37 protein-coding genes are annotated in these 41,232 nt (G+C 64.5%); 9 read left to right on the top strand and 28 right to left on the bottom strand.

From position 1 onward, the window contains the following. Positions 1-91 precede the first annotated feature (91 nt). Positions 92-1,093, bottom strand: coding sequence for an AraC family transcriptional regulator (locus ABDB81_RS21555; protein WP_137928595.1), 1,002 nt, complete (start codon positions 1,091-1,093; stop codon positions 92-94). Between the two features lie 128 nt (positions 1,094-1,221). Between ABDB81_RS21555 and ABDB81_RS21550 the strand changes: the two genes are divergently transcribed. The 3 genes from ABDB81_RS21550 (at position 1,222) to ABDB81_RS21540 (ending at position 3,578) form a co-directional block, all read left to right on the top strand. Continuing rightward, positions 1,222-2,280 (top strand): 3-keto-5-aminohexanoate cleavage protein, encoded by a 1,059-nt coding sequence (locus ABDB81_RS21550; RefSeq protein ID WP_137928594.1) that lies wholly within the window; start codon positions 1,222-1,224, stop codon positions 2,278-2,280. Positions 2,281-2,289: 9 nt separating this feature from the next. Then, the gene (locus tag ABDB81_RS21545; protein WP_137928593.1) at positions 2,290-2,493 is read left to right on the top strand and encodes a DUF1289 domain-containing protein; all 204 of its coding nucleotides are present in this window, start codon (positions 2,290-2,292) and stop codon (positions 2,491-2,493) included. Between the two features lie 104 nt (positions 2,494-2,597). Continuing rightward, the gene (locus ABDB81_RS21540; RefSeq protein WP_346813510.1) at positions 2,598-3,578 is read left to right on the top strand and encodes a tripartite tricarboxylate transporter substrate binding protein; all 981 of its coding nucleotides are present in this window, start codon (positions 2,598-2,600) and stop codon (positions 3,576-3,578) included. A gap of 13 nt (positions 3,579-3,591) precedes the next feature. Here ABDB81_RS21540 and ABDB81_RS21535 read toward each other — a convergent pair whose 3' ends face one another. Continuing rightward, a complete protein-coding gene (locus ABDB81_RS21535; RefSeq protein ID WP_346813508.1) occupies positions 3,592-5,205 on the bottom strand; it encodes an ABC-F family ATP-binding cassette domain-containing protein in 1,614 nt (537 codons plus the stop codon). Positions 5,206-5,491: 286 nt separating this feature from the next. On the opposite strand from ABDB81_RS21535, the gene ABDB81_RS21530 reads away from it, so the two are divergent. Beyond that, positions 5,492-5,806, top strand: a complete 315-nt coding sequence (locus ABDB81_RS21530; protein ID WP_346813507.1) for a helix-turn-helix domain-containing protein — start codon at positions 5,492-5,494, stop codon at positions 5,804-5,806. Beyond that, on the top strand, positions 5,806-7,086 hold the full coding sequence (locus ABDB81_RS21525) for a HipA domain-containing protein (RefSeq protein ID WP_346813505.1): 1,281 nt from the start codon (positions 5,806-5,808) through the stop codon (positions 7,084-7,086). The genes ABDB81_RS21530 and ABDB81_RS21525 overlap by 1 nt, the downstream gene beginning before the upstream one ends. A 13-nt stretch (positions 7,087-7,099) precedes the next feature. Here the strand turns inward: ABDB81_RS21525 and ABDB81_RS21520 are convergent, their stop codons facing one another. Genes ABDB81_RS21520 through ABDB81_RS21510 form a run of 3 tightly spaced genes read right to left on the bottom strand, consistent with a single transcriptional unit; the run spans position 7,100 to position 10,623 of the window. Continuing rightward, positions 7,100-8,746: a fatty acid--CoA ligase gene (locus ABDB81_RS21520; RefSeq protein ID WP_346813515.1), complete on the bottom strand. Its 1,647-nt coding sequence runs from the start codon at positions 8,744-8,746 to the stop codon at positions 7,100-7,102. A 38-nt stretch (positions 8,747-8,784) separates the two neighbouring features. Further along, positions 8,785-9,633, bottom strand: a complete 849-nt coding sequence (locus ABDB81_RS21515) for a TauD/TfdA family dioxygenase (RefSeq protein WP_137928087.1) — start codon at positions 9,631-9,633, stop codon at positions 8,785-8,787. 9 nt (positions 9,634-9,642) lie between these two features. Next, the gene (locus ABDB81_RS21510) at positions 9,643-10,623 is read right to left on the bottom strand and encodes a quinone oxidoreductase (protein ID WP_346813503.1); all 981 of its coding nucleotides are present in this window, start codon (positions 10,621-10,623) and stop codon (positions 9,643-9,645) included. Positions 10,624-10,826: 203 nt separating this feature from the next. On the opposite strand from ABDB81_RS21510, the gene ABDB81_RS21505 reads away from it, so the two are divergent. Further along, complete coding sequence (locus tag ABDB81_RS21505; protein WP_137928089.1) at positions 10,827-11,828, top strand: AraC family transcriptional regulator; 1,002 nt, start codon at positions 10,827-10,829, stop codon at positions 11,826-11,828. Between the two features lie 71 nt (positions 11,829-11,899). Continuing rightward, positions 11,900-12,274, top strand: coding sequence for a hypothetical protein (locus tag ABDB81_RS21500; RefSeq protein ID WP_137928090.1), 375 nt, complete (start codon positions 11,900-11,902; stop codon positions 12,272-12,274). Here ABDB81_RS21500 and ABDB81_RS21495 read toward each other — a convergent pair. The 5 genes from ABDB81_RS21495 to ABDB81_RS21475 are packed head-to-tail and all read right to left on the bottom strand — an operon-like array spanning position 12,253 to position 17,341. Next, the gene (locus ABDB81_RS21495) at positions 12,253-13,299 is read right to left on the bottom strand and encodes a DUF2955 domain-containing protein (protein ID WP_346813501.1); all 1,047 of its coding nucleotides are present in this window, start codon (positions 13,297-13,299) and stop codon (positions 12,253-12,255) included. The genes ABDB81_RS21500 and ABDB81_RS21495 overlap by 22 nt on opposite strands. After that, a complete protein-coding gene (locus ABDB81_RS21490) occupies positions 13,289-14,386 on the bottom strand; it encodes an HlyD family secretion protein (protein WP_137928092.1) in 1,098 nt (365 codons plus the stop codon). The genes ABDB81_RS21495 and ABDB81_RS21490 overlap by 11 nt, the downstream gene beginning before the upstream one ends. Further along, positions 14,383-15,870 carry a TolC family protein gene (locus ABDB81_RS21485; RefSeq protein ID WP_346813513.1) on the bottom strand — a complete coding sequence of 496 codons (1,488 nt, stop codon included), beginning with the start codon at positions 15,868-15,870 and terminating at the stop codon, positions 14,383-14,385. Before ABDB81_RS21485 ends, ABDB81_RS21490 begins: the two co-directional genes overlap by 4 nt. Positions 15,871-15,916: 46 nt before the next feature. Next, positions 15,917-17,065: an AI-2E family transporter gene (locus ABDB81_RS21480; protein WP_160474209.1), complete on the bottom strand. Its 1,149-nt coding sequence runs from the start codon at positions 17,063-17,065 to the stop codon at positions 15,917-15,919. Between the two features lie 3 nt (positions 17,066-17,068). Then, positions 17,069-17,341 carry a hypothetical protein gene (locus ABDB81_RS21475; protein ID WP_346813499.1) on the bottom strand — a complete coding sequence of 91 codons (273 nt, stop codon included), beginning with the start codon at positions 17,339-17,341 and terminating at the stop codon, positions 17,069-17,071. A gap of 159 nt (positions 17,342-17,500) precedes the next feature. Between ABDB81_RS21475 and ppk2 the strand changes: the two genes are divergently transcribed. Beyond that, positions 17,501-18,343: a polyphosphate kinase 2 gene (gene ppk2 / locus ABDB81_RS21470; protein WP_346813498.1), complete on the top strand. Its 843-nt coding sequence runs from the start codon at positions 17,501-17,503 to the stop codon at positions 18,341-18,343. A gap of 2 nt (positions 18,344-18,345) precedes the next feature. On the opposite strand, the gene ABDB81_RS21465 is transcribed toward ppk2, so the two are convergent. The 14 genes from ABDB81_RS21465 to ABDB81_RS21400 all read right to left on the bottom strand — a co-directional run bounded on the left by ABDB81_RS21465 (position 18,346) and on the right by ABDB81_RS21400 (position 34,366). Further along, positions 18,346-18,759, bottom strand: a complete 414-nt coding sequence (locus ABDB81_RS21465) for a hypothetical protein (RefSeq protein ID WP_137928096.1) — start codon at positions 18,757-18,759, stop codon at positions 18,346-18,348. Between the two features lie 14 nt (positions 18,760-18,773). Further along, positions 18,774-19,241 (bottom strand): glycine zipper domain-containing protein, encoded by a 468-nt coding sequence (locus ABDB81_RS21460; RefSeq protein WP_160474211.1) that lies wholly within the window; start codon positions 19,239-19,241, stop codon positions 18,774-18,776. A 4-nt stretch (positions 19,242-19,245) separates the two neighbouring features. Next, positions 19,246-22,401, bottom strand: coding sequence for a multidrug efflux RND transporter permease subunit (locus tag ABDB81_RS21455; RefSeq protein WP_346813497.1), 3,156 nt, complete (start codon positions 22,399-22,401; stop codon positions 19,246-19,248). Then, positions 22,398-23,585: an efflux RND transporter periplasmic adaptor subunit gene (locus ABDB81_RS21450; protein WP_346813496.1), complete on the bottom strand. Its 1,188-nt coding sequence runs from the start codon at positions 23,583-23,585 to the stop codon at positions 22,398-22,400. Before ABDB81_RS21450 ends, ABDB81_RS21455 begins: the two co-directional genes overlap by 4 nt. Before the next feature lie 51 nt (positions 23,586-23,636). Further along, on the bottom strand, positions 23,637-23,891 hold the full coding sequence (locus ABDB81_RS21445; protein ID WP_137928100.1) for an RNA-binding protein: 255 nt from the start codon (positions 23,889-23,891) through the stop codon (positions 23,637-23,639). A 111-nt stretch (positions 23,892-24,002) separates the two neighbouring features. Beyond that, positions 24,003-24,398: a response regulator gene (locus ABDB81_RS21440; protein WP_346813494.1), complete on the bottom strand. Its 396-nt coding sequence runs from the start codon at positions 24,396-24,398 to the stop codon at positions 24,003-24,005. 92 nt (positions 24,399-24,490) lie between these two features. Then, a complete protein-coding gene (locus ABDB81_RS21435; protein WP_137928102.1) occupies positions 24,491-25,114 on the bottom strand; it encodes a response regulator in 624 nt (207 codons plus the stop codon). Further along, positions 25,102-25,983, bottom strand: coding sequence for an ATP-binding protein (locus ABDB81_RS21430; protein ID WP_346813491.1), 882 nt, complete (start codon positions 25,981-25,983; stop codon positions 25,102-25,104). The genes ABDB81_RS21435 and ABDB81_RS21430 overlap by 13 nt, the downstream gene beginning before the upstream one ends. Before the next feature lie 309 nt (positions 25,984-26,292). After that, positions 26,293-27,201, bottom strand: a complete 909-nt coding sequence (locus tag ABDB81_RS21425; protein ID WP_346813512.1) for a DUF2950 domain-containing protein — start codon at positions 27,199-27,201, stop codon at positions 26,293-26,295. An 83-nt stretch (positions 27,202-27,284) separates the two neighbouring features. Then, positions 27,285-28,694, bottom strand: a complete 1,410-nt coding sequence (locus tag ABDB81_RS21420; RefSeq protein WP_346813490.1) for a DUF3300 domain-containing protein — start codon at positions 28,692-28,694, stop codon at positions 27,285-27,287. Between the two features lie 129 nt (positions 28,695-28,823). Then, on the bottom strand, positions 28,824-29,993 hold the full coding sequence (locus tag ABDB81_RS21415) for a GGDEF domain-containing protein (RefSeq protein ID WP_346813489.1): 1,170 nt from the start codon (positions 29,991-29,993) through the stop codon (positions 28,824-28,826). A 195-nt stretch (positions 29,994-30,188) separates the two neighbouring features. Beyond that, positions 30,189-31,925, bottom strand: a complete 1,737-nt coding sequence (locus tag ABDB81_RS21410) for a bifunctional protein-serine/threonine kinase/phosphatase (RefSeq protein WP_346813488.1) — start codon at positions 31,923-31,925, stop codon at positions 30,189-30,191. Between the two features lie 33 nt (positions 31,926-31,958). Beyond that, positions 31,959-32,771, bottom strand: a complete 813-nt coding sequence (locus ABDB81_RS21405; RefSeq protein ID WP_137926457.1) for a formate/nitrite transporter family protein — start codon at positions 32,769-32,771, stop codon at positions 31,959-31,961. A gap of 287 nt (positions 32,772-33,058) precedes the next feature. Beyond that, a complete protein-coding gene (locus tag ABDB81_RS21400; protein ID WP_346813486.1) occupies positions 33,059-34,366 on the bottom strand; it encodes a nitrate- and nitrite sensing domain-containing protein in 1,308 nt (435 codons plus the stop codon). A gap of 297 nt (positions 34,367-34,663) precedes the next feature. Here ABDB81_RS21400 and ABDB81_RS21395 point away from each other — a divergent pair, with 297 nt between their 5' ends. Further along, positions 34,664-36,937, top strand: a complete 2,274-nt coding sequence (locus ABDB81_RS21395) for a TonB-dependent siderophore receptor (RefSeq protein ID WP_346813483.1) — start codon at positions 34,664-34,666, stop codon at positions 36,935-36,937. Positions 36,938-36,982: 45 nt separating this feature from the next. Here the strand turns inward: ABDB81_RS21395 and ABDB81_RS21390 are convergent, their stop codons facing one another. The 4 genes from ABDB81_RS21390 to ABDB81_RS21375 all read right to left on the bottom strand — a co-directional run bounded on the left by ABDB81_RS21390 (position 36,983) and on the right by ABDB81_RS21375 (position 41,067). Then, on the bottom strand, positions 36,983-37,855 hold the full coding sequence (locus tag ABDB81_RS21390) for an ATP-binding protein (RefSeq protein WP_137926463.1): 873 nt from the start codon (positions 37,853-37,855) through the stop codon (positions 36,983-36,985). A gap of 105 nt (positions 37,856-37,960) precedes the next feature. Then, positions 37,961-38,866 (bottom strand): AraC family transcriptional regulator, encoded by a 906-nt coding sequence (locus ABDB81_RS21385; RefSeq protein WP_346813481.1) that lies wholly within the window; start codon positions 38,864-38,866, stop codon positions 37,961-37,963. 135 nt (positions 38,867-39,001) lie between these two features. Continuing rightward, positions 39,002-40,684 (bottom strand): rhomboid family intramembrane serine protease, encoded by a 1,683-nt coding sequence (locus ABDB81_RS21380; protein ID WP_346813480.1) that lies wholly within the window; start codon positions 40,682-40,684, stop codon positions 39,002-39,004. Positions 40,685-40,821: 137 nt separating this feature from the next. Then, the gene (locus tag ABDB81_RS21375) at positions 40,822-41,067 is read right to left on the bottom strand and encodes a DUF2789 domain-containing protein (protein WP_346813478.1); all 246 of its coding nucleotides are present in this window, start codon (positions 41,065-41,067) and stop codon (positions 40,822-40,824) included. Positions 41,068-41,232: the final 165 nt, after the last annotated feature.

Here is a 41,232-nt window from a genome sequence, read left to right as displayed (position 1 = left end):
CAGGAGGTTCTGCTTGCCGGCCTCGTCGCAACTTGCACTGCTGACCCTCTCCCCCGCCCCTCTCCCGCATGCGGGAGAGGGGAGAAAACCACTACTCCCCCCTCCCCACCCTCCACTTCGAAACACTGCATCCAAACTGCGCCCCAAACCAGCGGGAAAAAGCGCTTAACGATGCAAAGCCCAGCAGCGTGGCCACTTCCGACAATGGCCGTGCGCGGTTCTCGATATAGCGCGTGGCCAGGCTCGCGCGGGCATCGTTGACGATCTCTGAATACGTGGTGCCATCCGCCGTCAGCCAGCGATGGATCGTACGGCGATCCACGCCGAGTTGCTGCGCCACGCGATCCACGGAACACATGCCGCTGGGTAGCAGCGCATGCACAAGCTTGCGCACCTTGTCGGCCATATTGGTGTTCGACTGCGCGAGCAGTGTGTCCAGATAGCGCGTCACCTGTTGCGCCATGCCGGGGTCATACGATGGCAGCGGCGCCTCCAGATCGCGTGCCGTGCAGACGATGCCATCGAAATCCTGGCCGTAGAGCGCCGGCATGCCAAACACGCGCAGGCATGTTGCCTGGCTCGACGGCGCGGCATGCGCAAAGCAGATGCTGCGCGGGCGCCACGCCGCACCCAGAAACAGCGACAGGATGCGGAACATGACGCCGCCTGCCAATTCGGTGGCTTGCCGCAGCGAACCCGAACCATCACCCAGCAGTTGCAGCCGGATCAGCACCAGATCGTCGGCATCCTCCACACGCATCGCCAGCGCCTCGTTCTGCAGGCTCATGTATCGCACCATCGATTCCAGCGCTCGGCGCAACGTAGGTGCCTCACGCACCACGAATGCCAATGGTCCGAGATTGGAAAACTGCCGCAGTTCCGCCATCCGCAAGCCGAAATCCTCCACCTGTGCTGCCTTGGCCGATGCCTCCAGTAACCGGCCCACCGATGCGGCTGGAATGCGGATATCGGGATCGAGCAGCGCGTTGCGGCTGATCCTTGCGGCACGCAGCATCTGGTGTGGATCGAGCCCGACGGCCCGCGCCACATCCACATAGTTCGTAAGGCTCGCACTGCGCAGAAAGTAGGACATCGTGTTTTCCCTGACTGTCCCGAAATGTAAATCGGGTGTCCCGCATCGTCAAATCGTGACAACCCCATGGCCGATACTTCGAACACTTGTCGAACCAGACCGAACCAGACTGAACGAAGGAGACACGCATGCAATTCCTCGACGATTCCCTGCACCCCGAGAACATGGAAAAAGTGGTGATCACCGTGGCGCCGTACGGCCCCGAGTGGATGCCGGAAGACTTTCCGGAGGACATCCCCGTCACCATGGAGGAACAGGTACAGAAAGCGGTGGACTGCTACAACGCCGGCGCCACCGTGCTGCACCTGCACGTGCGCGAACTCGACGGCAAGGGTTCCAAGCGGCTCTCCAAGTTCAACGAACTGATCGCCGGCGTGCGCGCCGCCGTACCCGACATGATCATCCAGGTGGGCGGGTCGATCTCGTTTGCTCCGGAAGACGAAGGCCAGGCCGCCGTGTGGCTGTCCGACGATACGCGGCACATGCTTGCCGACCTGACCCCCGCGCCGGATCAGGTCACCGTGGCCATCAACACCACGCAGATGAACATCATGGAGTTGCTGTATCCGGAGTACCGCGAAGGCACTTCGCTCGCCAACCCGGCCTACATCGAGGCGTATCGCGAGATGACCGTACCGGCGGGTCCGGGCTGGGTGGAGGAACACCTGCGCCGCCTGAGTGCCGCACGTATCCAGCCGCATTTCCAGCTCACCGGCATCCATGCACTGGAAACGCTGGAGCGCATGGTGCGCGCCGGCGCCTACAAGGGTCCGCTGAACCTGACGTGGATCGGTATCGGCGGTGGCTTCGATGGGCCTAACCCGTTCAACTTCTTCAACTTCATCCACCGCGCACCAGACGGCTGCACGCTGACGGCGGAGTCGCTGCTCAAGAACGTGCTGCCGTTCAACATGATGGCGATGGCCATGGGACTGCATCCGCGTTGCGGCATCGAGGACACCATCATCGACCAGCACGGCAACCGGATGACTTCGGTCCAGCAGATCGAGCAATGCGTGCGCGTGGCGCATGAACTGGGACGCGAGATCGCCAGCGGCAAGGAAGCGCGCGCCATCTATCGCATCGGTACGTGGTACGACAGCGCGGACGAGACCCTCGCCGCACACGGCATGCTGCCGAATCGTCAGACCGGCCAGAAGCACCTGCCGCTGCGCCGCGCAGCCTGAGCACGGATCATGCTGACTCCGTTCGACACCCCACGCGCGGCGGCGCCCAACCCATGCATCAACATCTGCCGCATGGATCAGGCGCGCCGCTATTGCCAGGGCTGCCACCGCACGCCCGTCGAGATCGGATTGTGGGACGGCATGAGCGAGGCGCAGCGCGCATTCGTGCTGGCGGCGCTGCCCACACGCCGCCAGCGTCAACCGGCCGATTGATTTTCAGCCGGGCCGCCGCTCCCTCAACCGTGACTCTGCATGGCGGTCCGGCTCTTTCTTCCCACGCACCTTCCATCACTCCATAATCAGAGCAAGGAGACACCATGCCTGAAGCCACTTTCCGAACGCGACTGCGCCGTGCCGCACTGGTTGCCTTCGCTTGTCTCGCTGTTCCGGCGTCTGCCATGGCGTGGAACAACAAGCCCGTGCGCATGCTCGTACCCGCCCCTGCCGGCGGCACCATGGACGTCATGGCGCGCCTGATGGCCGAGCAACTGAGCACGGATCTGGGCCAGCCCGTCGTGGTGGACAACAAGCCCGGTGGCGGCGGTGCCATCGCCATGACCGCCCTGCTCTCCGCCCCGCCGGACGGGCAGACGCTCATGGTCACCGCGACCAATGTGCTGACCGAGATTCCGCACATTCAGAAGACGCCGTACGACACGATGAAGGACATCCAGCCGCTGGCTGCCGTGGGCCGCTCGCGGATGGTGCTTGTCGGTGCGCCCACGCTGCCCGCGAAGGACCTCAAGAGCCTCATCACCTATGCGAAGGCCCATCCCGGAAAACTGAGTTTCGCGTCGTATAGCGCAGGCACGGCCTCGCACTACGCCGGCGCCATCCTGAACCAGGAAGCCGGCATGGATCTGCAGCACATTCCGTTTCCCGGCTCCAGCCCGGCGCTCACGCAGGTCATGGGCGGACAGATTCCCGTGATGTACGACGGCATGGTCACATCGCTGCCGATGATCCGCGCGGGCAAGCTCCAGCCCTACGCGGTGGCGTCGAAGACACGTTCGCCGCTGCTGCCGCAGGTGCCCACCTTCGCCGAGCAGGGGTATCCGGATATCGACTTCAGCAACTGGGTTGGCGTCATCGCCTCGGCCAAGGTTCCGGCAGACATGGCGCAGAAGATTCATGACGCAGCCTACAAGGCAGCAACCAATCCCAAGGTGCGCGAGCGCCTCGAGGCGCTCGGCTATGAAGCCATGCCGGTGCAATCGCTGCAGGAGCTGAACCAGTCGCTGCATGCGGAGTACGAGCGCAACGCGGGCATCGTGAAGGCATTCCATATCCGGCCGTGAAGGTGGCGTCGCATCACCAGGACTCCAGGCGCCAACCCTGCTCCGTGGCGAGCAGGCGATGGGTCAATCCGAGGTTGTTCAGGAACGCATCGTCGTGTGACACCACGACCAGTGCGCCTTGATAACTGCGCAACATGGTTTCCAGCGCCTGCGCCGAAGGCAGGTCCAGGTGGTTGCTCGGCTCATCGAGCAACAGCAACTGCGCGGGCGGGTCGGCATAGAGCACGCACGCCAGTGCGGCCTTCAGGCGCTCTCCGCCGCTGAGTGAGCCACTGGGTGCCGTGATCTTCTGCGCGTCCAGGTCGAGTTGCGCCAGTCGCATGCGCAGGTCGCCTTCGGCTGCCGTGCGGTTGGCCGCCTGTATCTGCTCGAGCACAGTCTTTTCGGGATGCAGGTTGGCCAGCCGCTGGTCCAGATAGACGGCGTCTGCTACCACCTTGCAAACTCCGGCCAACGGTTCGATCTGACCCGCCATCACCTTCAACAGCGTGGATTTGCCGCAGCCATTGGGCCCGACAACACCCACGCGCTGCTGCCCGCTCAGGCTGAGATCGATCAAACGCGTTCTTTCCTGCACGCATGGCAGGACCAGCGCCTGAAGTTCCACGACACGCCGTTGGGCCACCTGCGCAACCGGCAATGCATGCACATTGATCTCCGCATCGGCTTGCAACTGCTGCGCGGCCTCGCGGACCTGCTGGTCGAGCAACTGTCGCGCCGACGCCTGCTGCTGTCGCAGCTTGCCAAGCGATCCTTCGCTGCGCTGCTTCTGTCGGCCCAACAGGATCTTGGCCTGATTGGCCTCCTTGCCCTGCCGATTGCCACGCGCCTCCCTGCGCGCCATGCGATCACGTTGGTCACGCATGGCCTGGTCCTCACGCGTGCGTTCGAGCTTGCGCTGCTCAAGTTGCTGCAGCGCATGCTCACGCTCCAGCGCCTTGGCTGCGGCGTAGAACGTGTAGTTGCCGCCATAACTGCGCAGCCCAAGCGAGGACAACTCCACGATGCGCGACATGGTTTCCAGCAATTGCCGGTCGTGGCTGACCACGAGCAACCCGCGTGACCAGTGTTGCAACTGCTCGATCAGCGCTTGCCGATTGGGACGGTCCAGATGATTGCTGGGTTCGTCGAGGATCAGGAAGTCGGCGTCCGACAACCATGCACCCATCAGCGCCACGCGCATCGCTTCGCCGCCGCTGAGCCGGGTGGCAGGCGTATCCACATCGAGATGGCCCAGGCCATGCTGCGTCAGCGCGCTCTGCAATTGCTGGCCGATATCCCACCGATCGCCTAACGCGTCGAAATCCGCCGGGTCGCTGCTGCCCGCTTCGATGCGCGCCAGGGCATCCAGCACACGCTGCATGCCCGCGAGACCGGCAACTGTGGTATCGGCTTGATGATCGACCTGCTGCGCAAGGTAGTGCACCGTGCCGGAGCGCAGGCATCGGCCGCTGCTGGGTGGCAGCTGCCCCGCCAGAAGACGGGCCAGCAGCGATTTGCCCACGCCATTGCGTCCGACCAGCCCGGTGCGGCGCTGATCAAACGTCTCGTTCAGATCGGAAAAGAGTGTTCTGCCATCGGGCAAAACATAAGACACGCTTTCCAGCGTGAGACAGGGATTCGTCATGCGTGATTCCATGGATGCCAGGAACTCCCCCTGCGGATTCTGCAAATGGGGGCGGGTGGAGACTGGCCGTCAGAGACGGCGGCATCAATGGCGCATGGGACGAATACCTCTTGGGTGATGGGGGAAGTGGTGATTCTAGGGAGCATGCGGGGGTGGCGTCAAATAGCAGTGGCAAATTGGGGGCGGTGTTTGGCCCGTGCTCAAAAAATCAAAATCGTTGAAATAACAACGATAAAGGCAACTAAATCGTTGACATTTCACCGATTGATGCCTAGCCTGCCTCGCTATGGAACGTCAATCAGCTCGCCGCGGCCCCAAGCACACCCCCGTACTCGTCCAGACGGCACTCGAACGTCTGGGCGCGCGTATCGTCATCGCCCGCAAGGCGCGCGAGATAACGCAGGAGCAGCTTGCGCATTTCTCTGACGTGTCGCTTTCGACACTAAGAACACTGGAAAGCGGTGGCGACGGCGTGTCTACTGGCAATCTGTTGAAGGTGCTGCAGGGGTTGGGCCTGATGGAGCAGATCGAGACGCTGCTCGACCCGGTGAGAGATCCTGAAGTTGTCGCGTTCGCGACGCGGCTCACGGGAGAACGGTAATGCCGATTGTCCCCATCTGGATCTGGCTGCCTGGACAGGATTCGCCCGTACACGCGGCGGATCTCTCTGTCGATCGTGGATCGTCGACGTTTCGATATCGCGGCGACTATCTGGAGCGCGCTGACGCGGTCGTACCCGATCCGGTTGAGCTTCGCCCCACCCGCAGCATGCGAGGTCTGACCATACGGGGCACCGACGGACTCCCCGGCATCGTGCGGGATGCCAAGCCGGCCGGCTACGGTGCAGATCGCCTGATTGCGCAGGCTGGGACAGAACTCAACGCCATCGAGTTGCTCGAACGCGGTGTTCCTGACGGAGTAGGTGCCATTGAGGCCTGCGTGGATATCGCGCGCAAGCTGGCATGGCGCCCACGCACGCTTGATGAACTACGGCCGCTTGCCGAGGAACTCGACGCTGCGGCACCGTCCAGCCGCGCATTGCGCCGCCTGAACGAAGACCTGGCAACGAGCGCGGGCGGAGAGCGGCCAAAGACCACACTGATGCACGATGGCCGGCTGTGGCTCGCAAAGATGCAGGACCGTGGGGATCGTCCCGCGTTGCCGGCACGAGAGTTCGTTACGATGGAACTGGCGCGCGTGGTGGGACTCGATGTGGCAGCAGTCAGGCTGCATTCGTTCGGCACGCATCAGGTACTGCTGGTAGAGCGCTTCGATCGAAGCGGCGATCCGCTGCGCCCAACTCGCACGCTCTATGCCAGTGCCCATACCGTGCTTCGTCTCCCGCTCGATGCCATTCGGGGCAATGTCCAACGGTCCTACCTCGTATTCGGTGACCAGTTGCGCGTGTGGGGAAGAGGCAGGGACGACCTTGGCGCGCAGTTGCGCGAACTGTGGCGACGGATGGTGTTCAATGCGCTCGTCGGCAATATCGACGACCACCCCCTGAACCACGGGTTGATCCACGATGGAAGCTGGGAGAACGGCTGGCGCCTGTCTCCCGCATTCGATATCACACCCGCGTCAGCCACCGTGCCCCAGCCTCTCGAAAACGGGCCGGCACTCGCCATGGCGACCGGCAAGGATGGCTCCGCACTCACGGGAGCGAAGCGGCTCATCGACGCAGCCGCTCATTTCGGCGTCGACATCGATGAAGCCGCAAGGTGGATTGCAGACACCTCCAGGCTGGTGGCGAACCGCTGGGAGCCGATGCTGCGCCAGGCAGCAGCGCCGATCACGGAGGACGCCGCACGAATGGACCACATCGTGACCGATGCACGCCGAGCCTTCTGCTACAGCGAATGGCTGGCCGACCACGCCTGATTGCCCACTCCCCTCACCCCATCCGCCCCCGCAGCACCTTCTTGTCGATCTTCCCTACACTGGTTCTCGGGATGGCATCCACGAAGACAATTCGCTCCGTCTCGGGCACCGCGTACTTGCTCAGGCGCTGTGTATCGACGTGGCCGAGCAGCGCGTGCCGGATCTGGTCTGCTTCCACGGCCACGCCGTTCGCACGCACTACATAGGCCATCGGCCGCTCGCCCCAGCGCGCGTCGGGCACACCTACCACTGCGCACTCGCGTACGCCCGGCACCTGCGTGACGAGATTCTCGACCTCGATCGAAGACACCCACTCGCCGCCGGTCTTGATCACATCCTTGAGCCGGTCCACGATCCGCACGAAGCCGTCCGGTCCGCTGACGGCCACATCCTGCGTGTGGAGGTAGCCATCGGCCCACAGCTCTTCCGACGCCGCCGGCTTGCCGTGATAGGCACGCGTCAGGTACGGCGCGCGCAGTACGATCTCGCCCTGCGCCTGGCCATCGGACGGCACCTCGCGCATGTCGTTGCCGACGATCCGCAGATCGACCAGCGGCAGCGGACGCCCCGTGGCGCAGCGCAGGCGCACCTCCTCCTTGCGATCGCGGGGCACATGGCCCGGAGGAATCTGCGCCAACGCCACGATGGGGCCCGTCTCCGACATGCCGTAGCCCGCAAAGATGTCGATGCCTCGCGCCAGCGCCGCCTCGCATAGTGCCTCCGGCAAGGCCGAGCCACCGATGATCACCTTCCAGTCGTCCAATGGCTGGCCCGTTTGCTGCGCTTCCTCCAGCAGCATCTGCAGAATGGTGGGCACGCAGTGCGAGAACGTGACGCGCTCTGACTCGCGCAGCGCCAGCAGCGCCGCCGGTACATAGCGCCCCGGCAGCACCGTGCGCAAGCCGAGCATGATCGCCACATACGGCATACCCCACGCCATCACGTGGAACATCGGCGTGATCGGCATGTACACATCCTCGCGATGGATGCGCTGCCCATCGCGCGGCGAGCACAGGCTCGTGGACGCCGTGAGCGTGTGCAGCACGATATCGCGATGGCTGTAGCACACGCCCTTCGGATCGCCCGTGGTGCCCGTGGTGTAGAACATCGCCGCCCGCGTGCGCTCGTCCAGTTCCGGGAAGTCGAAATCGGCAGGCGCGGCGGCGAGCAGTGCTTCGTATTCGCCATCGAATGCCATGGCGCCGCCGTCGGTCTGCTGCCCATCGGCCATCAGCACGATACGCGGCTGCCGCACAAGTTGGCCGCGGATCTGCGACAGCACCGGCAGGAAGTCCGGATGCACCAGCACCACGTCAGCGCCGGCATCGTTGAGCGTGTAGAGGACCTGCTGTGGCGAGAGCCGAACGTTCACGGTGAACAGCGTGGCGCCCATCATCGGCACACCGAAATAGCATTCCAGGTAGCGATGGCTGTCCCAGTCCATCACGGCCACGGTGTCGCCCTGCCGCACGCCGAGTGATGCCAGCGCGCAGGCCAGCTTGTTCAGCCGCTGCCCGAAATCGCGGTATGTGTAGCGCATTTCGCCGCGATAGCTGATCTCCTGCTCGCCGTGCAGGCGCATGGCATTGGTCAGCAGTTGCTTGACCAGCAGCGGGTAGGCGTAGGCCGACGGCGTGGGAACGATAAGGTGGTTGTCGATCACTGCGGTATCTCTCGTTGTCTTGGGTGCTTCAGGTTTCAGAACGGCACGTTGCCGATAATCCCGGCGCGCTCCATCTTGCGATGGCAGGGCGGGTAGTCCATCACGGCATAGTGCTGGGTGGCCGTGTTATCCCAGATCGCCACACTGTCCGGCTCCCAGCGCCAGCGCACCTGGAACTCGGGGATATACGCCTGCGACACCAGGTAGCGCAGCAGATCGGCCGCGCCGGGATTGGCGTCCTGGCCAAAACGCACGCGGTCCGGTGTGTGGAAGTTCGTGAAGTGCGTGGTGAAGCCGTTCACGTAAAGGATCTTCTCGCCGGTATCGGGATGGGTGCGCACGACGGGGTGCTCGGCATCTGGAAACTGCGCTTTCAATGCGAGGCGCTTCTCCCGCGGCATGGCCGCGCCAAAGCTCGCCTCGATGCTGTGACGGGCGCGCAGATCGGCAATCTGCGTCTTGACGGTGTCCGGCAAGCGCTCGTACGCCAGGGCCATGTTGGCCCACATCGTGTCGCCACCCACGGGTGGGCTCTGCACGCATCGCAACACCGCGCCGAACTGCGGCGCAGCGCGCCACGTGGCATCCGAGTGCCAGCAGTTCTCGTAACGGTCGTTCGGCTGGTCCGGTGACTTGTAGATGCGCACGAGGCCGGGGTGTTCGGGATCGCTGCCCGCTACCGGGTGATCCTCAAGCTCGCCAAAGCGGCGCGCGAATGCCACGTGTTCGGCACGGCTGAAGCGCTGGTTGCGCAGGAACACCACGCGGTGCCGGAGCAGTGTTTCGCGGATCGCGCCGAACAGGTCGTCGTTGCGCACTGCTTCGGCCAGGTCCACGCCCACGATTTCGGCGCCGATGGCACAGGTCAGAGGTTTGATTTGCATGGCCGCCTCTCAGATGACAAAGATCGAAGACCCCGTGGTCTTGCGCGATTCCAGGTCGCGGTGTGCCTGCACGGCATCCTCCAGCGCATAGCGCTGGTTGATTTCGATGCGGATGCGCCCGGCGCCGACGTGATCGAACAACTCACCCGCCAGTTCGGCTTTTTCCGCGGGGTCCGCAATGTAGTCCGCCAGCGCGGGACGCGTCACGTACACCGATCCCTTCATCGCCAGCAGCACAGGATCGAACGGTGGCACCGGACCCGATGCCGTGCCCACGCACACCAGCAGGCCACGACGCTTGAGCGAGTCAAGCGATGCCATGAAGGTGCTCTTGCCCACGCTGTCGAACACCACCGACACACCTACGCCGTCCGTGATCTCGCGCACGCGGCTGGCCACGTCTTCGCGTGTGTAATCGATGATGTGCTGGCAGCCATGCGCGCGCGCCACGTCGGCCTTGGCCTCGGTAGACACCGTGCCGATCACGTTCAGTCCCAGCAGCCGTGCCCACTGCGCCACGATCAGTCCCACGCCACCGGCGGCGGCGTGCAGCAGGATCGTGTCGCCGCGACGGAACGCGTGGATGCGCCGCATCAGGTAGGCCGATGTGAGGCCGCGCATTGTCATCGCCGCAGCCGTTTCAAAAGCGATGGTCTCCGGTAGCCGGATCAGCGGCGCTGCCGCCACCACACGCTCGGTGCTGTAGGCGCCCAGCGTGTTCAGGAACCCGGTGTATGTCACACGGTCACCTGCGGCCACGTTGGTCACGCCCGCACCTACGGCCTGCACCACGCCCGCCGCTTCCACGCCCATGCCCGCAGGCAGCGGCACCGGGTAGGTGCCATTGCGGAAGTAGGTGTCCGCATAGTTCAGCCCCACCGCCACGTGACGAATCCGGACCTGCCCCGGACCCGGGTCGCCCACCTCCACGTCTTCAAGTCGAAGTACTTCGGGTCCACCGGTTTGATGCATGCGCACGGCCTTGGCCATCTGCTGGTCTCCACATTCAGGGGGCCACGCGGCATGCGCAGCCATGCATGCAATGTAGAGAGCGCAGGGGTTGGCCGCTTTGCATCGCCCGCCGACAACTTTGCATTTCATGCCAGTCCGCCTATCATCGCCAACGATGACACGCCACGGAATGTGAAGCGTGCACGACAGAACGACAAGACGGGAGACAGGATGAGGACGCCATGAGGACGCTCGTACGCGCGGCGGCGCTGACCAACTTCTTCGAGGTAGCCCAGGACCTCGGCGTGAATGCGCAGCCCTTGCTACGCGCAGCGGGCCTGACCCGCGCGATGCTGGCCGACCCCGACCAGCGTATTCCAGCCGAACGCTGCGCGGCACTGCTCGAAGCCGCCGCACAAACCGCGGCGTGCCCCACGTTCGGCTTGCGCATGGCGGAGTCCCGGCAGCTTGCGGATTTCGGCGTGATGAGTCTGCTGATCAGCCAGCAACCCACCCTGCGCGATGCGCTGGAAACCATCATCCGCTATCGCCATCTGGTCAACGAATCGGTGGCGATCCTGCTGGAGCGTATGGAAAAGGTCGTGATCATCCGGCAGGAAGTGGTACTCGGCACGCCGTCCCGGCAGGCCGCGGAGCTGGCGGTCGGCGTGATCTTTCGCCTGTGCCGGGCGCTGCTGGGGTCCAACTGGCGTCCGCTCGGCGTGCACTTCGCGCATGCTGCGCCGCCTGACCTGCAGGTGCATCGTCGCCTCTTCGCCTGCCCAGTGGAATTCGGCAGCGAGTACCACGGCATCGTCTGCCTGGCCGCCGATCTCGATGCGCCGAATCCCTCAGGCAATGCGGCGATGGCGCTGCATGCACAACGCATGGTGGAAACGCTGCCGCGCGTCAATGATCGGTCCATCGCACGCGAGGTGCGCAACACCGTCTACCTGATGCTGCCGATGGGACGCGCCACGAGCGAGGCCGTGGCCCAGGGGCTGGGCATGAGCCTGCGTTCGATGCAGCGCCAGCTAGACGATGCCGGAGAGACCTTCACCGACATCCTCAACGAGGTAAGGCGCGAGCTGGCCCAGCGCTACGTGGCCAATGCCGACTACTCTCTGCTGCGTGTCTCCGAGTTGCTGGGCTATGGCTCGGCGGCATCGTTCACACGCTGGTTTTCCGCGCAATTCGGCGAGGCACCCAACCTCTGGCGCCGCCGCCACACAACGTCACGGTGAATACCCGCGCGGCGTGCTACGCTTGGCGGCATTGCGCCCTTGGCTTTTGGACTTTCACCACTGGAGCTTTCATGGCATCCCCCCGACGTCTGCTGCCGCTCGCGGCACTGCTGGTCCTGATTCCCGGAAGCATGGCCTGGGCGCAACCCCAGAGCGGCGCGTCAAGCGCGGCGGCCGCCATCTCGGAGGCCGTGCAGGACGGCTCGAATCCGTATCGCCCGCCTTCGGCACCGAACCCCAACGACAAGTCCAACGCCAGCTACGAAGACCAGCGCCGCGCCCGGTGCGATCAACTGCTGCAGGACATCAACGACACGTCGCGCAAGCGCACCTACAAGTCGCCCGGCACCGCTACCACGAACGCACAAGGCGAGGCCGTACCGAAGCTCGAACGCGACAAGACCCTGAAACGCCTGCAGCAGAGCTATCGCGACAACTGCTCCTGATCGGGCACGGTCGTTCGTCGGATGTCGAGCACGGCCAGCATCAGGCAGGCGTAGAGCGACACACCGACGAACAACCCCATGCGCACCAGGAACGCCTGGTAGACATCCTTGCCGGTGGCGCTGTCCTCGACGGACTGCCCCAGCAGGATGATCATCGTCACCAGGCTGTTCAGCCAGAAGCCCGGCGACATCGACGTGGCATGCAGCCGGAACAACCGTCGCGCGATCCACAGCGAAAACAGTGCCATCCACAGGCCGTACATCCACAGATGCACGAACAGGCCGAGCGCCAGCCAGAACGCGATGGCCAGTAATCCGCCGAGCAGCGTCGAGCCAACCAGTTCGCGCGCCGCACCGCGAGCCGTTGTGCAGCTTTGCCGCCCAAGGCTCACCGCTTTCATGATGATCGGCAGGTAGGCGGCGGGGTCCGCCATGGCGAGCAGAAACGGCGGCATCACCACCAGCGTGGCGCGCAGGGCCATCCAGTCCGCTTGCTCATGAGGTTCGGCCTTCCTGTGCGAGGCCGGTGAAAGATGCGGCTCGCGCACCAACACGTGGCACGCTCCCAGCATCAGCACCGCCAGCAGCAGACTCCGCGTGAGCGTACCGATGACCGTCACGGCCAACGCGCCATCCGCCGAACCCGCCGCCGCGATCAGCGTCACGCCCGCGACGAGAAACGTCGACACCAGCATGTTGCCGCCGCGTAGCCCGTGACGAAACGCCAGGAACAGGCAGAGTCCGGTCATCAGTACGCCACTGACAGGCGCCTCGCGCAGGAACGGCACCAGCAACAAGCCGCTGCCCGTGGCGAGCAGCATCACCAGCGCGAGGCCCACTCCCGCACGCACGGTCAGCGGCCGCTCCATCGATGCGAAGACGAAAACGGCCAGCACGGGCGCGACGAACGGGATGGGCCATTGCAGACCGTAGCTGACGACGAGGCACGCCGCCGCGCCGATAGCAAGCCGCAACGCGCGCCGTTGCAGCACAGGCATCACGTCGCGACTCTTTTCAGTAGACATACGAGAACCAGCTCATCACGCGCAGGAACGCGCGACCGGGCAGGTTGAGCGGATTGCCCTCCTTCGGGAACGCCATCACCTCCGCCTGCCCGCCCACCCGCACGCCACGCAGCGTATCGAGTTGTCCGGCATCGATATCGATCCGCACCGGAAAGCGCTGCGCGGGCCGCAGCCAGTCGCGGCTGTTCTGAATCGTCGGCAAACCACCTGGCGGAGGACTCTGCCCCGTGCTGACCCCGAAGCCGATGCTGTGCACGCGCCCGGTCAATACCCTGCCGGGCAGTGCATCGAGCACGATGCGCACGGGCGTGCCGGGTGCCATATGACCCAGATTGTTCTCCGTCATGTCCGCGCTGATCCACACGTCGTGGATGGCGATCAGCGTCATGACAGGATTGCCCGCCGCCGCATACAGCCCCGCCTCGGTGCGCAGGTCGGTAACCAGGCCCGCCGTGCGCGCACGCACCTGTGCATTGCTCAGATCCAGTTCGGCTTTCTCGAGCGCGGCTGCCGCACTGCGCAGCTTGGCGTTGTCTTCGTCACTGCCGCCCTGCTGCTCCCGTGCGCGCTCCACTTCCGCCCGTGCTGCCGCCACCTGGCTCACCGCCTGCGTATGCGAGGCACGCGCGACTTCCAGGCGTCGCACGGAGACTGTGCCCGGATCTTCCCTGTATAGCCGCTCCAGCCGCTCGCTGTCCTGCCGTGCCTTCAACTCGTTGGCCTGCGCGGCACGCAACGAGGCTTGCGCTGACGCGATGCCGGCTGTGTTGGCACCAATCTGCCGGCGCGTGGATTCGAGTTCGGCGCGCGCGCGGTCTACCGCGATGCGGTAATGCTGCGGGTCCACATCGAACAACACGCTCCCGGCGGCCACGTTCTGGTTGTTGCGGACATAGACGCGGGTCACGCGCCCCGAGACTTCCGACGCCACAGGAATGACGAATGCCTGCACACGGGCCTGCTGTGTATAAGGCGTGAAGCGGTCAGCCAGCAAATACCAGAGCAAGCTCAAGGCAATCAGCAACAACACTGCCCATAGCGCCTTGCGGGACGGGTCGGAACCCGCCGATGCCGGTGGTCCGCTCATGGTTGCGAAGTCTCCCCGATCAGCTTTCCCCAGTCCGTGCGCTGTTCCATCTGCTGCCGCGTAGCGGCATCGATCAACGGTGCCGACGTCGCCCATCCACCACCCAGCGCCTTGTAGAGCGCGATCAGGTAGTTCACCGCGTTGCCGCGATTGACGAGGTAGGCGTCCTGCTGCGCGAACAATGCACGCTGGGCGTCCAGCACGCGCTGGAAATCGGAATAGCCCTCGCGAAACACGGTGGTCGCCAGCGCCAATGAACGCTCGGCGGCCTGCGACGCTTCGCGCAGGATGCGCTCGCGCTGCAGCGCCTTGGCCAGACCGCCCGCGGCATCGTCGGCCTCGCGCGCGCCCTGGCGCACGGTGTCCTGATACGCCACGATCAACTGCTGCAGCCGCGCGTCCTGCACGCGCACGTTATTGACGATGCGTCCGTAATCGAAAATGTTCCACCGCACACTGGGTCCCCCCACCAGCAGCATGCCGTTCTGCGTGCCCGGCAACGATGTGGCCGACCAGCCAATGCTGCCCATCAGCGTGACTGCCGGATACAGGTCGGCGCGCGCCACGCCGATCAGTGCCGATTGCGCGGCTACCTTGTATTCCGCCGCCCGCACATCGGGACGACGCAGCAGCAGGTCAGCCGGCACGTCCTGCAGCACCGCACGATCGATCAGCGGCAACACGCCGGTGCGGTCGCCGGCATCGGCCAGTTCAGGCAGCGGCCCCGGTGGCCGTCCAAGCAGCACCAGCAACGCATTGCGCGCTTGCTGGATCTGGTTCTCGAGTTCGGGAATGCTGCTCAAGGTGCCCAGGTATTGCGTGCGCGCCTGCTGGAAGTCGAGTTCATCGCTCTCGCCGCCTTTGAACAGGCGCTCGGTGATTTCGAAGCTGCGCTTCTGCAAGCGCGCGTTATCGCGCGCAATGGCCAACCGCGCCTCGGCCGTGCGCAATGCGTAGTAGGTGGTGGCCACCTGCGCGTGCAGCAGGACCAGCATTGCCGCGTGATTGGCCTGTGCGCCCAGGAACGCCGCATCCGCCGATTCGATCGCGCGCGCGAAGCGTCCCCAGAAATCCAGCTCCCAGCCAACATCGAGACCCGCACTGTATTCCCACATCCGCGCCGTCTGCGCCGAGGCCCCCGTCTGCCGGCTGTGCACGTACATGGCATCGGCCGTGGCCTGCTGCACCTGCGGATAGCGGCCCGCTTGCGCCATGCCAAGTTGCGCGCGCGCCTCCATCACACGCAGGCCCGCGATCCGCACACCGGCGTCCCCGGCATCCGCAGCAACCATCAACCGCTCCAGCGCAGGGTCTGCGAAGATCCGCCACCACTCGCGCGTATCGGGCATGGCACCGGACGTGCTGACCTGTTCGATGGCTTCGCTCTGCCAGTGGGTTGTCCACGGTTCAGGCGCGGGGCTGAAATCCGGCCCCAGCTTCACGCATCCGCCCAGTACGGCAGCGATAGCGACACCAACGGCGATCCATCCTCCTCTCCAGAGACAGGGGCGACATGGGCGATATGGCACGTCATCCCTCGCCAACGCCAGGCCCGGTCGGCAGGCTACTGGGCTCCGTGCTGGCTTTCACGGTTGTCTCGACGCTTTGCAACGGCGGCTGGTCCACCCATTGCCAGAACAACTGGTAGGCCACCGCCAGCGCGATGGGACCGATAAAGAGTCCGAGGATGCCGCCCGTGACCATGCCCCCCAGCGCGCCAATCAGCACCACCGGCATCGGCACCTCCACGCCGCGCCCCAGCAACAGCGGCTTGAGCACGTTATCGGCCAGCCCGGCCACGAACACATACGCCGCAAAGACAACATTGCCGACGCTCATGCCATCCGTGGCAAAGACGAAGAGGATGACCGGAATCGTGATCAGCGTCGCAGGCAACTGCATGATGCCGAGCAGCAGTATGGCCAACGCCAGCAGGCCCGCGCCAGGCACACCCGCCACCACGAAGGCAATGCCGATCAGCAGCATCTGGATGAAGGCGATGCCCACCACGCCCTGCGCCACCGCACGCACGGTGGCCGTGCAGAGTGCCGTGAGGCGCGGCCCGCGATCTGGCCCCGTGATGCGCGACATGATCCGTATCGCGCTACGCTCGCCCAGCTCGCCATACGCCATGAAGATGCCCGCGATGATCAGCGCACCCACGAACATCAGCAAGCCCACGCCAACGCCGCCCACGGCGCTCAATGCCGTGATGCTCGCTACCTTGATCTGCGGTGCGAACTTCTGCGCCAGGGCCGTGGCGTCTGTGGCCGCCAGCAACCAGAAGTCGTAGAGCCGCTGCCCCACTACGGGCCAACCCGCCACGGATTCCGCAGGCGGCGGCACGTGAAACTCGCCGCGCCGCGCGATGTCCATCGCACGTTCCACGGATTCGATCACGGCCATTCCCAACAGGTAGGTGGGCACCAGCAACACTGCAATCACCAGCGCGATGATCAGCGTGGCGGTGCGGCCGTCGCCGGCGAAAACCTTGCCGCGCAAGCGCGTCTGCAAGGGATAGAGCGTAATGGCGAGGATGATGGCCCAGACAATCAGGTTCAGGAACGGGCGGAAGATCTCGAAACAGAACATCGCCAGCAACGCGACGAGTCCGAAGCGGATCAGCGTGTCGATCAGCGTTCGCGAGTACAACGCAGTGGAGATCGGACCTTGCATCATGCGCTATGCCCCCTCGCGCGAACGGGCGATCTTGACCAGCGCCGCGCCCACCAGGAACAGGATCACGCAGCCCAGCAGCCAGTCGCGCGCAAGCACGTTGACCAGATAGCGCGGCGGATCGCCGCCGGTACGGAACATCTGCACTTCCAGCCCCTGCAGCGCCATCCGGAACAGGTTGAGCCGGTCAGGCATCTGCCCGCTGGGATCGCTGAAGAAGATGCCGATCACGGCCAGCCACAACGCTACCACCATGAACAGGAATCCGCATTTGCGCATGATTGCCGACCCTCCCTGAGATCAGGGTCCGACAATCCATCGCGCATTGCAATTGGTCCTTGGGCCAAGCATTGGACCAAAGTCCATTGCCAAGGGCATCGGCAGTGTCCAGATTTAGGAAGGTGAGGACGCTACGAACATGAGTGCCGGGGGACGAAGATGGGAAAGAAGGAAAACAGGGAAAAGAAGGAGAAGCGGGCCGTGCAACCCGCGACATCGGTCGAGCCCGAGCCGCTCGACCGAAAGACCTACGACCGCGCACTGGCCGACCTGCACGTGGAACTGGTTCACCTGCAGAACTGGGTGACCGCCACGGGCGCCAAGATCTGCATCGTCTTCGAAGGCCGCGACGGCGCGGGAAAGGGCGGCACCATCAAGGCCATCACCGAACGCGTCAGCCCGCGCATCTTCCGCGTGGTGGCACTCCCGGCGCCCACCGAGCGCGAGAAGAGCCAGATGTACATGCAGCGGTACATTCCCCATCTTCCTGCGGCCGGCGAAGTCGTGATCTTCGACCGCAGCTGGTACAACCGAGCGGGCGTGGAACGCGTGATGGGTTTTGCCGACGAACGCCAGGTGGAGATCTTCCTGCGCGCCGTGCCGCTGATGGAGCGCGCCATCGTCGCCTCGAATATCCAGTTGATCAAATACTGGCTGGAGGTCAGCCCCGAGGAGCAGACACGCCGGCTGGCGTCGCGCATCGAGGACGGACGCAAGACCTGGAAGCTCACGGACATGGATCTGAAATCCTACAGCCGCTGGTACGACTATTCCCGCGCCCGCGACGCCATGTTCGACGCCTCGGACACCGACCTCGCCCCATGGCATGTAGTGCGCTCTGACAACAAGCGCCGCGCGAGACTCAACATCATCCAGCACCTGCTGGACAGCGTGCCTTACGAACGCATTCCCGCGAAGAAGGTCACGCTTCCCGCCCGACAGAAGGCGGGCGGGTACAGGCAACCTGACTATCCGTACCGGTATGTTCCGGAGATTTACTGACGCTACCCCTTCAACATCGTCTTCTTCCATTCTCCACCGGGTTGCTGGCAGTACCACCCGACCCACTTCTCCGGTTGCCGTCCGCGCTGGCGCAGTTCGCTGCGGATCTTGCGGCAGCGCTGGCCGTTCTCGGTGCGCGTGACAAGTGGCGTGAAGCTGCCTTCGGTCGGGATGCCCTTGGCGTTCGGCGGCAACTGGAACGGCACGCTCTGTTTGTCATCGGTCTCGGAAAGCGTCTTGCCGAACGTGCTGACCAGTTGTGCGGTCTGGTCCTTGTCCAGGGTGCCGATGATGGTGCCGTTCATGAACGTATCGAAGTAAGCATGCGAGGGCACTGCCCACGACATTGCCAACGCTCCGAACGTTGCCGCGGCACACACGGCAGGTACTACGCGCCATCGCAGGAACTTTGTCATTGCCGTCTCCTCATCTACTGAATCGTGTAGCCGCGACCCTGCATGCACGCGCCATACGCGCGGTAGTAGGTGTTCATCGCGCCAGCCGATTGCGATTGCGCATTGGCCTGCTGGTTGCGCTGATTCTGCCGCGCGCGGTGGCCACCAGCCATCGTACCCACCGCCGCGCCCGCCGCCGCGCCTTTGCCTGCATCGCCGGCAATGCCGCCGATCACCGCGCCGCCTAGCGCTCCCCGTGCCGCACCGCCAACGCGTTCGCCACCGCCGACCGCCGGACCGGAGGGTGGCGGCGGTGCCGTGGCGACTGCCGCCGGGTCGATGCCGGTATTGGACTTGGCCCACGAATAGCAGTACCCGTCGTCCTGTTGCTGCTGTTGCTGACTCTGACCTTTTGCCGGATAGGCAATGGGCTTGGACTGTGCGATGGCAACGCCGCAGCAGGCGGCCGATACCAGCGCGGTCACGATCATCGACTTGCGCATGGCTTCACTCCTTGAGCGAGATGGGTCCGTGGGGTGCGTGTGCGGCGGACTCGGCGAGCTTGGCCTTGGTACGGCGCTCCAGTCCCCAGAAGAACATTGGAATAAAAAAGATGGCGATCACCGTGGCGCCCAGCATGCCACCGATCACACCGGTGCCCAGCGACTGCCGGCTGGCCGCCGACGCGCCGCTCGCGATGGCCAGCGGAATGCAGCCCAAGATGAATGCCAGCGACGTCATGATGATGGGGCGCAGCCGCATCTTGGCCGCTTTGACGGCGGCGTCGTAGGCGCTCAATCCTTCCTTGACACGCATCTCCACCGCGAACTCGAAAATCAGGATGGCGTTCTTGGCCGCCAGTGCAATCAGCACCGTCAGCCCGATCTGGAAATAGACATCGTTCTCCATGCCGCGCAGTAGGATGCCGACCAGCGCACCGAACAGCGCAAACGGCACGGCAAGCAACACGCCAATCGGCAAGGACCATTTCTCGTACTGCGCGGCGAGGATCAGGAATACCATCAGCAGCGCAAACGCGAACACCATCGCCGCTGTGGACCCCGCCTTCTTTTCCTCGTACGCCTGTCCGCTCCACGCGTAGCTGTAGCCTTCGCCAAGCACTTCCGCCGCTACCTTCTCCATCGCCTGCAGCGCCTGCCCGGAGCTATAGCCCGGTGCGGCATCGCCGGTAATTTTTGCAGCAGGGAAATTGTTGAATCGCGTGACAAGGTCCGCGCCGGCCACGTAGCGCGCCGTGGTCACGGCCTTGACAGGCACCATTTCGTTGCGCGAGTTCCGCACGTACACACGATCGATATCTTCCGGACGTGAGCGGTACTCCGGCTCGGCCTGCAGGATCACCTGGAACAACCGGCTGTTCTTCGGAAACTGGCTGACGTATAGCGAGCCGAACATGGTCTGCAACGCGGAGTACACCTGCTCCACCGGTACGCCCTGCGTCTCCGCACGTTCGCGATCCAGGTCCACCAGCAACTGCCGCGAGCGGGTATTGATCGTGGTACTGACGCCACGCAGCTCTGGCCGCGCACGTGCCTTGGCGATGAAAGCGCGCGTTCGCTCTTCCAGTTGCTGATAGGTGCCGTCACCCGTGCTCTGCAACCAGAACTCGAAACCGCCCGTGGTGCCGAGTCCCGGAATCGATGGCGGGTTGACCGGAATGACGAGGCCCTCGCGGTATGTGGAGAACTCCTGGTTGGCGCGTGCGATCAACGCCGCCGCACTCTCCTCCTTGTCGCGTTCGTGAAACCCCTTCAGCGTGACAAACAATGTGCCGGCATTCGACTTGTTCTGTCCGTCGATCAGGCTATAGCCGTCCGGCGTGGCCACGGATTTCACACCTGGCTGCTTGCGGAACCATTCTGCGGCCCGGTTCGACAACTCGCCGGTACGATCCAGGCTCGCCGCGTCTGGCAGGATCACCGCGCCCAGCAGGTAGCCCTGGTCCTCCACGGGCAGGAACGACGACGGGATGCGCACGAACATCAGCACGCTCACCGCAATCAGCACCCCCACGGTCACGACCGAGATCACGGCACGCCGGATCAGCGCCTGCACCGCGCTGCCATACCCTTCCACCAGTTGGTCAAACTTGCGGTTGAACCAGCGGAAAAAGCGGTTCTTCTCGTGCGTACCGGGCTTCAGCAGGATAGCGGCCAGCGCGGGCGAGAGTGTCAGCGCAACGATGCCAGAGAGAAACACCGACACCGCCAGCGTGATCGCGAACTGTTTGTAGAGCTGTCCCGTGATGCCCGACAGGAAGGCCACGGGAATGAACACGGCCAGCAGCACCAGCACGATGGCAATGACCGGGCCGCCCACTTCGTCCATGGCAGCCTTGGCAGCCTCCCGTGGCGGCATATGGAACTCCATCATGTTGCGTTCCACGTTTTCGATCACCACGATGGCATCGTCCACCACGATGCCAATCGCCAGCACCATCCCGAACAGTGTGAGCATGTTGACCGAGAAACCGAACGCCGCCATGGCCGTGAACGTGCCGATGATCGACACCGGCACGGCCAGGATCGGCACCAGCGTTGCCCGGAAGCTCTGCAGGAACAGATACACCACCAGGATCACAAGGATCACCGCATCGCGCAGCGTATGCACCACCTCGTTGATCGATTCATGCACGAACTCCGTAGTATCGAGCGCGATCTCGTACTCCATGCCCGGTGGAAATGTCTTCTTCGCTTCCGCCAGTGCCTTGCGGACCTGCTCGGCCACGGCCAGCGCATTGGCGCCTGGCTGCTGATACACGGCGAGTAGCGTGGCTGTCTTGCCCTGATAGCGGCTACGCAGCGAATAGTCCTTCGATCCCAACTCCGCACGGCCGATATCCTTGAGCCGCACCAGCGCGGCGTCCCCAGAGGCCGCACGCAGGATGATGTTCTCGAACTCCTTCGGTTCGGTCATGCGCCCCTTGGTGGCCACCGGGAAGGTCTGCTTGACCGGCCCCGCCGTGGGCGACTGGCCAATGCGACCCGCCGAGAATTGCTCGTTCTGGTTCGATACCGCGTTCTTCACATCCTCTGCCGTGATACCCAGTTGCGCCATGCGGTCCGGACGCAGCCAGATGCGCATCGCGTAGTCGGGCGTGCCGAAGATCGCAGACTGGTTGGCACCGGGAATGCGCTTGAGCGCATCGAGGATGTAGATGCTTGTGTAGTTGTCGACGAAGGTCTGGGGATAGCTGTTGTCGGGCGAGTACACCGCGATCACCATCATGAACGCCTGGGATCGCTTCTCCACGGTCACGCCCTGCCGCGTCACCGCATCGGGCAGCGTCGGCAGTGCCAGGTTCACGCGGTTCTGCACGTCCACCTGTGCCAGTGACGGGTCAGTGCCGATCTCGAAGTACGCGGTCAATGTGAGATTGCCGGTAGACGAGCTTGTGGACGACATGTAGAGCATGTTGTCCGCGCCGTTCACCTGCTGCTCGATAGGCGCGGCCACGTTCTGCGCCACCACTTCGGAACTTGCACCGGGATACGTGGTGGACACTGTGATGCTCGGCGGCGTGATGTCGGGAAACTGTGCAATGGGCAGGTTGAACATGGCCACCAGCCCGCCCACGACAATGATGATCGACAGCACCGATGCAAAGATCGGCCGGTCGATGAAGAAGTGCGACAGCTTCATGACGGCTGTCCCTTTGCGGCACTGGCGCCAGCGGTTGGCGCAGCGGTTGGCGCCGGCACGGGTTTCACCGGTGCCCCGGGCGCCAGCCGCACCGATCCATCCACGATGACTGTGTCGCCCTCGCGCAGTCCAGAACGAATGACCCAGCTACCCTGCGCCCACTCCCCCACCTCGACCACGCGCGACTCGGCCTTGTTGTCCTTGTTGACCGTCCAGACCGACTGTCCGCGCTGGCCCTGCACCACGGCTTCCTGCGGCACGGTGATGGCGCGCGTCCGCACGGCGCCCAGCACATGCACGCGCACGAACTGGCCCGGTCGCAGCCGCCCCTCCGCATTCGGCATCTCCGCGCGAACCAGATAGGTGCCCGTGTCCGAGCTATACGAGGCATCGGCAAACGCAATGTGGCCACGCTGCGGATAGACGCTGCCATCGGCCAGCACGATCTCCACTTCCATCGCGCCACGATCGGGCATCTTCAGCGCGCCCGACGCGGTCTGCGCCTGATTCTGCAGCACCTCGTTCTCCGACAGGCTGAAGTTGATCCAGATGGGATCGAGCTTGGCCACATAGGTCAGCAGGCTGTTACTGGGATCGATATACGTGCCCACCTGTTTCTTGGCATAGCTGGACAGGCCCGCCACCGGCGAGGCGATGGTGGTGTAGCCGAGGTTCAGCTTTGCATTGGTCACGTTGGCCCTGGCCGCCTCCACGGCGGCCGCGGCAGCCTGCTCCTGGCCCGTGGCGTCGTCGAGGTCTTTCTGGCTCAGCGCATTCCTGGCCGCCAACGGTCGCACCCGTGCGAGGTTGGCGCGCGCCGTGGTCAGGCGCGCCTGCTGCTGGGCGAGTTCGGCCTGCGCGGCGTCCAGCGCGGCCTGGAACGGCTTTGCGTCCATCTTGAACATCACTTGCCCGGCCTTCACGAGCGCGCCTTCCGTGTAGAGCCGCTGTTCGAGAAAGCCGTTCACACGCGCACGGATCTCCACTTGCTGGGAGCTCTGCGTCTCGCCCACGAACTCGTAGATCAGCGGCACGTCGCGCAGCGTCACCTTGACCACGCCAACCTCGCTCACGTGCGGCGCGGCGGGCGCCTTGGCCTCGTGCCGGTCGCACCCCGCCAACGCCAACGCCATCACGGTCAGCCATGCGCCGCGCCCACTCACGGACTTGAGACCGCTCGCCATATTTATCCTCCGTCCGCTCCGACGACTGCCGTGCACCGGAGCGATTCAGGTTTACTGGTATCGCTCCCGGAGGATCAGCGCATTGATCTTGTGGCCGTTCCAGAACACGCCATGGATGCGCGGCTGCAGCTTGTACAGCTCCGGCAGGTCCAGCGCGTTGAAGGTCAGCGTCATGGACGGACGCGTCCCATCGCCTTCCTGCTGTTCGGCGTGATCGAACGCAGGAAAGCCGTAGCGGGTCAGGAACTCCCTGACCTCATCCTCGGTGGTATCGGGGTGGAGATTGGAAAGCATCAAGAGCGCCATGGCAGGTCTCCTTAGCCGCCCGCGATGCCAATCGCGCGGCATTGCAGACTAAGCATGTGCCGCAGCAGTCGTGCTTGGCAATTGGACCAAGGACCATGCTCGGGGACGGCATCACGGGCGCAGTCCGGTACGCAGGACGCCGCGTACGAGTTCGATCAGTTGCGCCGCATGAAACGGTTTGCGCAGATAGCCGATGGCGCCGGCGGCGAGCGCCGTGTCGCGTGCGGCGGGCACGTCATGCGCCGTGATGAAGATCAGCGACATCGGCAGGCCGATCAGTTGCTGCTGCACCTCCAGGCCGTTGAGGCCAGGCATGCAGACATCGAGGATGACGCAGTCGGGCCGATACCGGGGATCGTCTCGGATGCGGTGCAGGAAGTCGTCACCGCTGATGTAGACATCGGCACCAATACCCGCCGCGCGCAGCAGCCGGGCCGTGGAGCGTGCCACGGAGGCGTCATCGTCCACCACCGCCACGCATTGCGCAAATTGTTCCGAAGCATCCATCGCCACGCAGGCCCGGAGGTAAGCATGTACTCAGGCTACGAAAGACGAACGGCGGGCGATATTGGCCCATGGGGCCGATTGCGGGCCGGCGCTCAGGCCCGCTGGCCTGCAACCATCCCCATCCGGTCGGCAATCCGCACCAGCGCGGGCAGCGAATCCACCTCCAGCTTCTGCATGACGTGGGCCCGATGCACCTTGATGGTCTTCTCCACCGTGCCAAGCTGGCTGGCCACCTGCTTGTTGCGGATGCCTGTGACGATCCAGCCCAGCACTTCGCGCTCACGCGGCGTCAGGCGGCTGATCTTCTGCTGCAACTCGCGCAACTCACGCATCTGCGCATGCTGCCGTTGCGCACACGCACTCCCTTTTTCCACCGCCGCCAAAAGTTGCGTGTCGGATACCGGCTTCTGCAAAAATTCGATGGCGCCGGCCTGCATGGCAAGCACGGCACGTGGCACATCGGCATGCCCGGTGAGGATGATGACGGGAATCCTGCGATGCAGCGCCTCCTGCACGGCAATGCCGTCCATGTCCGGCATCTGCAGGTCCAGCACGGCGCACCCCGGCACGTTCTCCAGGTCAGCTTCCGCGATGAACTGCCGCGCCGACGCGAACGGGGAAGTAGGATAGCCATGCGCGCCCAGCACGCGGCACAGTGCCCGCCGCACGCTGTCGTCGTCATCCACGATGTACACCAGTGATTTCATGAGTGGCATATCGCTGCCTCCCGGATGGAAGAAGTCGTTTCCCCAGACACCCTGGCCGATGGCTCGATGGGCAGCAGGCACTCGAAGGTCATGCCGCGGTCGCTGTTGCGGATGGCCACGACACGTCCGCCGTTGCGTGCCATGAGCGCACGGCTGAAAGACAGGCCCAGCCCCAGCCCCTTCGGCTTGGATGAGTAGAACGGCCGGAAGATGGCATCGAGATCGGCATCGGCCACACCGCAGCCGTTGTCGCGTACCGATACGCGGATCGTGTCATCCTGCCGCCTGGCGGTCACTGACACTTCGTGCGCGACACCCGGCGGTGCAACGCCAACCGCGTCCAGGGCATTGGTCAGCAGGTTGAACAGCACGAGCTCGATTTCCATCGGGTCGCCCACTACACGCGGCAGCCGTGAATCACAGATGCCCTGCACGATGGCAACGCCCGACGCCTTGTCCTTGCGCGCCAGCTCCACCGCACGCGCCATCACCGGAACGATCTCGAACGGCACGGCGCGTGGCGCCTCGCCGCGAATTAGCGCACGCACGCCGCGCACGATATCGCCCGCGCGGGAGGCGTCGCTGACGATATCGTCGAGAATTTCGCGGATTTCACCGTGATCGGCCAGGCCCGACGCGAGGTATTCCCGCGCGGCCTGCGCATTGCTGGTGATCGCGGTCAGCGGCTGGTTCAGTTCATGGGCAAGCGATCCGGCCAGTTCGGCCATGCCGGGCCGATGCGCGATGTGGGCAAACGGCCCCCCACCGGCCACATCCGACAGCCGACGAGAGTCGGCGCGCTGCCGGCGTTGGCCCTGCTGCGCCGCCACGGCAACGGCAGCCACAGCCCCCAGTATCAGTGCCGGTAACCACATCATGGCGCAAAGCCCATGCTCAAACCCCTGGCAAATAGGCACAGGAGCCCTCGGGACGACGGCATGCAGCACGACACCACGGCGCGGCCGGGCAAGCCGGCACGGCAGTGCGCATCGCGATAAGGCGTCCCTGAGCGCTTACCCCTATGCGGTGACAGTCAAGCTATCCAAGTCGATCAAGTCTGTTGCTTCTGCTTGTTTGAGTACTTGTGCCATAACACGTTAGGTCGGCGCTCTGCGTATTGCAATCTTTACTTCTCTACCTCCTGCCATCCGGCCCCATACGGAAAGTTCTTTATCCGCTCACTTCATTCATGGCCCCGCCGCCGATGCCCGCATGCCTGGCTCTGGCTGCAACAGTTCAGGGGCGACCTTTGTCCAGCCTGCCACCGGATCGAACGATGACATTGCCGCTGCGCGTGCCGCGCTGTCGCGGCCGAGGTCGCGCTCGAAGACCTGGCCGTCGTGGCTGACCATGAAACTTTTGATGCCGGTTTCCCCATAACGGGCCGGCCACGCGATGACCGCGAAGCCGCCGAACAGCCTGCCGTTGACGAGATAGGGGTAGGCGCCCCCCGGTGCGGCGGCGCCCTGCGACGTCAGCAGTCGATAGCGGTAGCCGTGATAGCCATCCGTTGGTGACTGGTGCTTCACAGCATCGACGAAAGCCGACCCCAACGGACTCGGCGCTTCGCCCGGACGTGTCGGCCAGTAGAGGCCATCCTTCTTTCCCGGACTGCTGACGAGCTTGCGCGCGTACACCGTCATCGGACTGCCTTCCGGGTTGCTCGACGCATAGTCGCGTTGCGCGTCGCAAATTGCGAGCATGGTCTGGATGGTCGATAGCTCGTTGCGCCCGATGCGCCGCAGACGGATTTCGGTCATGCCAGCCTGTGCATCGAAATGCCAGCGGCTGTTGGCGCGTACCAGCGGAATCGGCAGCGTCCAGCCGTCACGTCCCACCGTGATGCGCGCACGGTTCTCGCCGTCGGGGGCAACGCCATGCGATTGGCTCCACGCGGCGAGAAAGCGATATCGCAGGTCCGCGCCCACGGGTGGGATCAACCGCCTTGCCGACTGGCCCAGCAGCGCCTGCATGGCCACATCGTCACTGGTGGCCACCGCATCGCCAAATGCCTGCATCGCGGCCTCCGGGGTATCGAACGCCTTCTGCGCGCGGGCATCGGCCACCCCGGCGCATGACGCGACGACGATGGCCATACCCGCGAGATGGTGCCAGGTGGGAAGCGTGGTTCGCATCGTCAGAAAACGCATGGGATTCGCCTTCCGTTGGTCATCGTGACTCATCGCCGGCCCCCTCGGCCACCGCCGCCGCCGCGCCCGCCGCCGAAGCCGCCACCGCCGCGTCCACCACCGCCACTGAAGCCACCACCGTGGCCGCCGCCAAAGTTTGACGAACCGGCACTTGCGCGCCCTCGGTCAAAGTCCCGCTGTGCGGCACCCCCGCCGCCGCCAACACCCTGGAACGCGTTATCGCGTCCGCCGCCGGCACTGCGGTCTCCCGCGCTGGGACGATCCCCGGCGCGATTGCCTCCCCGGTCTCCTGTGCGATCCCCTGTGCGATCCCCGGACCGATCTCCCGAGCGATCCGCAACGCGGTCCCCTCCCCGATCCCCTGCCCGGTCGCCGGCCCGATCTCCGCCTCGGTCACCGCCTCGATCGCCAGCGCGGTCCCCACCCCGATCCCCCGCGCCGTCGCGCCCTCGGAAGTCATTGCGGCGATCCGCCCCTGCGGCGTTGTTGCCGAACTTCTCGCGTGTGGCGTTATCGCGGTATGCCACGCCCTTGCGATGCCCCGCGTCGTGCTTCCACTTGTTGCCGCCCTCCACCTTGGTCCGATCGAAATTGCGGTCGATATTGGTGGCACGGTTCACGTCGATGTTCACATCGCCGCCGCCCCAATTGCAATTCCCGAAGATTGCGCCGGCAGCGGCCAGCCCCACGCCCCACGCAAAGCCCGTCATCAACGCAGCGCCCGGGTAGTACGCCGGATACGGTGGCCAGTAGTACGGCGGATACGACGGATAGCCCCAACTGCCGTACACCACCGTAGGGTTGTAGGCCGGCACGTAGATCACTTCCGGGTTCGAAGGCTGGATCACGATGGTCTGCGTCGTGGCGCCCTGCGCGGCGGGTTGCACCGTCACGTTCTGCTGCTCGTTCGATTTCAGGTTGCCCGATGCCTGGGCCTTCGCGCGCAGTCGCTGCACCGCTGCCAGCACATCCTTTTCCTGCGCCAGGAAGGCATCGCCCAGTTTCTGCGTCCAGTCGAGCTTGTCGTTCAGCGGCTCCAGCACCTGCGGAAACGCCACCAGCGATTTCACGCTGACATCCCACGGCTGGTCTTGCACAGCCTTGACGGCCGCATCGCCCTTCAGTTTCGCGTTGGCCTTCTGCCAGCGCGCGGCCTGCACGATTTCCAGCGGATAGGTCGAAGCCATCAGCACCTGCGACAGCACGGAATCGGGATACAGCGCGATGGGCGCCACCAGTGCTTCCAGCTCCTCGGGCTTGAAAGCCGGGGCGGATGGGGTCGTAGCGGAGGTCTGCGCAGACTGCGGCGGTGCCGTTTGCGCATGCGCATGGCCGACGCCGGCCAGCAGCCACGCCAGGCCGCACGCCAGCACTGCGGCAACAGCCGTAGGCCAGGCCTGCCGTGGATACCGCGCGCGCCGCGCGCCGCCAGCCGTCATGGCGTTCCTCCCCAGGAATCGCGCACCGCCATGCAGATCCTGCAACCGGTGCCGTGCAGAACATATAGATGGCAGTGCCGAGAGCGGCAATGGACCCTTGGTCCAATAGGGCGTTTCGATACCCGGCGTTCAGCCGGTCAGGGAGGGGAGAGGGTCCGCGGCAGTTTCCAGCCGGTTGCCGCCCAGCGACTTCGCCCGATACAACGCGCGGTCAGCGGCGGCCAGGCCTTCGGAGAGGGTCGGCACGTCTTGGTCGTACTGGGCCAGTCCGATACTGACGGTGGCGAGAATCCCGGCGCTGTCGCTGCGATGGGAGGCCGTCGCAGCAAACCGTGCGGCCACGGCCTCGCCCAACGCCCGAGCACGGCGTGCGTTGCCGCCGCACAGCAGCGCGGCGAACTCTTCGCCGCCGATGCGGGCCAGCAACGTATCCGACCCCAGCACATCGCGCGCGGTTTCCGCGAAGGACTTCAAGACCTCGTCCCCACGCTGGTGGCCGTGCCGGTCGTTGATCGACTTGAAATGGTCGAGGTCGAAGGCGAGCACAGCGACGGGTCCGCGTCCGCGCGCACCGTCGAGTTCGCGCGCGCCTTGCTCGAAGAACCAGCGGCGATTGCCGAGGCGCGTCAGGTAATCCGTCTGCGATTCGCGCAATAACTGCCCGTGCGTTTCATCGCGGATCAGCTTCAGCAGCGTCATCGGCAGGATGACCGAATACAGCACGCCTTCGTAGATGGTGATCTTGCTGGAGAGCGCGAGGATGCCGGGATAGTCGGCGACGAACCATGGCAGCATCAGCGCGCGGCCCGCGTACAGAACGGCGTGCAAGCTCGTCACCGCCACGACGATGTGCTGCGCGCGTGACTTCAGCGTGCGGCACCGATGCATTTCCCACGCCGTCATGGCGGCGATGGCGGCAATCGGCAAGGCGCTCACATGCGCCCAGATCACGTCGAGCCACTGTGATCCCCAGACCGCCCAGATACCGGCCATGCCGGCCAGCAAGGCAAGCGATCCCTTGCGATGCTGCCGCCCGCTCAGTGCGGCCACGCCGGCCAGCACCAGCAGGTAGCCGCTCAGAATGATCAGGTTGCTCAGGGCGGAGCCGAGCGCGCCGGGCAGTTCGCGGCGGAACAGGACTGCCGTGCAGCCCACGGCAAGCGTGGCAAAGCCGGACGCCAGGATGCGCAGTTCACGGCTGCGCGTGGGGTGGGTCCGGAACTCCCAGAACATCATGCCGGCGCTGGCCAGCAGTGTGCCAATGGCTAGGAAATAAAGAGTGGCGAGATCGACAGGCATCCAGATGACAAAACAGTGCGCCGATACATCACGGCGGCCAGCCGCATTCTACGTGGGAAACCGGGTGGTTTTCGCGTATCTCGGGCGGTTGTTGCCTTGCCGGGCGCACTCCGCAGGAAGAGATAGCAATGGCTAACGGCCGTTCTGCCCCACTCATGAGGGGCAACTTGCGAGGGGAGACGTTCAGGTGCCTGTCTAGACGCCTGCGGCGCGCAAACCGAGCAGCAGCACGACCATCAAGGCCAGGCCAAGCGAGAGCGCCTGCCAGAACCGCAGCGGATGGCGTTCGATCAGTGGGGGCGTCAGGCGTTGCAGCGCATCGCGCCCCGGCGCACGCAGGGCCTCGACGAACTCGGACAGCGCCTCGTGCCGTTGCGCGGCATTGGGATGCAGCGCGCGGCGTAGTACGCCGTCCACCCACTGCGGCAGGTCGGCACGCCGCTCGCGCAGCGGCACGTAACGCAGCCGCCGCAGATCGGCCCGGCTGCGCACCTGCGTCACCTGCAATCCGTAAGGGAGTTGTCCGGTCAGCATCTGGTAGGCCAGCACGGCCAGCGAGTAGAGGTCCGACGCCGGGGTGCCGCCATCGCCAAGGAAGTATTCCGGCGCCGCGTACTGCAGCGTGCCCACCGGCATGATGGCCAGCGGATGGCGCGTGCCCTCGGCCAGCCCCGCTACATGAACGGTGGCGAAATCCATGATCCTGGCCGTGCCGGCGCGGTCGATGATGACGTTCTCCGGACGCAGGTCCTGATGCAGCATCTCGCGCCGATGAAACGCGCGCAGCCCTGCCGCGATCTGATTGACGATGGCACGCACCTCGTCCAGCGCGGGCGCGCGATGGTCGATCATCCACTGCGCCAGCGTCTGCCCCTCCACGTATTCCATCGCCACGTAGAGGTAGCGGCGCGGCCGTTCCACGGTGTGGGGGCGCAGTACGTGCTGGCTGTCGATGCGTCGCGCCACCCATTCTTCCAGCAGGAATCCGTCGAGATGCGCGGCATCGTCATGGCGATCCACAGCAGGGGTCTTCAATGCCACGTAGCGGCCATTGCCATCATCCACCGCGAGATACACATGGCTGCGCGCGCTGGTGTGGATCTCCCTGACGATGGTGTAACCCTCGAACTGCATACGCGGGGTCAGCGGCGGCGGCAACGCCAGCCGCTCGCCCTGCGCAAGCACGCCGGGCGCGTCGAGGTCCGGCAGGTCATCGATGCGCGCGATCTGCAGCGTGACGTTGTCCTGGCTGCCGCGTTCGATGGCCGTATCCACCAGCATGCGCGCTGCCGCGTCCAGATCCTCGCCGTGGGTGCCCAGCGCACGATGCACATCGGCGGCGTCGAGGTGTTCGTAGGCGCCATCGGTGGCCAGCAGGTAGATCTCGCCCGGCTCCACCTCCCAACTGCGGTAGTCGATTTCGATGGCAGGCCCGGCGCCCAGCGCGCGGCTCAGGTACGACTCGGCGGACGACACCCGCACGCGATGATCGTCCGTGAGTTGTTCGAGCCGCTGGGGGTGCAGGCGATAGATGCGCGCATCGCCCACGTGCAGCACATGGGCCTCGCGCGCCTTGAAGATCAGCGCGCTGAACGTGCAGACGTAGCCACGATCCGCATCGAAGCGCGCGTCGCTGCGGCGCGTCTGCGCGTAGAGCCATGCGTTGACCGCAGCCAGCACGCGTTGCGCCGCGCGCCGCACCGTCCACGCCTCGGACGTGCAGTAATAATCCTCGAGGAACGTCCGCACGGCCGCGGCGCTGGCCACCTGGCTCACCGCGCTGGAACTGATGCCATCGGCCAGCGCCAGCACGATGCCCTTGGTCATGCGCTGCTGCCCGGCCGGCTGCGTCACGCCATGGAAATCCTGGTTGACCGCCTTCCGGCCTGCATCGGAATGCTGGCCGACGGTGATCGAAAGCGTGCCGCGCATGCGAGGACGATCAGCGGGAGTTCAGCCGGAATCTCAGCCGATCACGCGCTTGGGGGCCGTCTTGTAGTGGGTGCTGTACAGCGTGGCACCCACGAAGGTCAGGCCGCCCACAAGGTTGCCGAGCACGGTAGGAATCTCGTTCCAGATCATGTAGTCCATGATCGTGAAGTTGCCGCCCAGCATCAGGCCCGACGGGAACAGGAACATGTTCACGATGGAATGCTCGAAGCCCATATAGAAGAACAGCGTGATCGGCATCCACATGCCAATGACCTTGCCCGACACCGACGTCGACATCATGGCGGCCACCACACCCGTGGACACCATCCAGTTGCACATCACGGCGCGGATGAACAGCGTCAGCATGCCGGCGGCGCCGTGTGCGGCGTAGCCCAGCGTACGGCCCTCGCCGATATGGCCGATCTTCTGGCCCACCGCGTTGGGGGCTTCAGAGAACCCGAAGGTAAAGATGATGGCCATGAACAGGGCCACGGTGATCGCACCGCCGAGATTGCCGAGGAAGACGAGCGACCAGTTGCGCAGCACGCCGCCCCAGGTTGCGCCCGCGCGGCGGTCGAGCACGGCCAGCGGCGCAAGCGTGAACACGCCCGTCAGCAGATCGAATCCCATCAGGTACAGCATGCAGAAGCCCACCGGAAACAGCAGCGCGCCGACCAGTGCATTGCCGGTATTGACGGTGATGGTCACCGCGAACGCGGCGGACAGGGCAAGAATGGCACCAGCCATGTACGCGCGGATCAGCGTATCGCGCGTGGACATCAGCAACTTCGACTCTCCGGCATCGACCATCTTGGTCACGAACTCGGCGGGGGCGAGATAGGCCATGGAATTTCCTCGTTTTCTCGTTGGCGGACAGGCATTCGGGCAAGGCAAAAAAAAACGACGCCCCTCTCCCCACGGTGGCTCACCGCGCGGGACAGGACGTCGTCATCCTTGACCACTTGATTTTGCTCTGTTGCGTCGCACGAACCGTGCCCATGGCTGAACCGGGCAAAGCCTGCAGGGCGGCAAACCCTCGCCCCCGTTGCGGTGCACAATCGGCCCGCTTTTGGTGCGCACGCGGGTCACACCGCACGCGCAGCGTCAATCGTGGTGCGCTCAAGCCGCGAACTTCAGTCAGGCCCCCCGGGCAACGGTGGTAGCGCGATGTCCGGCAGTGCCAGTGTGGCCTCCGCCACATCGGCCAGGCGCCGGTTGTTATCCATCGCCGCCTTCTGCAGCGTGCGAAAGGCTTCGTCCTCGCTCATCCCGGTACGCGCCATCAGCGCTGTCTTGGCACGCTCGATCACCTTGCGCTCCTTGAGCGCGCGTCGCGCGGCATCGAGTTCCACTTCGGTACGTGTGAGGCGTGCGGCCTGCTTCTGCAGCAGTCCCTTGAGTGATGCCACCGTCGCGGAGTCCGCACTGCCCGATGCGTCGCTGGGCATGCCGGGCAACACGGGTGCGGCGTCGGGATGTCCGGCCGCGTCGAAGAACAACTCCACCGCATGCGTGTGCGGCGGCGGATTGTCGAGCAGGCGCCGCAGCAAACCCGCCGAATCCTGCAGATCGGCCTGCGACGACTCGATCTCGGCCTCGCACGCGGCGCGCAGCTCCTGCACCAGTTGCATCTGCAGCCGCCACATGCCGGCAATCACCTGACTGCAGACCTCGAACCATCGCTCACTGCGCTCGGCGTCGAGCGCAGCACCCGGTGTCGCCGTCAGCAGCACGTGCCGCAACTGTTCCAGGTCGGCCACGGCTGGGCTGCGCGACTGGCCCTGCCACGCTACCAGCAATGGCGGATCGGCAAACTGCTCCATCACTCGGAAACTGCGGCGCTGCGCCTCGATCAGATGCAGCACGCGCTGCTGCTGGATTTCCGTGCAAGTGCCCGAGGCAAACATCTGCGCCCCCACGGCACGCTCCTGCCCGGCGGCTTCCTTGCCCTGCAGCAGATAGACAAATGCCACCAGCGGTCGAGAGATGCCGGGGTACATCGCCACATCGGCCAGATGAAAAATCAGTTCGAGCAATGCGGCGATCAGGCGGCTGAACACCGCCACGGCATCGAGCGCGCTGGCCTGGCACTGGCCGATGCTGGCGCGCAGGCCGGCAAGCGTAGCCAAATCCAGTTGCACCCAGGCCATCAACGTCACCATCGAGGCGCTGCCCTTGTGCGACGCATCGAGCTGACTGGCAAAGCGCTCGCCCAGCCGCTGTTCGATACGGATCGACTCCGCCATGGCTGCCTCGCGCTCCATCGCCATCCGCTGTCCGCCCGACGCGAGGAACACACTGCTTGCCCCACGCTCGCGCTGCAGCGTGTGAATCAACTGGCCGATCAGGTCCGCCAGCTCCACGCGACTCGCCATCAGGCGCACGGCTTCGATTTCAAGCTGCTTGGCGTGGAGAACGAGTTGAGACGCGGATAAGGCCATCGAAGCGGTGTGGCGAAGTTGCGGGGGTGATGAGGTTGTGCAAGGTCTATGCCATCGGAGGCTGTGGTCCCTTGCGAACGCGACATCCCCCGGCTATGCGCTCCCCTCTCCCATGAAATGGGAGAGGGGAGCAACCATCCCTAGTAATTCAACGAAATATCCTTCCCTGCCCCACATCCAATTGACCCGCAAATACGAATGATTTACGTTTGCGTTCGTCGATGATTCCAATGCTTGACTACTCCGCCCTCCTTCGACAGTCCACCCCTGTTCCGAAGTCCAGCTGGAGTATTTTCCGTGCAGCAAAACATCCTCGCGTCATCGATCCATGCCCTCGTGTCCGGTGCGGCACGAACGGGTACGGCCTTGACCATGTCCGCACTGCCCTTCGTGGCGCACGCGCAGGCCACGCCACCGGGCAATGCCCGCCCCGCGCCTGCCATCGCCGATCTGCCGCGTGTCACAGTCGTCGGCACGCATCCCGCGAATACCAACGAAGCCACCACCGGCATCGCCCGTCTGCCTGACACGGTCAAGGAAACGCCGAAGACGGTCTTTGTCATCCCGAAGGAAATACTGGAGCAGCAGCAGATCACGACGCTGGAACAGGCGCTCAGGAATGTGCCCGGCATCACCATCTCTGCTGGCGAGGGCAATGGCGGGCAGAGCGGCGACCAGTTCCGCATCCGGGGACTGTCGGCAAAGGGCGATATCTACGTTGACGGCCTGCGCGACTTTGGCGCCTACAAGCGCGACAGCTTCAACACCGATAGCGTGGAAGTCATCAAGGGGCCGGCTGGCGAGAGCTTTGGCGTGGGCAGCGTCGGCGGCCTCATCAACCAGACCACAAAAAAAGCCAACAAGTCCGCCAGCACCGCCATCGACCAGAGCGTGGGTTCGGGCCAGACCTATCGCACGACCGTGGACAGCAACATCCCACTGTCGGATACCTCGGCCGTGCGCATCAACGGCATGTTCCAGAACGGCAGCGTGCCGGACCGCGACCATGTGGATGACGATAGGCGCGGCTTTGCGATCGATTTCGGTACGGGACTCGGCACCGCTACCGTGTGGCATTTCAACTACTCATATCTGTACCGCGACGGCCAGCCCGATTTCGGCCAACCGCTGGCGCAAGGTGCCGATCGCATCTATCGTCCGCTCTCGGAATACGGCGTGCCCGGCATCACGCCCTCCACCTCGTACGTGCGCAACACCGACCGCGACAAGAGCGATGCGCACATCGTGACTTCCGGGTTCCAGACCATACTCGGCCGTGTCACGCTCAACAACGACACGCGCTACAGCTTCTACCAGCGCGATTTCTCTGGCACCAACCCGGCGGGCGTGCCGTATGCCACGCTGCAACGGCTGCTGGCCGGCAACAACGCGGCGCTGCGCTATGGCGCGCGCGGCGGCATGACGTATCTGCAGCGCGGATGGGGACTGCAGAACGTGACCACGGCGCGCGGCGAGTTCCATACCGGCAGCCTGCGCCATCGCGCGATGGGCGGACTCGACGTGAGCTACCAGCGCGATCGGCGCGACCGGGGCAATTGGACCGGTCGCCTCAACAACCAGACTATCGTCAATCCGGCCTTCGATGCCAGCGTCAATCCCTCTGTGAGCTACACCGGTGGCAGGCGCGATGCCAATGCCCTCGATGTCGGCGTGTTCGCCAGCGACCGCGTCTGGTTCAACGAACAGATCTCGCTGCTGGGCGCCCTGCGCTGGGATTACTTCCGCAGCGAATACGGCACGACCGAGGCATCGGGCATCGGCGGCGTGGCCGATTCGCGCAAGCTGAGTCCGGCGATCAGCGCGATCTGGGAGCCGACCCAGGACGCCATGTTCTACGCGTCGTTCTCACGCACCTATCGCCCGGTGGGCACCGACATCGCCACGGCCGTGGGCGGCGTGCAGACCGAGGTGCCCAAGGACGGAGTCTCCAACGAGCCGGAGCGTTCGGACACGGTCGAGGTAGGCGCCAAGCTCGACTTCCTCGACAAACGCCTCGGTGTCACCGGCGCCCTGTTCCAGATCCGCAAGGCCAATGCCTACACGACCGATCCGGTGACCGGCATGGTGATCAATGGCTTTGGCGAAAGCGGCGAGGGCCGCCGCATCCGGGGCGTGGAACTGGGTGCCAATGGATCGCTGACCCCCAACTGGACGGTCAGCCTGGCCTACGCGTACCTCGATGGCGAAGTGACCAGCGCGCCAAACGCGGCGTTCGTCGGCAAGGTTGCGCCGGGCGTGCCGCATCACAACGTCACGTTCTGGACGGCGTACACGATTCCGCAGACCATCGTGCCGCTACCGGGACAACTGTCGGTGGGTGGCGGCGTGCAGTACGCGTCCGGCTATTGGGCCAACCAAGCCAACACGGCACGCATGCCGGACAACCTCACGCTGGACGCGATGATCGCCTACCGGCAGGGCCGCTTCCGCGCCTCGTTCAACGTGTACAACCTCACGAACCGCCTGAACTATCAATCGTCGTTCAGCGCTTCGCGCGCGGTGCCTGCATCGGGCCGCACCTATCTGCTCAATGTAGGCATCACCTTCTGACGCACCTTGCAGCAAACTCGCGCCGCTTGAATTCGGGCGTTCCGGTTACGTTGCCTGCAGAGGCAACGTGAACGTGACCGTGGTACGCCCTTCGCTGGACGCGGCGCGAATCGATCCACCATGCAGTTCGACGATTGATCTGCAGATGGCCAGCCCGATCCCCATGCCCTCGCCCTTGGTACTGACAAACGGCTGAAAGATTCGCGCCAGTTGATCGGGCGCGATACCGCCGCCGTTGTCGATGACCTCGACCCGCAGCATGGCCGGTTCCACCCGCCGCGCCCGGAGTTCTACCAGCGGCAGCTCGGCGCAGTCTTCCTTGCGAGCTTCGATGGCATTGAGCACCAGGTTCAGCAATACCTGCTGGATCTGCACGCTGTCGCCATGTAACGGAGGCAATGTCTCATCGACATCGATGCGCAGCGCAATGCCGCCATCGTTCAGCCGACCTGCAAGAAGGGGAAGCACATCGCGAACGGCCTGCGCCAGCGTGAACGCCTGCGGCTTGTTCGGTTCGCTGCGCATCATCGCGCGCAGGCTATGGATGACTTGTTCCGCACGCTCCGACTGCTCCTGGATGCGGCGCACGCCCTCCGCCACTTCCTGGACGACTTGTTGGGTCACGGGGTCTGCCACGCCGGGGCACCGCTTCATCCAGTGCTGGATGGCATAGGCCTCAAGCCGGATCGCGGTCAATGGCTGGCGAATTTCATGCGCAATTGACGCGGCCAATGTTCCCAGCGTGGCCACGCGCGCCAGATGCACCATCTGCTCCTGCATGCCCTGCACAACCGCGCTCGCCGTGCGCAGCGCATCGCTGTCCGCGCACCGGCAGTCGCCCGCCGCGCGCCGCAGCGTTGGCGCGACGGCCTCGTTGCAAGGGGGTTCGATCGGCGCAATGGCCTCGGGGTGATTCATCCACAGTCCAGTCGGTATTCCCGATGGAATCTACGCGACCATGGCACGCACGCCTTGTCGATTTGTGACGCGGATTGTCAATTCCTGCTGGATTCGAGGGGAAACTCAAGTCGTGCGGCGCCGCCACTGCCCCGGCGTCATGCCCATGGCGCGAGAGAAGGCGCGCGTGAAATGGCTCTGGTCGGCAAAGCCGCAGCCGATGGCCACCTCGGCCAAGGACATCGCCGGGTCACGCAACAACGCGCAGGCACGTTCAATGCGCTGCGCCAACAGCCATTGGTAAGGCGTGTGTCCCGTGGTATCACGGAACGCCCTGGTGAAATGGCTGCGCGACATGTGGCACGCATCGGCCACCTCGGCAACGGACACATCGCCATCGAGCCGCGCCACGAGCATTTCTTTCGCACGCGATACGCTGCGTGGCGACAGCAACCGATTGGTCTTGGGCGATGCCACGGCATCACCGCCATACTGGCAGACGAGATGTGCGCCAATCGCCATGGACAACTGATCCACGAACAGGCGGCAGGATTGTTGCGGATGCTGGAGCGCCGGGGCCATCGCGTGCGCCAGATGTCCCAGTACCGCGTCCTGTTGACCGGCGGTGGTGCGCAGGCTGCGCAACCGCGTACGCCCCAGTTCGGTGCTGGTGCGCTCGATCAGGCCACGCGGCAACTCCATCAGGATGAAATCGAAACTGGACTGGAAATCCGCCTTGTAGTCCTCGGCCAGATCGCGGATGTAGATGGCACCCGCATCGAAATCGTACGTACCAACCCGGTGACCCTGCATGATGCGGCGCCGATGGCCGGCATGCATCGACACGCCTACGACAAAGCCACGCTCGGCCGCCGGCATCGCGAACTGCCCCGATGACTGGGCAGAAGTCTTGCGAAAGAACTGGATGTCACTGCCCGACAGCGCGTGATCGGCCTGCAGCAATCCAGCGGCGCAACCGAATGCGTCGAACTGGGCAGGCTTGGAAGGGGAGAGGCTGGGGGCGGCCGACATCTGTTTCGTCCGTGGTTTCGTCGATGAAACATCACGAGCATGCGGCCTGCCAGGTGGAACGAGGCGCGGCGCGGCGGCATGTCGGCGCAGGATAGCACGGTGTCGTTATTCCGGCAGGCGGTTGTCGGAGGGCTTTTATTGTTGAGCCCTGAACTCCTTCATGTTTCGGGTGAACCGCTCCAGCAATGTCTTTATCTCTTCCTGCTGTTGCATGTAGGACTCGGGATTGCGTGGCACATACTGATTCGTTTCGAGGTCCAATCGGTACTCGATACGCAGGAACCTGTGCATGGCATCGGAAAATTCTTTCATGTCTTCCAGGACTACCGCCCGCTTGTCACCCGGTGGCAGCACGATACCGGCCAGCGTCGCGTGCACATCTGCAAAGGCCATGGCATGCAGCGTCTGTGCGCGCGTGAAGAATTCCTCCTCGGACAACGTTCCCGCCACCACGGCAAGGCTATCACCCATCGCCTCCTTCAATACCGCCTCGAACTGATCTCCAGCTTGCTCGAACTGTCGCGTAGTGGCCATGCTGTCCCGCTGCTCCTGCGTGCCGGGCGGTGAAAACATGGCTACGGTCACCACTACGATCGCCGTGCACACTGCCAGCGGGACAAACCGTGACCAGACGTCGCTGCGCTTTCTCTGCGCACTCGTCCACGATGGCTGCGGCGCGATGTTGTCCGGCAGGCACACCGCCAGCAACAGCCCGCCGATCAAGCCGCCGACGTGCGCGGCGTTGTCGATGTTTTCGGCGCGGAATCCGCGCAGCAGCGAAAAGCCGACCATGAATCCTGCATCGGCCATCAATGACTGACGAATCTCCGCGGGCAGATGTTCATGATTGCGCAGGACGATCACCAGCAATGCCCCGGCCACGCCGAACACCGCACCTGACGCGCCGACCGACACGGTTGCCTGCGCTGCGAAATGCAGACTGGCGGCGCTGCCCAGCAGCCCCGCACCCAAGTACACCAGCAGAAAATTGCGCGGCCCGAGAAACCACTCGAGCTTGCTGCCGAGCATGAGCAGCACCACCATGTTCATCGCAAGGTGCAGGAAGTTGCCGTGAAGGAACGTGGCAGTCAGCATGCGCCACCATTGGCCGTCATGCGCGAGCACTGCGGCATTGCCGCCCCAATCGACCAGCATCGACACGGGAGTAGTGTCGATCCACGGGGCGCCACGCAAGACCATGAGCAACCAGACGACCACGTTCACGCCAATCAGGGAGTAGACCGCCCAGGGACGCGGCTTCGTTTCCATGCGGGCGACGTATGCTTGCTCGACTTCGATTTCCTTTGCGATCTCGCTGTTTTCCAATATCCGCAGATGCGCAACCAGCGTTTCGACCTTCTCCCTGTCGGCCTTGCTCAACCCCCCGATCTGGACCACAAAGCGACGCCGAAACCGGCCCGGCGGCTTGATCGGCTCAACCGCCAGCATCGTCGCGCCACTCTCTTTGTGAATCGTGACGCTGGCTACGTCCTGCCAGCGCAGATGATGCTGCGAACGCGGAAACACCGTAGACCCGATACCCGTGGCATCGATCGTCAACAACGGCTTGCGCAACGGCCTATGGCGGCCCCAGGTCAGTTCCATCAGGGCGATGACCCCAGCAAACCCTGCCCCTATCGCCAACATGGTGACATCCGGTTCGTGCAGACCCAACACCAGCATCACTGCCGCAAGCCCCCCGAAACCGAGCCACAACAGCAGCCGCACAATCAGCGGCGACCCATACCATTTGACATAGAAGGCGCCTCTACGGCGCGCAGGCGTCGGGCTCTTGCTCCCGACTTTCGATAGCGTCATCGTTCTTCCCGAAATCGTTAGACGTTCGCGTCGTCTCTCTGGCCTGCCAGCGACAGGCAGGCCACGGCGCGCGTGGCGCAAACGATAGGGTGGGAAGAACGATGGATGCAAGCCGCCTCGTCAAGGAGGCGGCAGGATCAGCGCGATGCGGGGGCCCGCAGCGCCAGATTTAGTTGATCGACCATTTCAGCCCAGTCCGCATCCTCGACGAACTCGTCGCGCAGCAGCGAAGCCTGCGCGGGAGTCCAGAACGGGGCCTCCCACAATTCCTTGTCTTGTGACAGCGGCGAGTGCCGGGCGATGAAATCGCGAATATCGGCTTCCTCGGAAGGCAGGCCAAGCTGTGCGAACAGGTCGGAGAACTGGTGAAAGGGGGTGTCCATCGGCAACTCCGGTGAGAACGTTGATATCAGAGTAGTGCAAGGCCGCCCGGTCTGCCGGGCGGGCACCCTTGATGAGGCGCCGGAAGTTCCTGCTGGTTCCCGGCGCCTCGCTTTCAGCGTTCGATCACCGGCGCATGCACCGGAGCAATCGACTCATGCGTCGTC

Source organism: Cupriavidus sp. DL-D2, from assembly GCF_039710735.1.
Classification (GTDB): Bacteria; Pseudomonadota; Gammaproteobacteria; order Burkholderiales; family Burkholderiaceae; genus Cupriavidus.
This window is presented reverse-complemented; position numbering and strand designations above follow the sequence as displayed.

What these genes read in the sequence shown, in the direction of transcription:
- ABDB81_RS21555 (WP_137928595.1), bottom strand. Translation starts at nt 1,093, where the DNA reads ATGTCCTACTTTCTGCGCAGTGCGAGCCTTACGAACTATGTGGATGTG.
- ABDB81_RS21550 (WP_137928594.1), top strand. Translation starts at nt 1,222, where the DNA reads ATGCAATTCCTCGACGATTCCCTGCACCCCGAGAACATGGAAAAAGTG.
- ABDB81_RS21545 (WP_137928593.1), top strand. Translation starts at nt 2,290, where the DNA reads ATGCTGACTCCGTTCGACACCCCACGCGCGGCGGCGCCCAACCCATGC.
- ABDB81_RS21540 (WP_346813510.1), top strand. Translation starts at nt 2,598, where the DNA reads ATGCCTGAAGCCACTTTCCGAACGCGACTGCGCCGTGCCGCACTGGTT.
- ABDB81_RS21535 (WP_346813508.1), bottom strand. Translation starts at nt 5,205, where the DNA reads ATGACGAATCCCTGTCTCACGCTGGAAAGCGTGTCTTATGTTTTGCCC.
- ABDB81_RS21530 (WP_346813507.1), top strand. Translation starts at nt 5,492, where the DNA reads ATGGAACGTCAATCAGCTCGCCGCGGCCCCAAGCACACCCCCGTACTC.
- ABDB81_RS21525 (WP_346813505.1), top strand. Translation starts at nt 5,806, where the DNA reads ATGCCGATTGTCCCCATCTGGATCTGGCTGCCTGGACAGGATTCGCCC.
- ABDB81_RS21515 (WP_137928087.1), bottom strand. Translation starts at nt 9,633, where the DNA reads ATGCAAATCAAACCTCTGACCTGTGCCATCGGCGCCGAAATCGTGGGC.
- ABDB81_RS21510 (WP_346813503.1), bottom strand. Translation starts at nt 10,623, where the DNA reads ATGGCCAAGGCCGTGCGCATGCATCAAACCGGTGGACCCGAAGTACTT.
- ABDB81_RS21505 (WP_137928089.1), top strand. Translation starts at nt 10,827, where the DNA reads ATGAGGACGCTCGTACGCGCGGCGGCGCTGACCAACTTCTTCGAGGTA.
- ABDB81_RS21500 (WP_137928090.1), top strand. Translation starts at nt 11,900, where the DNA reads ATGGCATCCCCCCGACGTCTGCTGCCGCTCGCGGCACTGCTGGTCCTG.
- ABDB81_RS21495 (WP_346813501.1), bottom strand. Translation starts at nt 13,299, where the DNA reads ATGTCTACTGAAAAGAGTCGCGACGTGATGCCTGTGCTGCAACGGCGC.
- ABDB81_RS21490 (WP_137928092.1), bottom strand. Translation starts at nt 14,386, where the DNA reads ATGAGCGGACCACCGGCATCGGCGGGTTCCGACCCGTCCCGCAAGGCG.
- ABDB81_RS21480 (WP_160474209.1), bottom strand. Translation starts at nt 17,065, where the DNA reads ATGATGCAAGGTCCGATCTCCACTGCGTTGTACTCGCGAACGCTGATC.
- ABDB81_RS21475 (WP_346813499.1), bottom strand. Translation starts at nt 17,341, where the DNA reads ATGCGCAAATGCGGATTCCTGTTCATGGTGGTAGCGTTGTGGCTGGCC.
- ppk2 (WP_346813498.1), top strand. Translation starts at nt 17,501, where the DNA reads ATGGGAAAGAAGGAAAACAGGGAAAAGAAGGAGAAGCGGGCCGTGCAA.
- ABDB81_RS21465 (WP_137928096.1), bottom strand. Translation starts at nt 18,759, where the DNA reads ATGACAAAGTTCCTGCGATGGCGCGTAGTACCTGCCGTGTGTGCCGCG.
- ABDB81_RS21460 (WP_160474211.1), bottom strand. Translation starts at nt 19,241, where the DNA reads ATGCGCAAGTCGATGATCGTGACCGCGCTGGTATCGGCCGCCTGCTGC.
- ABDB81_RS21455 (WP_346813497.1), bottom strand. Translation starts at nt 22,401, where the DNA reads ATGAAGCTGTCGCACTTCTTCATCGACCGGCCGATCTTTGCATCGGTG.
- ABDB81_RS21450 (WP_346813496.1), bottom strand. Translation starts at nt 23,585, where the DNA reads ATGGCGAGCGGTCTCAAGTCCGTGAGTGGGCGCGGCGCATGGCTGACC.
- ABDB81_RS21445 (WP_137928100.1), bottom strand. Translation starts at nt 23,891, where the DNA reads ATGGCGCTCTTGATGCTTTCCAATCTCCACCCCGATACCACCGAGGAT.
- ABDB81_RS21440 (WP_346813494.1), bottom strand. Translation starts at nt 24,398, where the DNA reads ATGGATGCTTCGGAACAATTTGCGCAATGCGTGGCGGTGGTGGACGAT.
- ABDB81_RS21435 (WP_137928102.1), bottom strand. Translation starts at nt 25,114, where the DNA reads ATGCCACTCATGAAATCACTGGTGTACATCGTGGATGACGACGACAGC.
- ABDB81_RS21430 (WP_346813491.1), bottom strand. Translation starts at nt 25,983, where the DNA reads ATGATGTGGTTACCGGCACTGATACTGGGGGCTGTGGCTGCCGTTGCC.
- ABDB81_RS21425 (WP_346813512.1), bottom strand. Translation starts at nt 27,201, where the DNA reads ATGGCCATCGTCGTCGCGTCATGCGCCGGGGTGGCCGATGCCCGCGCG.
- ABDB81_RS21420 (WP_346813490.1), bottom strand. Translation starts at nt 28,694, where the DNA reads ATGACGGCTGGCGGCGCGCGGCGCGCGCGGTATCCACGGCAGGCCTGG.
- ABDB81_RS21415 (WP_346813489.1), bottom strand. Translation starts at nt 29,993, where the DNA reads ATGCCTGTCGATCTCGCCACTCTTTATTTCCTAGCCATTGGCACACTG.
- ABDB81_RS21410 (WP_346813488.1), bottom strand. Translation starts at nt 31,925, where the DNA reads ATGCGCGGCACGCTTTCGATCACCGTCGGCCAGCATTCCGATGCAGGC.
- ABDB81_RS21405 (WP_137926457.1), bottom strand. Translation starts at nt 32,771, where the DNA reads ATGGCCTATCTCGCCCCCGCCGAGTTCGTGACCAAGATGGTCGATGCC.
- ABDB81_RS21400 (WP_346813486.1), bottom strand. Translation starts at nt 34,366, where the DNA reads ATGGCCTTATCCGCGTCTCAACTCGTTCTCCACGCCAAGCAGCTTGAA.
- ABDB81_RS21390 (WP_137926463.1), bottom strand. Translation starts at nt 37,855, where the DNA reads ATGAATCACCCCGAGGCCATTGCGCCGATCGAACCCCCTTGCAACGAG.
- ABDB81_RS21385 (WP_346813481.1), bottom strand. Translation starts at nt 38,866, where the DNA reads ATGTCGGCCGCCCCCAGCCTCTCCCCTTCCAAGCCTGCCCAGTTCGAC.
- ABDB81_RS21380 (WP_346813480.1), bottom strand. Translation starts at nt 40,684, where the DNA reads ATGACGCTATCGAAAGTCGGGAGCAAGAGCCCGACGCCTGCGCGCCGT.
- ABDB81_RS21375 (WP_346813478.1), bottom strand. Translation starts at nt 41,067, where the DNA reads ATGGACACCCCCTTTCACCAGTTCTCCGACCTGTTCGCACAGCTTGGC.